General features: G+C 65.4%; 48 protein-coding genes, 5 tRNA genes and 1 pseudogene (1 of these 54 cut by a window edge). 37 read left to right on the forward strand and 17 right to left on the reverse strand.

Annotated elements, in window-relative coordinates; genetic code table 11:
* Window positions 1-164: 164 nt before the first annotated feature.
* Entirely contained in the window at window positions 165-3761 is a 3597-nt protein-coding gene (locus EFAMC2_RS09600) for a LamG-like jellyroll fold domain-containing protein (RefSeq protein ID WP_187325276.1), read from the reverse strand.
* A 423-nt stretch (window positions 3762-4184) separates the two neighbouring features.
* On the opposite strand from EFAMC2_RS09600, the gene EFAMC2_RS09605 reads away from it, so the two are divergent.
* The 4 genes from EFAMC2_RS09605 to EFAMC2_RS09615 all read left to right on the forward strand — a co-directional run bounded on the left by EFAMC2_RS09605 (window position 4185) and on the right by EFAMC2_RS09615 (window position 8594).
* Window positions 4185-6599, forward strand: coding sequence for a hypothetical protein (locus tag EFAMC2_RS09605; RefSeq protein ID WP_154028967.1), 2415 nt, complete (start codon window positions 4185-4187; stop codon window positions 6597-6599).
* Window positions 6600-6643: 44 nt separating this feature from the next.
* Window positions 6644-6778 carry a hypothetical protein gene (locus EFAMC2_RS10420; RefSeq protein ID WP_261980249.1) on the forward strand — a complete coding sequence of 45 codons (135 nt, stop codon included), beginning with the start codon at window positions 6644-6646 and terminating at the stop codon, window positions 6776-6778.
* A 389-nt stretch (window positions 6779-7167) separates the two neighbouring features.
* Complete coding sequence (locus EFAMC2_RS09610; protein ID WP_154028968.1) at window positions 7168-7515, forward strand: hypothetical protein; 348 nt, start codon at window positions 7168-7170, stop codon at window positions 7513-7515.
* Between the two features lie 530 nt (window positions 7516-8045).
* Window positions 8046-8594: a hypothetical protein gene (locus EFAMC2_RS09615; RefSeq protein ID WP_154028969.1), complete on the forward strand. Its 549-nt coding sequence runs from the start codon at window positions 8046-8048 to the stop codon at window positions 8592-8594.
* A gap of 158 nt (window positions 8595-8752) precedes the next feature.
* Here EFAMC2_RS09615 and EFAMC2_RS09620 read toward each other — a convergent pair whose 3' ends face one another.
* The gene (locus EFAMC2_RS09620) at window positions 8753-9481 is read right to left on the reverse strand and encodes a DUF554 domain-containing protein (RefSeq protein WP_154028970.1); all 729 of its coding nucleotides are present in this window, start codon (window positions 9479-9481) and stop codon (window positions 8753-8755) included.
* A gap of 105 nt (window positions 9482-9586) precedes the next feature.
* Window positions 9587-9874, reverse strand: coding sequence for a branched-chain amino acid transporter permease (locus tag EFAMC2_RS09625; RefSeq protein WP_293819677.1), 288 nt, complete (start codon window positions 9872-9874; stop codon window positions 9587-9589).
* A 418-nt stretch (window positions 9875-10292) separates the two neighbouring features.
* Between EFAMC2_RS09625 and EFAMC2_RS09630 the strand changes: the two genes are divergently transcribed.
* On the forward strand, window positions 10293-10553 hold the full coding sequence (locus tag EFAMC2_RS09630) for a zinc-ribbon domain-containing protein (RefSeq protein WP_154028972.1): 261 nt from the start codon (window positions 10293-10295) through the stop codon (window positions 10551-10553).
* Window positions 10554-10734: 181 nt separating this feature from the next.
* On the opposite strand, the gene EFAMC2_RS09635 is transcribed toward EFAMC2_RS09630, so the two are convergent.
* The 5 genes from EFAMC2_RS09635 to EFAMC2_RS09655 form a co-directional block, all read right to left on the reverse strand.
* The gene (locus tag EFAMC2_RS09635) at window positions 10735-11838 is read right to left on the reverse strand and encodes a hypothetical protein (RefSeq protein ID WP_154028973.1); all 1104 of its coding nucleotides are present in this window, start codon (window positions 11836-11838) and stop codon (window positions 10735-10737) included.
* The gene (locus tag EFAMC2_RS09640; protein WP_261980250.1) at window positions 11799-12308 is read right to left on the reverse strand and encodes an RNA polymerase sigma factor; all 510 of its coding nucleotides are present in this window, start codon (window positions 12306-12308) and stop codon (window positions 11799-11801) included. The genes EFAMC2_RS09635 and EFAMC2_RS09640 overlap by 40 nt, the downstream gene beginning before the upstream one ends.
* 207 nt (window positions 12309-12515) lie before the next feature.
* Window positions 12516-16313 (reverse strand): phosphoribosylformylglycinamidine synthase, encoded by a 3798-nt coding sequence (locus EFAMC2_RS09645; protein WP_154028974.1) that lies wholly within the window; start codon window positions 16311-16313, stop codon window positions 12516-12518.
* 931 nt (window positions 16314-17244) lie between these two features.
* The gene (locus EFAMC2_RS09650) at window positions 17245-17421 is read right to left on the reverse strand and encodes a hypothetical protein (RefSeq protein ID WP_222838593.1); all 177 of its coding nucleotides are present in this window, start codon (window positions 17419-17421) and stop codon (window positions 17245-17247) included.
* The gene (locus EFAMC2_RS09655; protein WP_222838594.1) at window positions 17418-18041 is read right to left on the reverse strand and encodes an SDR family NAD(P)-dependent oxidoreductase; all 624 of its coding nucleotides are present in this window, start codon (window positions 18039-18041) and stop codon (window positions 17418-17420) included. The genes EFAMC2_RS09650 and EFAMC2_RS09655 overlap by 4 nt, the downstream gene beginning before the upstream one ends.
* Before the next feature lie 161 nt (window positions 18042-18202).
* Here EFAMC2_RS09655 and EFAMC2_RS09660 point away from each other — a divergent pair, with 161 nt between their 5' ends.
* Complete coding sequence (locus tag EFAMC2_RS09660) at window positions 18203-20602, forward strand: U32 family peptidase (RefSeq protein WP_154028975.1); 2400 nt, start codon at window positions 18203-18205, stop codon at window positions 20600-20602.
* Between the two features lie 171 nt (window positions 20603-20773).
* Complete coding sequence (locus tag EFAMC2_RS09665) at window positions 20774-21163, forward strand: hypothetical protein (RefSeq protein ID WP_154028976.1); 390 nt, start codon at window positions 20774-20776, stop codon at window positions 21161-21163.
* 431 nt (window positions 21164-21594) lie between these two features.
* Here the strand turns inward: EFAMC2_RS09665 and EFAMC2_RS09670 are convergent, their stop codons facing one another.
* The 6 genes from EFAMC2_RS09670 to EFAMC2_RS09695 form a co-directional block, all read right to left on the reverse strand.
* Window positions 21595-22917: a homoserine dehydrogenase gene (locus tag EFAMC2_RS09670; protein WP_154028977.1), complete on the reverse strand. Its 1323-nt coding sequence runs from the start codon at window positions 22915-22917 to the stop codon at window positions 21595-21597.
* 106 nt (window positions 22918-23023) lie between these two features.
* Window positions 23024-23296 carry a hypothetical protein gene (locus EFAMC2_RS09675; protein WP_154028978.1) on the reverse strand — a complete coding sequence of 91 codons (273 nt, stop codon included), beginning with the start codon at window positions 23294-23296 and terminating at the stop codon, window positions 23024-23026.
* Between the two features lie 215 nt (window positions 23297-23511).
* Complete coding sequence (gene recQ, locus EFAMC2_RS09680) at window positions 23512-25458, reverse strand: DNA helicase RecQ (RefSeq protein WP_261980251.1); 1947 nt, start codon at window positions 25456-25458, stop codon at window positions 23512-23514.
* Between the two features lie 156 nt (window positions 25459-25614).
* Window positions 25615-26178, reverse strand: a complete 564-nt coding sequence (locus tag EFAMC2_RS09685) for an NUDIX hydrolase (protein ID WP_154028979.1) — start codon at window positions 26176-26178, stop codon at window positions 25615-25617.
* 225 nt (window positions 26179-26403) lie between these two features.
* Window positions 26404-26784: a YolD-like family protein gene (locus EFAMC2_RS09690; RefSeq protein WP_154028980.1), complete on the reverse strand. Its 381-nt coding sequence runs from the start codon at window positions 26782-26784 to the stop codon at window positions 26404-26406.
* Window positions 26777-28144, reverse strand: a complete 1368-nt coding sequence (locus tag EFAMC2_RS09695; protein WP_154028981.1) for a DNA repair protein — start codon at window positions 28142-28144, stop codon at window positions 26777-26779. The genes EFAMC2_RS09690 and EFAMC2_RS09695 overlap by 8 nt, the downstream gene beginning before the upstream one ends.
* Before the next feature lie 259 nt (window positions 28145-28403).
* Here EFAMC2_RS09695 and EFAMC2_RS09700 point away from each other — a divergent pair, with 259 nt between their 5' ends.
* Complete coding sequence (locus EFAMC2_RS09700; RefSeq protein ID WP_154028982.1) at window positions 28404-28874, forward strand: YhcH/YjgK/YiaL family protein; 471 nt, start codon at window positions 28404-28406, stop codon at window positions 28872-28874.
* Here EFAMC2_RS09700 and EFAMC2_RS09705 read toward each other — a convergent pair.
* Together EFAMC2_RS09705 and EFAMC2_RS09710 are read right to left on the reverse strand one after the other, a co-directional pair.
* Entirely contained in the window at window positions 28871-29446 is a 576-nt protein-coding gene (locus EFAMC2_RS09705) for a 6-pyruvoyl trahydropterin synthase family protein (protein WP_154028983.1), read from the reverse strand. The two genes, EFAMC2_RS09700 and EFAMC2_RS09705, sit on opposite strands and share 4 nt — an antisense overlap.
* A gap of 104 nt (window positions 29447-29550) precedes the next feature.
* Window positions 29551-29904, reverse strand: coding sequence for a helix-turn-helix domain-containing protein (locus EFAMC2_RS09710; protein ID WP_154028984.1), 354 nt, complete (start codon window positions 29902-29904; stop codon window positions 29551-29553).
* Between the two features lie 348 nt (window positions 29905-30252).
* Here EFAMC2_RS09710 and EFAMC2_RS09715 point away from each other — a divergent pair, with 348 nt between their 5' ends.
* The 7 genes and pseudogenes from EFAMC2_RS09715 (at window position 30253) to EFAMC2_RS09745 (ending at window position 39527) form a co-directional block, all read left to right on the forward strand.
* A complete protein-coding gene (locus tag EFAMC2_RS09715) occupies window positions 30253-31512 on the forward strand; it encodes an MFS transporter (RefSeq protein WP_261980253.1) in 1260 nt (419 codons plus the stop codon).
* Window positions 31513-31785: 273 nt separating this feature from the next.
* Window positions 31786-32946: an exonuclease SbcCD subunit D gene (locus EFAMC2_RS09720; RefSeq protein WP_154028985.1), complete on the forward strand. Its 1161-nt coding sequence runs from the start codon at window positions 31786-31788 to the stop codon at window positions 32944-32946.
* Complete coding sequence (locus EFAMC2_RS09725) at window positions 32947-36195, forward strand: AAA family ATPase (RefSeq protein WP_154028986.1); 3249 nt, start codon at window positions 32947-32949, stop codon at window positions 36193-36195. It begins immediately after the preceding gene.
* Between the two features lie 2 nt (window positions 36196-36197).
* Window positions 36198-36740 carry a low molecular weight protein-tyrosine-phosphatase gene (locus EFAMC2_RS09730; RefSeq protein WP_154028987.1) on the forward strand — a complete coding sequence of 181 codons (543 nt, stop codon included), beginning with the start codon at window positions 36198-36200 and terminating at the stop codon, window positions 36738-36740.
* Between the two features lie 133 nt (window positions 36741-36873).
* Window positions 36874-37179 (forward strand): annotated as a pseudogene (locus EFAMC2_RS09735) (peptide chain release factor-like protein); the annotation flags it as partial.
* A 136-nt stretch (window positions 37180-37315) separates the two neighbouring features.
* Entirely contained in the window at window positions 37316-38233 is a 918-nt protein-coding gene (locus EFAMC2_RS09740; protein WP_261980262.1) for a glycerol dehydrogenase, read from the forward strand.
* Between the two features lie 136 nt (window positions 38234-38369).
* Window positions 38370-39527, forward strand: a complete 1158-nt coding sequence (locus tag EFAMC2_RS09745) for a pyridoxal phosphate-dependent aminotransferase (RefSeq protein ID WP_154028989.1) — start codon at window positions 38370-38372, stop codon at window positions 39525-39527.
* A 36-nt stretch (window positions 39528-39563) separates the two neighbouring features.
* Here the strand turns inward: EFAMC2_RS09745 and EFAMC2_RS09750 are convergent, their stop codons facing one another.
* Entirely contained in the window at window positions 39564-40025 is a 462-nt protein-coding gene (locus tag EFAMC2_RS09750) for a D-alanyl-D-alanine carboxypeptidase family protein (RefSeq protein WP_187325278.1), read from the reverse strand.
* Window positions 40026-40724: 699 nt separating this feature from the next.
* Here EFAMC2_RS09750 and disA point away from each other — a divergent pair.
* The 22 genes from disA to EFAMC2_RS09860 form a co-directional block, all read left to right on the forward strand.
* Entirely contained in the window at window positions 40725-41963 is a 1239-nt protein-coding gene (gene disA, locus EFAMC2_RS09755; protein ID WP_261980254.1) for a DNA integrity scanning diadenylate cyclase DisA, read from the forward strand.
* Between the two features lie 3 nt (window positions 41964-41966).
* On the forward strand, window positions 41967-42752 hold the full coding sequence (gene ispD / locus EFAMC2_RS09760) for a 2-C-methyl-D-erythritol 4-phosphate cytidylyltransferase (RefSeq protein ID WP_154028991.1): 786 nt from the start codon (window positions 41967-41969) through the stop codon (window positions 42750-42752).
* On the forward strand, window positions 42752-43231 hold the full coding sequence (gene ispF, locus EFAMC2_RS09765) for a 2-C-methyl-D-erythritol 2,4-cyclodiphosphate synthase (protein ID WP_154028992.1): 480 nt from the start codon (window positions 42752-42754) through the stop codon (window positions 43229-43231). Before ispD ends, ispF begins: the two co-directional genes overlap by 1 nt.
* Before the next feature lie 93 nt (window positions 43232-43324).
* Window positions 43325-44056, forward strand: a complete 732-nt coding sequence (cysE, locus tag EFAMC2_RS09770) for a serine O-acetyltransferase (RefSeq protein ID WP_154028993.1) — start codon at window positions 43325-43327, stop codon at window positions 44054-44056.
* 2 nt (window positions 44057-44058) lie between these two features.
* Window positions 44059-45543, forward strand: a complete 1485-nt coding sequence (gene cysS, locus EFAMC2_RS09775; protein ID WP_154028994.1) for a cysteine--tRNA ligase — start codon at window positions 44059-44061, stop codon at window positions 45541-45543.
* A gap of 1 nt (window position 45544) precedes the next feature.
* On the forward strand, window positions 45545-46669 hold the full coding sequence (gene rlmB, locus EFAMC2_RS09780) for a 23S rRNA (guanosine(2251)-2'-O)-methyltransferase RlmB (protein ID WP_154028995.1): 1125 nt from the start codon (window positions 45545-45547) through the stop codon (window positions 46667-46669).
* The gene (locus EFAMC2_RS09785) at window positions 46662-47210 is read left to right on the forward strand and encodes an NYN domain-containing protein (RefSeq protein WP_261980255.1); all 549 of its coding nucleotides are present in this window, start codon (window positions 46662-46664) and stop codon (window positions 47208-47210) included. The genes rlmB and EFAMC2_RS09785 overlap by 8 nt, the downstream gene beginning before the upstream one ends.
* Window positions 47211-47269: 59 nt before the next feature.
* Window positions 47270-47344, forward strand: a tRNA-Thr gene (locus EFAMC2_RS09790).
* A 435-nt stretch (window positions 47345-47779) separates the two neighbouring features.
* Window positions 47780-47863: transfer RNA gene (locus EFAMC2_RS09795), tRNA-Tyr, on the forward strand.
* Window position 47864: 1 nt separating this feature from the next.
* Window positions 47865-47940 (forward strand) — tRNA-Thr (locus EFAMC2_RS09800).
* A gap of 9 nt (window positions 47941-47949) precedes the next feature.
* Window positions 47950-48026: transfer RNA gene (locus EFAMC2_RS09805), tRNA-Met, on the forward strand.
* Window positions 48027-48122: 96 nt separating this feature from the next.
* On the forward strand, window positions 48123-49313 hold the full coding sequence (gene tuf, locus EFAMC2_RS09810; RefSeq protein WP_154028996.1) for an elongation factor Tu: 1191 nt from the start codon (window positions 48123-48125) through the stop codon (window positions 49311-49313).
* A 280-nt stretch (window positions 49314-49593) separates the two neighbouring features.
* The gene (gene rpmG / locus EFAMC2_RS09815) at window positions 49594-49743 is read left to right on the forward strand and encodes a 50S ribosomal protein L33 (protein ID WP_154028997.1); all 150 of its coding nucleotides are present in this window, start codon (window positions 49594-49596) and stop codon (window positions 49741-49743) included.
* Between the two features lie 14 nt (window positions 49744-49757).
* Window positions 49758-49833, forward strand: a tRNA-Trp gene (locus EFAMC2_RS09820).
* A gap of 70 nt (window positions 49834-49903) precedes the next feature.
* Window positions 49904-50260 carry a preprotein translocase subunit SecE gene (gene secE / locus EFAMC2_RS09825; protein WP_154028998.1) on the forward strand — a complete coding sequence of 119 codons (357 nt, stop codon included), beginning with the start codon at window positions 49904-49906 and terminating at the stop codon, window positions 50258-50260.
* A gap of 3 nt (window positions 50261-50263) precedes the next feature.
* Window positions 50264-50809, forward strand: coding sequence for a transcription termination/antitermination protein NusG (gene nusG / locus EFAMC2_RS09830; protein ID WP_154028999.1), 546 nt, complete (start codon window positions 50264-50266; stop codon window positions 50807-50809).
* Between the two features lie 101 nt (window positions 50810-50910).
* Window positions 50911-51339: a 50S ribosomal protein L11 gene (gene rplK, locus EFAMC2_RS09835; RefSeq protein WP_154029000.1), complete on the forward strand. Its 429-nt coding sequence runs from the start codon at window positions 50911-50913 to the stop codon at window positions 51337-51339.
* A gap of 149 nt (window positions 51340-51488) precedes the next feature.
* Entirely contained in the window at window positions 51489-52193 is a 705-nt protein-coding gene (rplA, locus tag EFAMC2_RS09840) for a 50S ribosomal protein L1 (RefSeq protein ID WP_154029001.1), read from the forward strand.
* Window positions 52194-52467: 274 nt separating this feature from the next.
* Window positions 52468-52986: a 50S ribosomal protein L10 gene (gene rplJ, locus EFAMC2_RS09845; protein WP_154029002.1), complete on the forward strand. Its 519-nt coding sequence runs from the start codon at window positions 52468-52470 to the stop codon at window positions 52984-52986.
* Window positions 52987-53085: 99 nt separating this feature from the next.
* Entirely contained in the window at window positions 53086-53463 is a 378-nt protein-coding gene (rplL, locus tag EFAMC2_RS09850) for a 50S ribosomal protein L7/L12 (protein ID WP_154029003.1), read from the forward strand.
* Window positions 53464-53770: 307 nt separating this feature from the next.
* Complete coding sequence (locus EFAMC2_RS09855; RefSeq protein ID WP_154029004.1) at window positions 53771-57295, forward strand: DNA-directed RNA polymerase subunit beta; 3525 nt, start codon at window positions 53771-53773, stop codon at window positions 57293-57295.
* A 6-nt stretch (window positions 57296-57301) separates the two neighbouring features.
* Window positions 57302-57307 carry the start of a DNA-directed RNA polymerase subunit beta' gene (locus tag EFAMC2_RS09860; protein WP_154029005.1) on the forward strand. The gene runs 4440 nt beyond the window's last position, so 6 of the gene's 4446 nt are visible here — the first part of the coding sequence; its start codon is at window positions 57302-57304; the stop codon falls past the right edge of the window.

Here is a 57307-nt window from a genome sequence, read left to right on the forward strand (position 1 = left end):
GCCCGGAAGCCGTGAGGCTTCCGGGCCCGTCGCGCTCGGCTGCGGGGACCGGGCGCCATGCCGAAGTGGCAGTGATAATCGGAGCCACTCGTCCGGGGCGCCGCGCGCACGGCGCCCCGGACACCTTACGGCTGCCGTTTGGCGGGCCCCGCCAGGCGAGCTCGCTACTTGGCGAGGCCGCTCTTTGCGTAGAGCTGCGCGGCATCGTCGGCCGAGAGTGCCTTGCCGTAGATGCGTGCGAAGGCGATGGCCGTGTTGCGGGCGGCCGGGTACTCCGGGCCGCCGTTGTTCCTGGACTCCCCGGCGCCGATGTAGATGGTGTTGGACTTCTCCTGGCTGCCGACGGCCTGGGCGTCGGGGCTGTTGATGCTCTGCGTGCCGTTCACGTACAGCGTCATCCGAGCCTCGCCAGAGACGGTCCCCGCGTTGTCGTTCACGGCGACGACGTGGTACCAGGTGTTGGCCTGGACACCGCTCACGCTCACGGTCTTAGATGAGCTCGCGCCCTGCTTCACCTCGAAGGTGAGCTTCGCGCCGTTGTCCTTGTCAAGGTAAAGGCCCATGCCATCGTTCTGCACGTTGTCAAACAGGCCGCGCTGGTTCTTGCCGTCGGCCTTGGCGCTCGGCACCTTGAAGAGCAGCTCCATTGTGAAGCCATTCTGCATCGCCGAGTAGTCGTCCTCGGTGAGCTTGTAGCCCAGGCCGCCCTTGCCGTCCATCATCGCGACGGGCTGGCGCAGCGTCTTGTCCATGCGCGTGCCACCGCGGTAGCGCGAGCGGTCTGGGGCGTGCTTGCCCGTCCAGTCCTGCGCGGAGCGGCGGCGGAAGTCGACGTTGAGGATGTCGGCGCCGGCGACCTCGGCTGCGACGACGGTGACGGCGACGCTCGCCGTGGTGCCGTTGACCATCGCGCTGATGTTGGCGGTGCCGAGCGTGACGGCGGTCACGAGGCCGCTCTGTGCGTCAACAGTCGCGACGGACTCGTTGTCGGAGCTCCACTTGCCGTCGTAGGCGGCGTAGGTCTGCGGGGCGTTGCTCTGGTAGGTGGCGGTGAGCTGGAGCGTCTTGCCGAGCTGCAGCTTGGCGGCGTTCTCGCTCACGCTGTCGCCAGAGATCACGACCTCGCCGGTCAGCGCACCCGTGCCCACGGTGAAGCCGAAGTGGTGGTCGCCCTGGTTCTCGAGGCCGGCCGAGGGGTCGACCTTCGAGGCGTCGGGCTCGGTGCCGCTCTCGGCGTCATCGCCCGGCTTGGCGGTGTTGTCGTCCTCGGTGAGGGTGTAGAGGATTGGCATCACAAACGTGCGCAGCGCCGGGATGTCGGGGATGGCCATGCCGGGGGTGCTGTCCGAGCCGGCGAGGGCGGAGACGAGCTTGTCGGCGGTGCCGTAGTTGCTCGAGAGCAGTTTCTTGATGATGCTGGTGAAGACCGCGCCGGCATCGATGCTCGCGAGCTTGGTCGCGTCGGTGTGGATCGCGGCGAGGATGAGCATGAGGTCGGCGGCCTTGGCCTGTCCGGCGTCGTCGGCATTGCCGTCCACGGCCTTGCGGATGAACGAGATGAGCGAGCCGTCGTTCTCGACCTTGTTGCCGTCGGCGTCCACGCCCGTGTTCGTGTTCATCGCGTCGAGGGCGGTCTGCACCCAGGCGTCGCGCTTCTCGTCGCCCTTGAGGTGGTCGGCGTAGGCGTAGTTGATGATGCCAAGCAGGTTCTCGCTGGGGTTCGCCGGAATCGGGGCGTCGCAGGCGTCGACGAGGATGCGCTGGACCGTGTCGAGCAGCTTGGCGCCCTCGACGCCGTTGTTCGTGATGATCGCGTCGAGGTCGGCGAACACCGCGTTGAGGAAAGTGTCGAGCGAGACGTCGCCCGTGGCGGAGATGGTGGCGTTGAGGTTCACCACGGCGGCGGGCATGACGCCGCCGTTCTCGGCCACGGTGTCGTACACGATCTGCGCAGCGCGCGCGTCCTGCTCGGGCGTGGTCGCAAGGGTGATGGCCGCGGTGCTTGCGTTGTCGGTGTTGTTGATGGTGATGAGGCTGTTCGCGGTGTTGTACCAGATGCTGATGGCCTTGCCGAGCACCGTCTGGTACGTCATGCCGAGTGCAAGGTCCTTGTTCGGTACGGCAATCTTCAGCCCCGCGTCCACACTCGTGTATCCGGCGTCCGTCAGGTACTTCGCCAGGAACTTGAAGACGGCGCCGTTGAGCTGGTCGGCCGTGAGCTCCTCGGTCGCGTCCGGCGCGAGCGTTGAGCTCAGCATGCTTGCGAGCAGTGCCTTGATGCCGCCACCGGGGATCTTCAGGCTCTCGATGAAGTGCGGGCCGTCCGTGGCCTCGATGTACTTGAGCGCCATGGCGCCGTACACGCCCACGACGTTGGTGAGCAGCGCCTTGGAGATGAGGCGCTCGTGGCCGAACTCCGTGATGTCGGCAATCTCGGCCTGAGCGGGCGTGCCGGCGTCGTCCCAGTTGGCGAGCGAGCCGTCCTCGTTCTTCAGCGTATAGGTCACCGCGCCCAGCTTGTGCGAGGCGAAGGCGAGGGTCGCGCCCGTGGCGCCGTCCGCGTCCTTTCCGAAGTTCAGCGTGAGGTAGCGGATGTCGGACGGGTAAGTGATGGTGGCGCAGGTCTCGATGTCGTAGATGGCGGGTACGGCGGTGGGGTGGTTCGACGTGTCCCGGAACTCGGGGAACTGGTGCACCGCCACGTCGTTGGCGTGCATGTGGCCGGTGAGCACGCAGCTGATACCCGCCCACGCGTAGTACCGGGCCACCACGTCGTAGTCCTCGACGAGGTAGTCGGCGAAGATAGTCGGCTCCTGGCCGAAGTGCGCCACGATGCCGTGGTGCTGCATGGCGAAGACGACGTCGCCGTTGTTCTTGGCGTCCTGCGCCTTCTTGAGGATCCAGGGCAGCAGGCCCGTCGTGCCGAGTTGGCTCGGGTCGAACACGGCGTTGCCGTCGGCGTCCTTGGGCACGCCGGTGATGCGGCCGTGGGTCTCGTGCTCGTCGGTGCCGGTGTCGGTGGTGTCGTAGGAGTAGCGGCAGGAGTCGACGCAGATCATCGTGACCTTGGTGCCGTCCGTGCCGTCGAAGTGCGTGACGTAGGAGGCGGCACCGGCCGTGGCGTCGTGGCCGGGCTCGGGCTGCGGGTAGTACGAGCTGTTGACGTAGAGCTCGTCCGCGTCGTTGTAGCCGCATTTGCCGTAGTAGGTGTCGCTGCGGAACTCGGAGGGCTTGACGGTGCCGGCCGGGGCGGCCTCGCCGTTGGCGGCGATCTCCTTGAAGTTGCGGCCGTCGACGTTGTTGTTGATGTCGTGGTTGCCGTTGATGATGCGGACGACGCAGCCCTCGGCGCTGTCGCCGGCGGCCTGGAGCAGCTTGGTGCGCACCTCGTTGTGGCAGACTTGCTCGCCGTCCTTGGTGAGGTCGCCGGAGACGAAGATGGCGTTCGGCTTGTAGGCGCGTACGTCCTGGAGCGCCTTGTCGAGGATGTCGGCGCTCTGGCGGAAGAGCTTGCGGTCGGAGTTCTCCGCGGAGTGGAACGCGTCGTTCTCGGCGAAGAGCGTGTGCGACATGTAGTGGATGTCGGAGAGAATCGCGACCTTCACGGTGTTGGCGTAGGGCGCGGCGGCAGAGGCCTCCTCCGCCGCGTAGGCGGCCTCGGGGTCCTGGGCGAAGGCCCAGGCGAATGCGGCGGCGCCGGCTCCGGCGAGCGCCAGGCGCATGAAGCCGCGACGCGAGATATTCGGGTTGAGTTGGGCCATGAACGTCCTTCTTTCTCGTTTTGGGGTGGGCGCGCCCCAGCCAATCGGCATAGGCCTGCAGAAAGGCCAGACGGGCCTAGCATGGACGCTCGCGTGCATAAAAGTGAAACAGGCTTGTATGAAATCTGTAATGCTGACGTAAAGGTGGAAAATCTGTTTCGCGTTTCCCGAAATACGAACCTGACAATCAATCAAAAAAATGGGAAATAGGTAAACAAGCTGGTAAATAAACATTTCTCAATTAAAGATGGAAGAAGTTGACCAGAAGGCGGTAGCCCTTACGCAAGCGTTACAGAAACGGGGGAGGGCCACCTTTTGGAATTGCCTACACTGTGGTCTGTCTTTTTCCTGAATGCATATTCGGTGGTTTCAGATGCGCCATCACAGGGGCGGCGCACCGTTGACGAGGGGAGCAAGAGGGACATGAAGAAGAGTGCTTGGGGTGGGGTGACTCCTCGTATCACGCGCGCCGCAAGTGCCGTGATCCTCGGTCTCGCCCTCACGGCAACGCCCGTGTTCGCGGTTGCCGCCGAGCAGCCCGCGACCACTGCCGCGGCCACCACGCAGGACGCCGCGACCACCAAGGCTGCCCAGTCCGAGACCACGGCTGCAACTACGGCCACGGCCACCACGCAGGCGGCCACGACCGCCTCGGACACCCAGCAGGCCACGGCTACCGCTGACAACGGCGCGGCCGATACCGTCCAGCCCGCGGCTGGTGCGGTCGATACCGTCCAGGTAACCCGCGGTGGCCAGCAGTTCATCGATGCTGTCAAAAGCGGGGCTTCCACCATTGAGCTCACCGGTAACGGCGAGGATGGCAATGGCCTGTTCAACTTTTTCCATACCAGCATTTTTGGTAAGCCCTCTTATAGCGCAACGTTTGGCACCACCCCCGAGTCCGTCAACATCGACCACGACGTGACCATCGTCAACAAGACCGGCAACCCGGATGCGTACCTCTACGGCATCGAGTTCAACGTTGCCGATCGTGCCAAGCTCACGTTCCAGGACGTCAATATCAACGACGCCCGCAACGAGGGTTCGCCCCTTGGTGCGGTCAAGCCCATTACGGTTCAGCCCGGCGGCTCTTTCGAGACCAAGGGCACCGGCGACATCGTGTCCGATAACGGTAGGGGTGAAGCCTACACCATCAAGCTTGTCTCGAGCAGCGATGCCAGCAAGCCTGCGACGGCAGTGCTCGGTGCTGCCCCGTCGGGCTTTATGGGCCAGGTCGAGGGTGGGACCGGCTGGACGGAAGACAACAAGGGCAACTACGGCGGAACCTATTGCGTAACCGCCGGGAACAACAGCAAGCTGACCATCACCGACGGTCGCTTCACGGCCGAGAATGCCAAGTATCAGGCAATCCAGTCGTACGGCACCGTCGTGATCAACCCGACCGACGATGCAAGCTTTAACGCGAATGGCAACGGTGACGACCTCGGCACCGTCCGTATCGACGGTACGAATAACGGCCAGCCGACGGGTGCGAAGCTCGTTGCGCATGACACCCAGTTCGGCTACATCGCGCCGGGCGGGCGTGCCAAGATCGGAGATGTGAATATCAAAGCGACGCTTCAGCTCGAGGGTGCCGCAAAGGCGTATCTGACGGACAGCGTCGTGTCCGACATCCCCGCCGATAGCCAGGTCGGCGAGCTTCCGGCTGTCTATCTGGATACGGCCGCTAATTTGTACGAGCAGGAGACAACCGAATCTAACGGCCCGGTTACCTTCAGCACGAGCTCCGACACCCCGAGCTTCGGCGGCTTCAAGTCCGAGTACGTCGGCGATCACCTCACGTCCGGCCAGTACAAGGCGTCCGCGCGCTTCGACAGCCAGAACGCGGTATCCGAGAGTGTGACGGATGCGAGCAAGAGCCGTGGTCTGTGGAAGCTCGCTGGCCAGGCGAGCGTTGATGACCTGGAGAAGCTGGTCGCTGCGAAGGCGGACAAGCTGACCGACGGGGCCACGGAGTCTGCGACCGATCCCAGCGATGCCGCTCAGGGCGCCACGGTGACGGCGAACCTCCCGCTTGGCAAGCCCCAGGTGTACGGCAAGTACGAGATTGCCAAGAATGCTGACACGAGCATCGAGGGCGATGGCCACGCGTATGCCTACAGCCCGGTCCATGACCTCCAGGCCGGCTGGGACGTGAGCGCCTACCGTGCCAATGGCACCTACACCGCGCCTAAGGCCGGCGCCACCTCCGGCATCGAGGGAGACACCGCCCCCGACGGCTACGTCTTCGCCGGTTGGTACACCCGTGGCGGCGACCTTCGTACGGGTACGGCCAATAACGGCTACGTCTCCGACGTTCTCCCGAAGGAGCTGCAGTTGAAGGAGGGCGCTGCCGACCAGGCTGCGCTCGTAAAGGATGCTACCGCCGGCTACGCATACGCAAAGTTCGTCCCGGCCTCTCTGCTTGATGTCAAGAGCGAGGGTCCCACGACCAAGCCGACCGGCGGCTCCACGTGGATTGCACGCTTCATGATTGCGAAGGAAAGCTACAACTACAACGGTGCCACCTTCAAGATTGAGGAGCTTGACAACACGGGCGCGGCGACCGGTCGTAAGGCGGTCATCAATACCCTTAACAACTGGGATTACGTTACGGCCAATGGTGCCAAGACTTATGCGAGCGATGTGTATGCCAAGCAGCTGCCTGAGGGCTTTAGCTCTCCGCTTCTGTGGTGCAGGGCCTACCTCAAAGGCATAGCGGCAGACTTCGATGGCTCCTTCAAGGTGACCCCCTCGTGGACCACGATGGACGGCACGGTTGTCACTGGTCCGTCTGAGACCATTGGCGCCGTGAAACTACTTGAGGGTGCCAAGTAAAGCAAATGGTGCGCTAGCGCGCGAAGACAAGAGAGGATTTGATAATGAAGCTGTATGACGATCCCGAGATGAAGGTCATTATTATCGGCGCCGATGATATTCGTACTGACAACGGTGGTACGAGCGGCGAGGATGGCGGCAGCCTCTCGAGCGCTGACGATGGTCTTGGCCTGGAGTAGCAGTAGCGTAACAGCAGAGCTGCAAAATGATGTGGGTCGGTCGGGATCTTCTGCCCGTCCAGCCTATCTTGGTGCTAGGGGGCGGCATGGGTCGCGAGCGTTTCAAAGGGCCGGGGAATCTCGTGTCGGGAGGCTCAAGGCATGTTCGGTATGCGAAGCCGGCCGTGACGGGTAGACCTTCCCCCCGGCGCAGAGACGTTGTCGTTGGCATCGGTATCGCGGTTGCGGTTTGCGTAGTATTGGGCGTGCTGGTTGCCAGGGGGTCACGGTCGGGTTCCGGAATCGGCTCGGCGAGTTCTACGAGCGCCGGTTTGTCTGCGATTGTGAATGACTCGACGTCGTCTACGGGAGACTCGAACTCGTCTTCCGCAGCGTCGGATACCGCGTTCGTGCAAGAAGCGGTGAGCGGCGATGCTGGCGCTTCAGCCGAGGCCGTGCTGCCCTCCGAGGGGGTTGGCTCCTTCGACGATGGTGTCGACACGCAAGCTGACGGGGAACCGGATGGCGGGGCGGTGAATTCTGGCGTCTCCTCGGTTAAACAGGGTGGCTCCGAATCAGATTGCCAGAAGGACTCCACGGGTGGCTCTGTCACGCAGGGCGCCAACGGCTCGTCTGCCGATAAATCCGATTCGGCTCAAGACACCGCAGGCGGTGGGTCCGGTGATGGCTCGTCCTCGAATCAGGGCGGGCAATCAAAGGGCGACGACACACCCGGCTTTGGCGCAATCATCGATTAGGGAACACGGCATGGTGACAAATAGCGCGCATGAGGAGTTTAGGGGCGTGTGTGGGAAGTCGTTTGACGCTTGCGTAGTTCCTGCCGCTGCTTACGAGGAGCCTCGTCTGATTCTCGTGCGCACGCCGGGCGATATAATCAGAACGAGCGGCGGTAAGGGTGACGACCAAGACATGGGCCCAATTATCCACGGGCTGGGTCCTGACTCCGAGCTGTAGTAATAGATTCCCGACGTAAGCCATGCCCCATGGCCGCCTCCAGGTTGTGTAGTATGGCGTGCGCCGAGATGCTCTCAAAAGATGGTTGGATGCGGTGGGTACACGGGCTGAACTGCCAGTTTCGGTGGGTGGGTTTTCTCAGGTCGCAATAGCGCGGTATGTTGAGGCCTTCGAGGCCTTCGAGTCATTTGCGATTCAGTCATCCAATTGCCCCGGGTTGCGTGACGCGAGCCATGCTCTCGAGATTGATTCCATCCCGGCTGCGTTGGACTGGGAGCGCAGCAATCCGTCTGGCAATCGAGTGCTTGCCGATATGGACGGCCTTTACAAGGCGTTTGGCGACATGTTGCCCCTGCGTCATCGCATCATCTTCCACGGCGTCGCGATGAAGTATCGCAGTGCTGGCTATGTCTTCACGGCTTCGAGTGGAACGGGCAAGAGCACGCATGCGTTCCTCTGGCAACGCTATCTCGGCCGCGCCGCGCATATCCTGAGCGGCGACAAGCCGGTTGTCTCCGGGGGCGGAGAGTGCGCTTCCGACGTTACCGTGTGGGGATCGCCGTGGGGCGGCAAGGAGCGAATCTTTGAGAACGACTCGGCGCCGCTGCGGGGTGTCTGCCTCATCAGGCGTGGGCGCACGTGTTCCATTCGTCGCGTGGAGCCGTTCGAGTTCCTGGACACTATGCTCCGCCAGACCTTTATGCCCTTCGACGAGCCTGCCGCCTCGCGAGCGCTCGAGGTCATCGATGCCGTCTTGACCAACGTGCCCCTTTGGGAGCTCACCTGCAATATATCGGAGGATGCCGTCCGCACAAGCTTCGAGGCGCTGACCGGGCTGAGTTACGAGGCACATCGTATCTAAGGGCTTTCGCGCGGAAATGAAGCCCACAAGAATCCTGGCAGGTGAAGCGCGCCTCGCCAACGGCATGGGGCGGGCCATGCGTTAGGCAGAGAAGCTGCTGGCAAGCGGCATTTCGCTCCAAAGTGATTCTCCCATGTCGAGGAGCGTATGAGGCGTGCCTAAAGATACGCCGCCACGGCAGCGATGACCACGGCCGGCAGCATGTTCGCCGGCTTGAAGGTGTGCGGCCAGATGAGGTTCACGCCAACGCAGAAAATCAGCACCGAACCTACGAGTGAGAGGTTCGCGAGGGCGGCGTTTGTGATGATGGGCTGCAGCAGCGTGGCGAGGGCGGTCATGAGGCCCTGGAAGACGCCCACGGGCAGGGCGGCGAAGACGCATCCCCTGCCCATGCTCGCTGTCATGGCGCAGACGATGATCGCATCCATCACGCCCTTGAGCGCGAGCATCGACCAATCGCCGGTGAGCCCGTCTTGAATCGAGCCAACGATGGCCATGGCGCCGATGCACACGGTGAGCGAGGCCGTGACAAACCCGTCCACAAAGCTGGAGTCGCCTTGGCTACCGGTTCGGTCGCGCAGCCAGGTGCCAAGGCCCTCGAAGCGACCATCGATGTCGAGCGCCTCGCCGATGGCCGCGCCCACGGCCATGCTTCCCACGAGCACCATGCTGCCGGTGCTTCCGAGCGTAATGCTGCCGTCTGCCGTCGCGCTCGCAGTTAGCATCTTCTCGAGCGCTCCGGCCATGCCCACGAACATCACGCAGGCACCGCAGGATTTCATGAGGGCGTCTTGCAGGCGCTTCGTCACGAAGGAGCTTGCGACGAGGCCCACGAGGCCGCCGCCGATGATGCAGGCTACGTTGATGAGCGTTCCGAGTCCTGGCATGGAGGGCTCCAAGGTCGGTTGTGGCCGCCAAGGCGGCTTGAGGCTATTGCGGGGCTGTCCGGCGAGCGTGCCGCGGACAGGGTTGATGGTGTCTGCGAATGTCGCCTATACGAGCGCGAGGTTCACGAGCACCATGTAGAGCGCCGTGCCGGCAAAAATGCTGAGGAGCATGTTGCGGCGCCACAGGTAGGCGGCAACCACCAGCGCGATGCTGATGGCCTCGGGCGTCTCATGGGTGCCCGCGAGCGGGTTCACATCCTTGAGGCAGTAGACCACGAGCAGTGCAAAGACCGCTCCGGGAAGGGCCTTGCCGAGGTGGGTGATGTAGGCCGACGTGGGCTTGCCGGGCGGAAAGGCCCAGAACGGCACGAAGCGCGTGAGGAAAATGAGCACGAGGGCCGGCACCGCACGTGGGCGTCCACCAGGGGAGGCCCATGGAGGTTGCGTAGATGCCGCAGGTGGCTCCCGTGAGCAGGAAGCCCGCAAGGATGGGAACCGTAAGCGGGAAGGCGGCGCGCAGGGCCGAACCCTGGTGCCCCGCCTGGTGCTGCTCCACGTTTCCTCCTCTGGTCGCTCGCGACGTGGTCAGAAATCCTATATATCCGCTGGGAAAGAGTCAAATTAGCGCCCCGCTCCCCTTGTCACATTCCCCTCCGCATGATTCGTCACATTTTCACGGTGCGGGCACGGTGGGGCCCGCCCGCAGCGGCGGGGAGGCCGTGATTTGTTGTGCAACAAATTGTCCGGCCGTGAGGTTGCGCTTGGCAGGACGACACGCGAATCGTGACATGCCTCGGAAGGGGAGGTCTCCATGTGCTGCGCGCGATGCGGCGCGCAGCTCGAGGATGGCGTCAAGTTCTGCACCCACTGCGGCGCCAGGGTCAAGCCGCTCGCGGCGATGGCCCCCGCATCCGGCGACGGCACCACGATGGGCGCCGAGCTTGGCAGCCTGCGCATCTCGGGCAGCTACGACCCCTTAGGCGAGGCGGGCAAGGCGGCCGTCGCGGCCAAGAGGGGCGAGGCGTCCGGCGGAGACTTCACGCGGAGCATACCGACCAGGGCTGCAAGGTGACCTGGCCACCAAGAACGCCTGGCTCGGCTACGCGAACGCCTACCTGCGCGCGGTGGGCAGGTAGGCGTCCTGGTTCGTGATATGACGAATCATACGGATGAAAGCGCGACAGGATGGGCGAGTGGCCGGCGAGCCCAAAATGCGACATATCATCCGGAAGGAAATGTGACAGCGGGGGGGGTTAGGACGTGGGCGTGAGGGCGCAGGAGGCGTCCTTCCTCCCGTCGTTGGCGTACCGGTGCACGCCCATCAAGACGCTGTCAACGGTGGCGGGGTCGGTGATCTGCGAGAGCGAGAGGATTATGCACTCGTCGTCACCCTCGTCCCATCTGTAGGAGGTGTAGTAGTTGGTCTCGCTCGTTGCTCCGGAGTCGTAGTCGTGGTCGAGGACTGTCTGGGTCGTGCCGTCGGCATGGCTGAGCTGGAGCAGGTCCATGCTGTGCTCACCCTGCGCATTGGAAAAACTGGCCTTGAGGCTGAGCGGGGAGAGGCTGACGACGGTCCCCGATTCGTCGGAGAACTCCCGCGTGCCCACGACCCTGCTGGGCGTGAAAGTGCCGGTGACGGCATCTCCACCTGGCGTGCCGCCAAGGACCCAGGCAACCCCGCTCGCAAAGGCGTCCGTCCCCTTCGAGGTGAAGTACATGGTGCCGTGGAGCTCGGTGTCGGTCGAGGCCGAGGCGTCGTAGTAGCAGCGGGTATCCGGGAAGTCCCCGCCGGGGAACTCCATAGAGACGAGCCCCAGGTCAGAATCGCCGTCAAACACCAGCTCGCCGGGCACGGCGTCGGGAAGCAGCCTGAAGCCGTGGTCGCTCGCGAGCGTGAACGTGGCGACGCCCGCGCCGTTGGCGTCGAGGACCATCGACTCGACCGTGAGCGTGTAGCCGTTCGCGGTCGTCGTGAGGTTGACCGGCTCGGTGGCGTCCGCGATGGTCTGGGCCACGTCCTCGCCGGCGGCGGGGGTGAGGCTCTGGGAGAAGTTGTAGACGCTCTTCCCGTCGTCTCCCCTGATGCTCCAGGCTGCGGTGTCGCCGAGCCCGTGTCCGCTATAGGCGCGGGCAAGAAGGTCGCTGTTCACGATGGCGTAGGCGGTGCCGCCCAGGGTCAGGGTCAGGGCGATTGCGAGGGCAAGGACGGTGGCGACCCGTGGTGCATGGCCGCGGCGCCTCGCGGAGCCGCGGGCCGCCGCGAGGGCGCGGTCGGCCAGGTCGTCTGCGGCATGCAGGCTGTCGAGGGCCTCGCCCATCAGTGATTCGGGCGTGTTGCCATGGAGTGGGGCTCCCATGATTCCTCCTCGTTCAGATAGGTGCGAAGCTGGGTGCGGGCACGTGTCAGGCGGGTTCGTACGGTCGCGGGCGGCACGCGTAGCAGCCGGGCGATCTCGTCTGTGGGGTAGTTGCCCCAGTAGTAGAGCACGAGCGGCACGCGGTACTTCTCGGAAAGCCTCATGACCTGCGTGAACAGGTCCACGTGCTCCTCGCTGGGCATTGCGAGCGTCTCGGCGTAGGACTCGATGGACTCGATGCGGCGCCAGGGCCGTCGAAACAGGGACTTGCACGTGTTGATGGTGACGCGCACGAGCCAGTTCCTGAGATGCCCGTCGGACATGAATGCGTCATCGTGGCGAAGCAGCTTCACGAACACGTCCTGCGCCACGTCGTCGGCGTCAGCCGCGTCGCGCATGTAGGTGTAGGCGAGGCGGAACACCATGTCGCGATGGCGCTCGACCGCCTGTCTGAACTCGTCGTTCTGCACGTACCCACCTCCTACTCCTCTGGTTGCGCACGCGGGGGTGCTCCGCCGCGTGTGGTGGCTTGTGGGTCTGAAGGCCTTCACGAGAAGTACGCGGGAGGGGAGGGATTTGTTTCAAGGGGAATGGCGATGCGTGGAAAAACGGGACCCAGGCGTGCGCCTGGGTCCCGAAATGTGTCAGATCGAACGGAAGGAAATATGACAGGGTGGTTAGGCGAAGTAGGCCACGCCACTCTCAAAGATTGGCATGAACTTCTCGCCCGGTACGTTGGCGTAGAGGCCCTCGCCGCGACGCTCCACGTGACCCATCTTGCCAAACACGCGGCCGTCGGGGCTCGTGATGCCCTCGATGCAGCCGAGCGAGCCGTTGGGGTTCACGGCAAGGTCCATGCTCGGCTTGCCGTCCTCGCCCACGTACTGCGTGGCGATCTGCCCGCCGGCGCGCAGCTGGTCGAGCACGGCGTCGCTCGCCACGAAGCGACCCTCGCCGTGGCTGATGGCCACGGTGTAGACGTCGCCCGGCTTGCAGGCACTCATCCACGGGGAGAGGTCGCTGGCCACGCGCGTGCGCACCAGGCGGCTCTGGTGGCGGCCGATGGTGTTGAACGTGAGCGTGGGTGCGACGGCCGTGGCGTCGACGATGTCGCCGTAGGGCACGAGGCCGAGCTTGATGAGGGCCTGGAAGCCGTTGCAGATGCCCAGCATGAGGCCGTCTCGGGCCTTGAGCAGGTCACGCACTGCCTCGGTGACCTCGGGCGCGCGGAAGAAGGCCGTGATGAACTTCGCGGAGCCGTCGGGCTCGTCGCCGCCGGAGAAGCCACCCGGAATCATCACGATCTGGCTCTCGCGGATGCGGCGCGCAAGCTCGGCCGTGCTCCCGGCAACGGCCTCGGGCGTGAGGTTGTTGATGACGAAGACGTCGGCCTCGGCGCCGGCGGCCTCGAAGGCGCGCGCGGAGTCGTACTCGCAGTTGTTGCCTGGGAACACGGGGATGATGACGCGCGGGCGCGCGATCTTGACGCCGGTGAAGACGGCGGGCGCGGTGCCATGGTCGGCCGCGAGCCAGGTCTCGGCGGGCACCTCGGGCAGCTTGGCGCCGGCGGCGGTACGGTAGGGGAAGACGCCCTCGATGCTGTGCTCCCAGGCCTCCTGCAGGCTGGCGAGATCAACATGCTCGCCCTCGGCCACGAGCTCGTAGGACTCGGTGGTCTCGCCGATGACGGAGATTGCCACCGCGTCCGTGTGCTCGGGAAGCTTGGCGCCGTCGGCCAGCTCAACGATGAAGCTGCCGTAGGCGGGGGCAAAGAGGCTGTCTGCCGGGACGTTCGGGTCCAGCGTCACGCCAATGCCGTTGCCCACGCACATCTTGAAGAGGGCCTCGGCGTCTCCGCCGTAGCCCGGGGTGGAGATGGCCAGGGCCTCGCCGCGCTCCACGAGCCCCTCCACCAGCTCGAAGGCCTCGAGCAGGCCCGTGACCTCCGGGCGCCAGTCGTCGCCGTACTCGGCCGGGTCGATGCAGATGACGCGGTGGCCGGCTCCCTTGAACTCGGGGGAGGTGACGCGGGCGGCCTTGCCCACGGCCACGGCGAAGCTGATGAGGGTGGGCGGCACGTTGAGCTCGGCCCCCTGCTCCTCAAAGCTGCCGCTCATGGAGTCCTTGCCACCGATGGCGCCGGCGCCCAGGTCAATCTGCGCCATGAGGGCGCCCAGCACGGCCGCGGCCGGCTTGCCCCAGCGCTCGGGCACGTCACGCAGGCGCTCGAAGTACTCCTGGAAGGAGAGGTAGGCGTCCTCGTGGCGGAATCCGGCAGCCACCAGGCGCGCGATGCTCTCGACTACGGAGAGGTAGGCGCCGGCGAACTGGTTCTGCTCCATGAGGTAGGGGTTGAAGCCCCAGGCCATGGCGGAGGCCGTGGTGGTCTCGCCCGTCACCGGGAACTTGGCGACCATGGCCATGCTCGGCGTGAGCTGGTGCTTGCCGCCAAACGGCATGAGCACGGTGGCTGCGCCGATGGTGGAGTCGAAGCGCTCGGAGAGGCCCTTGTTGGAGGCAACGTTGAGGTCGGTGACCAGCGAGTTCATGCGCTCGCCAAAGCTTGCGCCCTCCCAGCTGGGCTCCCACTTGCCCTGCTCCTCCACGTGCACGTCCATGTGCTTGGGGGCGCCGTTGCTGGCAAGGAACTCGCGAGAGAGGTCGACGATCGTGTCGCCGTTCCACTCGATGCGGACGCGCGGCTCCTCGGTGACGGTGGCGATGACCGTGGCCTCGAGGTTCTCCTCGCGGGCGTAGCCGAGGAACTCGTCAACGTCGCTGGCTGCCAGGGCCACGGCCATGCGCTCCTGACTCTCGGAGATGGCGAGCTCGGTGCCATCGAGGCCCTCGTACTTCTTGGTGACCTTGTTGAGGTCGATGTGCAGTCCGTCGGCCAGCTCGCCCACGGCCACGCTCACGCCGCCGGCGCCAAAGTCGTTGCAGCGCTTGATGAGACGGCAGGCGTCGCCGCGGCGGAAGAGGCGCTGGAGCTTGCGCTCGATGGGGGCATTGCCCTTCTGCACCTCGGCGCCGCACTCCTCGAGGCTCTCGACGTTCTGCGTCTTGGACGAGCCGGTGGCGCCGCCGATGCCGTCGCGGCCGGTGCGGCCGCCCAACAGCACGATCTTGTCGCCGGGGGCGGGGCACTCGCGGCGCACGTGGTTGGCCGGCGTGGCTCCCACGACGGCGCCCACCTCCATGCGCTTGGCCATGTAGCCGGGGTGGTAGAGCTCGGAAACCTGGCCGGTGGCGAGGCCAATCTGGTTGCCGTAGCTGGAGTAGCCGGCAGCAGCGGTGGTCACGAGCTTGCGCTGCGGGAGCTTGCCGGGAAGCGTCTCGGAGACGGGGCGCGTGGGGTCGGCCGCGCCGGTGACGCGCATGGCCTGGTAGACGTAACTGCGGCCGGAGAGCGGGTCGCGGATGGCGCCGCCGATGCAGGTGGCCGCGCCGCCGAACGGCTCAATCTCGGTGGGGTGGTTGTGCGTTTCGTTCTTGAAGAGGAAGAGCCAGTCCTGGTCCTCGCCGTCAACGTCCACGGTGACCTTCACGGTGCAGGCGTTGATCTCCTCGGACTCGTCCAGGTTCTTGAGCTGGCCGGTGTGCTTGAGCCACTTGGCGCCGATGGTGCCCATGTCCATGAGGCAGACCGGCTTAGCGTCGCGGCCAAGCTCGTGACGCACCTCGAGGTACTTCTCGAAGGCGGCCTTCACCGCGGCGTCATCGATTTGGACGTTCTCGAGCTGCGTGCCAAAGGTGGTGTGGCGGCAGTGGTCAGACCAGTAGGTGTCGATGACGCGAATCTCGGTGATGGAGGGGTCGCGTTGCTCGGCCGCGAAGTACTCCTGGCAGAACTTGGTGTCCGCGAGGTCCATGGCCAGGCCGCGGTTGGCGATGAGCTGCTTGAGGCCGGCCTCGTCCAGCTTACGGAAGCCGTCGAGCACCTCGACCTTCTCGGGAACGGTAACGTCCATCTTGAGCGTGGCCTTGGGGGCAAGCGATGCCTCGCGGGCCTCGACCGGGTTGATGACGTAGTGCTTGATGGCGGCGACGTCCTCGTCGGAGAGGTCACCGGTGAGCACGTAGACCTTGGCGGAGCGAACATCCGGGCGCTCGCCGGCGCTGATGAGCTGCACGCACTCGCTGGCGGAGTCTGCGCGCTGGTCGAACTGGCCGGGCAGGTACTCCACGGCGAAGACGGCCGTGCCCTCTGGCGCCTCGGTGACGAAGCCGTCCTCGCCGAGCTTGAGGGAGGGGACGGGGAGCTCTGCGGTGGCCGTGTCTACCTGCGGCTCGCTGAACACGACGGGGATGAAGCGCTGGAACAGCTCCTCATCGATGCCCTCGACGTCGTAGCGGTTGACGAGGCGTAGGCCCTCGAGGCCCTTGACGCCCAGGATGGTGCGCAGCTCGGAGCGGAGCTGCTGCGCCTCCACGTCGAAGCCCGGCTTCTTCTCTACGTAGATGCGTGAGACCATTGGTCCTGCCCTTCTTGGGTTGTCCGCGTGTGTTGTGCAGCTGCCAGCCAAGGCACAGCTGGGCGGCCTGGCTTGCAACGTTCCATTATGAGCGATGTGGGGGTTGCTGGTCGATGCGGAGAAGGGGATTCCGCCGCGCGAATCCGATGCCGGGTGGCCTGCCTGCAATCCGCATGCTGTGGACGGAATCCACAGGTTAGTGTTTGGTGACCCAGCAGGCAGCCCGCACATCGCGAACGATGCCTCGAAGCAAGAACCTGGAGCCGGGCACCTCCGTAGATGGTCTGAATGCTGCGAGTGGAATCTCGACATCCGAATTCGCCGCGAGACGTCTCGCCTGCGATTTGCGTGCCGCGGAGGAATACTGAAGCCCGACTCTGGCACCAGGCGACTTGGCAATAAGCTGCACATTGAGGTGGAGTTTCGGCGTGCGGGCTCGACTGGATGTGGGTCTCTTGTTTAATTTTTTCGAGTGTGAAGTGGTTTTTTGCGGTGCTCTGAGTAGCGCCTCCTTTTACTCCGCGAAAAGATGCAGGTCAATGGCTTGCCGCATGGAGCCGATACTCCAGGGGTCGGGAATAGTAGCTTCACAAACGAAAAAAATAAACACGGGACAGTCGCGCGAGGCTATGAAGTCCCGGAAGAGGGATGGGCCACGGGGCGAAGGGGCAGAGGCGCCGGCCGCCAATGCGGTCCGGCACCTCTTTGTCTGGCTGCCTCGCGAGGCGGCTTATCTTTCGTCTGGCCTTGCCCGTGTGGGGCGAACCGAATGGGCGGCCCGCCTTTCTCGCTTCTACAGGCTGGTCTTTGCCCACGTGGGGCGAACTCGCCGTTGGCGAGCAGCAGCACGTCAGAATGGGGCTGGTCCTTGCCCGCGTGGGGCGAATGCTAAATGCGCGCAATGCGCGCCATCTTCGCTCCCGTCAAGCGGCTAGTCCTTGTCGGCGTAGAACGAGCCCATGTAGCGGATGTACTCGTCCTCGGTGTGGTTGGCCTTCCAGTCGTGGACACTCTTCTTGTTGCGCTCGCCTGCAATGACCGAGAGCTCCTTGCCGAGCTTCTCGAAGGCCTCGTCCACGCACTCCTCCGGCGTGAGGGCAATCTTCATGACCGCCTCGCCCTGGGACCCCCCGGAAGGTTGCGCAGCAGGCTCGGGGTGAGCGTGGTGCCCAGCGTGATGACCTCAACGTCCACGCCGGTCTTCTCGCACTCGCAGGCTACGGCCTCGGTCATCTTGAGAATGAATGCCTTGCCAGCGCCGTACTGACCGTTCCACGGCGAGCTCGAGATGCCCGTCATGCTGGAGACATTGATGACGGCACCGCGGTCCTGCGCGGCGAAGATCTGCATGTAGTGGTGGAAGCACTTGAGGAACGTCGCCACGTTCACGTTGATCATGGCCTCGTGCTTCTCCCAGGGGGTGTCCTGGATCTTGCCAAACGAGTGCAGGCAGGCAACATAGCTCATGAAGCCCATGTCGAGCCCCTCGGTGGCGGCGAAGACCGTCTCGGCGGCATCGGGCTGGGAGAAGTCGGCGCGCACGACCTTGGTCTGGACGCCGTACGTGGCCTCGATCTCCTTGGCGAGCTCGTGGAGCTTCTCCTCGCGGCGGCCCACCATCACGACGCTCATACCACCCTTGGCGATCTTCTCGCAGAAGGCCTTGCCAACGCCCTCGGTGGCGCCCAGGATAACGCCCCACTCGCCGTACTTCTCGCGCAGATTCATAATGCTCTCCCTTGCTGGTTGCGGCCGGGTTGTGCCCGTGCGGCACGTCGGTTCCGGGACGCAATGATGGGAGCCTTGCGGGGCGGTTCAAGCGCCTTTCGGTGAGTGGCCGCCGTATTGACTTTCGCTAGACTGGTGTTCTTGTGAATCGAGGGAGAGGCATGATGGCAAAGAAGCCCGAGCTATTGGCGCCCGCACGTGACCGTGAAGCATTCCTGGCGGCCATTGCGGCGGGTGCCGACGCCATCTATTGCGGCATTGCGGGCGGACTCAATGCCCGACGCAAGGCGGCTGGCATCGCCGAGGATGAGCTCCCAGACCTCTGCGCCTTTGCCCATGCGCGCAGAGCCCGTGTGTATGTGACGGCCAACATCGTCGTGAAGCAGGGCGAGCTTGCCGGTGCCATCGAGGCGCTCGGGCGCTACGCGGCCGCTAGCGTCGACGCCTTCATCATTCAGGACTGGGGCCTGCTGGCCGAGGTTCGCCGCGCGCTCCCCGGGGCAGAGGTTCACGTTTCCACGCAGGCCAATGTGCACGATGCGCGGGGCGTCGCGCTCTGCGCGAGGCTGGGTGCCGCGCGCGTGACGCTTTCGCGCGAGCTGTCCCTTGCCGAGATCGGGGCGATCGCACGGGCCGAGCGTGAGCGTGCGGCGCGCGAGGGTGGCACCCCCTGCGAGCTTGAGGTCTTTGCGCATGGGGCCATCTGCCCCAGCTACTCGGGCGTCTGCATGCTCTCGAGCTTTCTGCGTGAGGGGCGCTCCCCCAACCGTGGTCTCTGCGCGCAGCCGTGCCGACTCCCGTTTGACCTTGTGGGCGAGGAAGGTACGCGCCTGCAGCCTCTGGAGCGGGAGCGGCCGCTCTGCACGCATGACAACTGCGCAATCGTTGACATCCCGGGGCTTGCGGCCGCGGGTGTGGCATCGCTCAAGCTCGAGGGCCGCATGAAGCCGGCGACCTATGTGCACGCGGTTGTCGCCGCCTGGCGCTCGGGGCTTGATGGCGCGGGCTTGCGCCGTCGAGACCTCAAACGTAGCTTCAATCGTGGCCTCACGGACGCCTACCTGCGCGGGACTTCGGGCAATGAGCTTATGAGCTATGAGCGGTCTGGCAACCGTGGCGAGCTTGTGGGCGAGGTTGTTGGCTTTGAGCCGGAACCGGGCTTCGTGCCCCGCGACGGTCAGCAGGTGCGCGGCGAGGCGCTTGTGAGCCTGACGGCGTCCGTTTCCCGGGGTGATTCCCTCGAGCTGCGCCATCCCGTCGAACCGACGCGCTTTCTTGTGGTGGAGGTGCCGGGCGAAGCCGGGCCGGGCAAGGAGCTGAGGGTTCGCGTTCCGCGGCCCATGCCGCCGGGCTGCGAGGCACGCGTTACCAAGAGCGTGGCGCTCGAGCGTGCGGCGGCTGAGGTCGTTGCGGCTATGGAGGCCGAGCTCTGCCGGGGCGACTGGCGCGACTGTGGCGAGGGAGGCGGCAGCGAGGGTGCTTTAGCGGAGCGGGCTCGGTGTGCGGGGACGGTGGGTTCCGAGATGCTGCCGGGCGCGACCTCTTGGGCTGCCGGGGCAGACGACTCCGGGGCGCTCTCCGTTGCCACCACCCAGGGTGCCGTGTCGCATAATTCCGGGGCGCTCATCGGCGCCTCCTTGCAGGGTGCCGATGCGGGAGATGCGAGGCGAAGGGCTGCCGAGGCCAAGCCGGGGGTTTCGTCCCTTCCTCTCGCGCGCGCCTCCGACGGCGTGGAGATCTGCGCCCTTGTTAGCAACGCGGATGAAGCCCGGGTGCTTCGGAGTGCGGGTGCCACGCGGGTGTACCTCGACGTCTCTGGCATCGAGGCCTCGGCGGGGCAGGTTGAGATGGCGCACGAGCTGAATCTTGTGCCCGTGCTGGACGAGGTATGCCGGGAGCCGGACCACACGCGGCTCGATCCCTGGGTCGCGGCCGGGGTGGAGGGGGTGGTGGGGAATGTGTCCGAGCTTGCCCTTGCGCGCGAGCTTGGCGTGGCGGCGGAGACAAGGAGCTGCATTCCCGTGCACAACGTGGAGGCCCTGGCGCAGCTGGGCCGCCTTGGCGCCCGTGGCGTGTGGCTGTCTCCCGAGCTTTCCCTTGCCGAAATTGGCGAGCTGGCGAGCGCTGCCGACGCCATGGGCCTGGACGTGGCGCTTGGCATCTCCGTGTTCGGACGCCCGCGTCTCATGACCTGCGAGCACTGCGTGCTGCAGGTTGCCTACGGCTGCAATCGCAACCATGCCAGCTGTCGTCGCCGTCTCCAGAAGCATTGGCTGGTCAACGTCGATGACCGGCGCCTCCCCACGGTGACTGACGGGCGGGGGCGCTCCCGCGTCTACCTCGATGAGCCGGTCGACCTTGTCTCGCGTGCGGGAGGGCTTGTTGCCGCTGGTGTGACGCGGTTGCTGGTCGATGCCGTCTCCACGGATGTCGATGTTGCCGAGGGGGTCGTGAGCCGTCTTGCGCGTGGAAAGGCGGACGGCTTCTCTGTGACGGAGAGTTCTTGCCCGGGTGCCTGCGAGGCGGGATTCTCTGGCCTTATTGATGGCGGGGTCGCTTAGTTATGCATTGCTGATACGCAGAAATTGAAGAGGTTTTTGTAACCTTCATCTGCAAATATACAATGTTGAGCGACTTTTTTACGAATACTGACGGAGCTTAGTGTTACTTTGTTAGCATCAAAGTAGGTGCGAACACACGGTTCGCGCATATGAGAAAGCAGGTATACCGCCATGTCTTCCAGCCTATCTGAACTTGCCGATGCCTACGGCATCACAAAGATCACCGCAAAGAACCGCCTCGTGAGTCTTGGCCTTTTCGACGGGCACGTTGTAAAGGAAGGGCGTGCCTTTGTCATTGACGACTATGCGGTCGAAGAGTTTGGCAATCACTTCGAGAAGGGCGGCGCCAAGCGAGGTCGCCCCGCAGGCTCTAAGAACATTGCCAGGCCTGAGGCCATTCCCGCGGCAACCGAGGAGCTTGTCGCCGAGCTTCGCGAGACGGTGGAGTTCCTGAAGGAGCAGCTTGCCCAGAAGGACGACCTGTGCTCCAAGCAGCTTGCCGAGAAGGACGAGCAGATCGCACGCAGGGACGATCAGATCTCCCAGCTCATCGCAAAGTAGCGCTGATGTAATCCCCGGGCTGCTGCTGGGTGCTCTGCCGGACTTGGCTTGGGCTCAGCTGGAGCGAAGGGCGCTCCAGAAATCGCCCAACGCCAAGTTCCACCGGGCGCTCGGCGGCCGCCTCCGGTGACTCCGCGGTGCCGCTCTGCGGCTTCGGCGCTGGGGCTTGTTTGAGTAAAGGAGCGGGCGGCCACGGTGGTGGTCGCCCGCTTTGCGTTAGCACGCCTGGCAGCTATGTGATGCGAGGGCTGTTGACGTGCGCCTCGGTGCTTTTTGTTGCCCACTGGAAGCTGGCCGCTTCGGCCCTTGGTGATGACCGGCGGGTGTCGCGCGCCTCGGCCTGCTTCGGCGCTTGGCCTCCGTATGGCGCCCAGAGCCCGGCGTACGTCTCGGCTCCGCGTGCCGCCTGGTCTAATCGCGCCGTTAGGCCCTTAGTTGTCGAAGACGCCCTCGGTCCAGCGGGCGATGTTCTCGATGCGGATGACGTTGGCCACCTTGCACACGCCTGGCAGGGCCTCCAGGGCGGTGGTGGCGTTCTCCATGGCGGCCTCACTGGCCTCGTGGGTGATGAAGACCACGGAGCAGGCGCCGTCGGTCTCGGTCTCCAGCTGGTTGATCTGCGAGATGGAGATGCCCGCCTCGGCAAAGGCGGCAACCACGGGGGCAAGCACGCCCACCTCGTCGGCGATGCGCAGGCGCACGTAGAAGCTGTTGGAAAGCTTCTCGATGGGCAGCACCGGCAGCACGTGCTCGTAGGGCTTGACCTCGGCGAGCGGCTTCTCGCCGCGGCTGATGGGCTCGGCCAGGGCAAAGATGTCGCCCACGACGGCGCTCGCGGTGGGGAAGGAGCCGGCGCCAGCACCGTAGAACATTGTCTCGCCCACGGCGTCGCCTACCACGTACACGGCGTTCATGGCGCCGGAGACGGCGGCGAGCTGGTGGGTGGACGGGATCATCGTGGGGTGCACGCGAGCCTCGACGCCCTCGGGGGTGTTGCGCGCGATGCCCAGAAGCTTGATGGTGTAGCCCAGGTCCTTGGCCACCGCGATGTCCTCGGCAGAGATCTTGCGGATGCCCTGCTGGTAGACGTCGTCGGTGGTGACGCGGGTGTGGAAGCTGATGCTCGCGAGGATGGCCGTCTTGCTGGCGGCGTCAAAGCCGTCGACATCGGCTGTGGGATCGGCCTCGGCATAGCCCAGGCGCTGGGCGTCGGCGAGGACGTCGGCAAAGTTGGAGCCCTCGGTCGTCATGCGCGAGAGGATGTAGTTGGTGGTGCCGTTCATGATGCCGGCGATGGTGAGGATGTGGTTGCCCATGAAGCTGTGCTCGAGGGCCTCCACCACCGGGATGCCGCCGGCGGCCGCAGCCTCGCAGCGAAGCTGCACTCCCGCCTCGCGTGCCAGGCCAGCAAGACGCTCGACGTGGCGTCCGAGCAAGGCCTTGTTGGCGGTGACGACGTGCTTGCCGGCGGCAAAGGCAGCCTCGTAGATCTCGGTGGCGGGGTGCTCTCCGCCGATGAGCTCCACCACGATGTCGATATCCGGGTCGTTCACGACGTCGTGCCAGTCGCTGGTGAAGGCGTCGCCGGTGATGCCGCAGGCGGCAGCGGCGGCCTCGTTGAGCGCGCAGCCGCGCTTGACGTTGAGGTCGATGCCGTAGCTGGCAACGTAGTCGTCGTGGTGGGAGAGGATGAGTCGGGCGACGCCGCCGCCCACGGTGCCAAGGCCGATGATGCCGACGTTCACGGTGCGCATGAAGTCTCCTGTCTGCGGCGACGCTGTCGCCGCGGCCCTCTTGTGCTGGTGTGTTCGATTGATTGTAGCCGAGGTGCCTGCGAGTGGTGCGTGCCCGCGCCCGGCCTTACCCGCGCTCCATGCGATGCTCGCGCTCGGCGGCGATCTCGGCGTTTATCTCGCTGATTTCCTTGAGGCCGTCCACGTAGGGCCGGTAGATGGCATAGGGGTCGCCCGAGCCCAGGCGGCACGAGCCACAGTTCTCGCAACTTCCCTCGCCGCACCACGAGAGCGATTTGTGGATGATCTCGATGCGCTCCTCGCGCGTGGTGTCCTTGATGAGACGGCTCTTCCCAAGCCCAAGCGCCGCAAGCGCCTCGGCAACTGCCTGGCTGGACATACTGTGCTCCTCTCCTCGGGCTTCCCCAAGCCCGTCCGATCGCAGTATGCCCGAGTGAGGGTGCCGGCAATCTTGCGTATTGGCGGTTGGTGTGGACGGCGAGGCGCTATCGCGCCACCCGCACGTGGCGGCTTGCCCTGCATGAAGCGAGCCTGCGATGGCGGCAGGTGCCTCGCCATTCGCGCGTGTTGCCTCGGCACGTCGCGAAGCGCCCGCTAGGCGTGCGCAGCGATCTTTGCCAGGAACGTCTCGCCGTAGCGCTCGGCCTTTTTGGCGCCGACGCCGGGGACGTCGAGGAGCTCCTCCGCCGTGGCGGGACGGATGCGGCACAGGGCCTGCAGCGTTGCGTTGGAGAAGATGAAGTAGGGTGGCACCTGCTGCTCGCGGGCGAGTTCGCTTCTGAGTTCGCGAAGCTCGGCGAAGAGCGCCTCGTCGTCGGGCGAGGGTTCGAAGGTCTCGGCCGCCTGCGCCGTGTCACGGGCAGATGCGCCGCCCTCGGCCCACTCGCTGCGCTTCTTGCGCGGCTTGCCCTTGGCCACCTTCACCATAAACGGGGCGTCCTCGCGCAAGAACGGCATGCTTGCTGCCGTGAGCGAGATGGTTGGGTACTTGCCGGCGGAGCGCGCGAGCACGCCGCGAAAGACGAGCTCGTCGATGAGGGTGCGGATGTGCGTCACGGGCACGTCGGACATGATGCCGTAGGTGGAGAGGGTGTCCCAGCCGCGGTCGAGCATCTTTTGCGCGCGCGAACCCCGCAGGATGTCAACGATGGTGCCCGCCCCCACCGTGTCTGAGTAAGCGCCCGTCTCCCGGCAGCGGATGGCCACGCGGGCCACGCAGCTTACGATTTTGAGCGCGTTGGTGCGCTCGTCTCGCTCCTCGAAGTCTGCGAGGCAGTTTGAGCAATTGCCGCAGTAGGCTGGCGCCTCCTCGCCAAAGTAGCGCAGGATGAAGGCGCGCAGACAGTCTGTGGTGGTGGCGTAGAAGACCATCTGGCGCAGGCGCTCGGCGTCGTGGGCCCGCAGCTGCTCGAGCTGCTCGGGCGTGAGGTCGTCGCGCTCGGTGCGTTCGAGGAGAAACTCGGCGGTGTGGACGTCTCCGGGGGAGTAGAGCAGCAGGCACTCTGCCTTGGTGCCGTCGCGCCCGGCACGCCCCGCCTCCTGGTAGTAGTTCTCCAGCGAGAGCGGCAGGTTGTAGTGCACAACGTAGTTGACGTTGCTCTTGTCGATGCCCATGCCAAAGGCGTTCGTTGCCACCATGATGGTCTTGCGGTCGTAGAGGAAGTCTTCCTGGTTGCGGTCGCGCTCGGCGGGAGAGAGTCCGGCGTGGTAGCGCGTGGCCGCAAGCCCCTGCTCCGAAAGCAGGTCGCAGACGGTCTCCACGGCGCGGCGGCTCATGCAGTAGACGATGCCGCTTTTGTCCGGCCGGCTGCGCGCGAACTCCACGAGGGAACGGTCCTTTGCCTTGGCGCCGCCTGGCCGCTCCACGGCAAAGGAGAGGTTGGGGCGATCGAAGCTTGCCACCACGCGCAATGGATCGACGAGCCCTAGCGCCGCCTCGATGTCCTCGCGTGCCTGGCGTGTGGCCGTGGCGGTGAGCGCGCAGACGGGCGGACGCTTGGGCAGCGCCGCTATGAAGTCGATGATGCGCTGGTAGCTGGGGCGGAAGTCGTTGCCCCATTGGGAGATGCAGTGAGCCTCGTCCACGGCGAGCAGGGCGATGCCGCGCTCGCGCGCCAACTCGAGAAAGCTTGGGTCATCGAGGCGCTCTGGGGCCACGTAGAGCAGGCGCAAGTAGCCCGAGGCTGCGTCGTGCAGCACGCCCTCCCGCTCGGCCGGCGAAAGTGAGCTGTTGAGGCAGGCGGCCGCCACGCCCAGCTGCCGCAGGGCTCCCACCTGGTCTGCCATGAGCGAGATGAGCGGCGACACCACGACGGTGAGCCCGCCCAGCACGAGGGCCGGCACCTGGTAGCAGATGGATTTGCCGGCCGAGGTGGGCATGACGGCGAGCACATCGCGGCCGGCGAGGACGGCGTCGATGATCTCTGCCTGGTGCGGGCGAAACGAGGGATAGCCGAAGGTCTCGCGCAGCACGTTCAACGGGGTGGGTGTGCCGATGTCGGGCCCGTTGCTGTTCTCTGGGTTTGGCTGGGACGTGTCCAAGGGGCCTCCTCGTGCTGACGCCGAGCATGTTGCTCATATGGCTCGAATGGCTAGGATACTCGGCCTTTGGGCGAGGCGCCTGCCTATTCCGGCGGGTGACGTGCCCCGGTCTCTGGCGCGGCGCCGGCTGCGGCAATGCAGGAAGAAGGTGCTCACCTACTCCAGCATCCCGCGCGCCTTGGCCCGAGCCCAGGCGGCGATGCCGGCGCCATGGGAGAACTCACCCGACGCGATGAGGTCTCCAAGCTCTGCCACGGGCACGCGGCGGTGGCGGATGTCCTCGGCGGGGTCGAGGTGGGCTTGCCCCTCGCGCGCCTCGCAATGGGCGAGGAAGAGATGGATGGTCTCGTCCGTGGAGCCGGGCGAGGGGTGGAAGGACCCGAGGCTTACGAGCTCGCTTGCCGCATAGCCGGTCTCCTCCGTAAGCTCGCGGGCCGCGGCCTGCGCCGGCTGCTCGCCGTCATCGATGGCGCCGGCGGGAAGCTCCGTCTGCCAGGCGCCTACGGGGAAGCGGTACTGGCGGATGAGGATGGTCTGGGCGCCCGTGCCGGTGCCAACCAGCGGCAGCACGCAGACGCCGGGCCGAATGCGCATGAACGAGTAGGGGTGCTCCCCGCCGTTGACGAGCGCGCGGCCCACCGAAAGCGAGAAGCGGTCGACCTTCTGACCGATGTCCTCCACGTAGCGCGGCTCCTGCGCGCTGCCTTCTGCGATGTCCATGCGTCCTCCTCAAACGACCAAGCGAGACGAGTGCATTCTCTCACGCACGCCCCTGTTCGGCGGTGGGCTAATCGCTCGCGTTGACCTGCGGCTGCCTTGCTCGCGCGCTCGCCTGCCTTGCGTCTGGCTTTTCCGCCCTGTCCTGTTTCCGCGGCTTTCTGCGCGGCGGCCTTGCCTCTGCGTATGCCTGTCCCCTGCGCTCGTCTGTCCCCCGCGCTCGCCTGCCTATGCCCAGTGGACATCCCAGATGTCCTCGAACAGGATGCGTTTGCCCGAGGTGAGGTCGAGCGAGCGCATCGCCTCGTCTACCTGGCGCACCGTGCCAGACGTGACCGTGTAGGCGTTTCGCTCGTAGTGGACCACGAACACCTCGTCTCCCTTCCGGAGGCGCATGAGCATGCGCGAGACCTCCTCCATGTGCTCCTCCGTGGGCACGCGGCGAGGCTCGCTGTGCCGCTCCTGCTCGCGTACGAGGTCGTAATAGCCGCTCAACGCCGCAAACGGCATGAACTGAGCCGCGTCCGTGGCGCGAGGCGTCCCGATGGCCCCAGCCACTCCATTCTCCGCGCCCATCGTGGCATACCTGCCTGTCCCTGTCTCACGCATGGTGTCCCCCTACCTGTTCGTTTCTCTCCCGCGCTGTGGCGCCCTTCCGAAAGCTCAGGCCCCGCACCAGCGAGTTCTTGCCAAATCTGCCCTTCACGGCCAGCGTTGCCTCCGCGAGACGCCGCTCGGAGGCCTCCGCCTCAACGTTTGTGAACAGCGTGAGCTCCGCCTGCTCCTCGGGTGCGAGGGCACCAAAGCCCAGCCCTATGCGCTTGACCTGGCGCCGTGGGTCCACCACGGCGCGAAAGAGGCATACGATCTGCCGCTCCAGCGCCGCGTGCGAGTTCGTGTGCTCGGAGAGCTTGCGTGACACGCTCGCGCCCGGCCCCTGCCGCCGTACGGCGAGCTCCCAGTCGAGGTCCTTCATGGCGTAGCCCACCCACAGCGACACGTGCCCGCAGGCAGCGCGGCGCTCCACCAGTTGCAGCACCCCCTCGTCCACCATCTCGCGCGTGACCACGAGGGCCTCCTCGTAGGAGTAGGGCCTCGTGAGCACCTGCCCCACGCTGATGGAGTTGCTCCGAGGCTCGTAGGCCTGTATCTGTGCGATGGTGCAGGGCTCCATGCCGCGCGCATGCTCGATGAGGTGCCGTGCGTTGACGCCAAACTCCCGGTAGAGCGTGGCGCCGTCTATGGCAACCACGCCGGCCAGGTCATAGGCGCCAAGCCGTGCCAGGCGCATCGCGATGCCGGGGCCAATCTGCCAGATGTCCGTGATGGGGCGGTGGTGCCAGATGCGTTGCCGGAAGCTCTCCCCGTCGAGGTGGCCAATGTGGCTGTCCTCGTGCTTTGCGATGATGTCGAGCGCCACCTTGGCCAGAAACAGGTTGGCCCCGATGCCCGCCGTGGCGCAGATGTGGGTCTCGTCCTGCACGGCCGCCATGAGCATGACGGCAATCTTTCGAGCGACGTCAACCCGGCTCTGGCGCGGGCTCGTGCGGTAGTAGGAGAGGTAGGGTGTCACGTCGATGAAGCACTCGTCAATGGAGTAGACGTGAATGTCCTCCTTGGCAATGAAGCGCAGGTAAATGCTATAGATCTTGGCCGACACCTCCATGTAGTGGCGCATGTGCGGCTGCACGGCCCGGTAGGGAATCTGCTTGGGGATCTGGAAGATGCGCGGCCTGCCCGTGACGCCCTGGGCCTTGATGGCGGGCGAGAGTGCGAGGCAGATGGTGCCGGGCCCGCGGCTCGTGTCCGCCACGACGAGGTTGGTGGTGAACGGGTCCAGGCCGAGGTCTGCGCACTCGACGGAGGCATAGAAGCTCTTGAGGTCGATGCAGAGGTATATCCGACCCGTGTCCGTGAGGTCTCGGTGAGTGTCTTCGATGTGTTCTAGCTGGGAATATGATGCGTTCATGCATCCTCCCCTCATTACAAACAGATGTTCGCATTCCATGCGTCACTATCTTGCAACGGATCCCGGACACTAAGTGCTCTCGAGCGGCTTGGTCACAAACCCGTCATGGCTTGTTCGATGCGAAGGCCCCTGCCTGCGGGCACGCTCTGATGGGTGGCAGGCAACCGCCGATGGGCCCCTCGCAGGGCCTCTACCTGCGAGGGGCTATGATGGGTGGCACGCGCCCGCCCGGGCGCACCCATACACGGAAGGAAATCCCATGATTTACGACCAGCTCAGCAACGTCGAGCGCTACCGCGGCCTCTATAAGGGCCTGGACGTCCTCATCGATTGGCTGGGCGAGCACGACCCGGCACAGCTGCCCGTGGGCCGCAACGACATCTGCGGCGACAAGGTCTACGCCAATGTCATGGAGCCCACGACGCGCCCGCTCTCGGAGGCCCATTACGAGACCCACCACCGCTATATGGACTTGCAGATCGACGTGGAGGGCCGCGAGGCCTTCAAGGTGAGCCAGGGCGCCACCATCGAGGTGCAGGCCTACGACGAGGGCGACGACTACGAGCTGTGCGATGCGGGGGGCTCCGTCGACGGCAACCTGGACGAGGGCCGCTTTGCCATCTTCGTGATCGGCGAGCCGCACATGCCCACGCTCCAGTTCCCCGGCGACGGGGCCAAGCAGGTCAGGAAGATCTGCTTCAAGATCCTGGGCGACCAGTTCTGGGACTAGCGCCCCACGTGCCCCTCGGCCGCGTAGAAGGCTCGGTTGTTGGGCGTCTCGTCCACCTCTACCTGGGAGATGGGCAGGCCGCGTTCGGCGAGGCGGTCATAGAACCAGCGCGCGAGGTTCTCGGCGGTGGTGCGAAACGGCAGGATGGAGAGGGTGAAGCCCTCGCCCTCGAGCGCTGCGATGGTGGCCGGCCTGAGCGACCCCTCCTCAACGAGGAACGTGTGGTCGAGCTCGTCGGCCACCTGTTTTACCGTGCGCTTGAACACGCCAAAGTCCACGACCATGCCGCGCATCGTGCCGGCTCCCGTGCGCGACCCGTCCTTGCGTAGCTGGCCGGCGGCGTGGAGGCCCGAGGCGTCGAGGTGGCAACCCGTCGCCTCTCCACGGCCGAACTTGGCGTAGGGACTGGCCTCTGCGCCGTCGGGCATGGCCGACTGGGCGCTCTCGAGCCTCTCCACCTCGATGGTCGCCACGACGCGCCAGCGATGGCCGTGGAGGTTCTCGCACTTGCCGTAGTAGTTGGTGAGGAAGTGGGCGCCGTCGAAGTGCGCCTCTGCCTGAAGTCCGTACATGGTGGCTCCCGCATCTTGCCGTGGCCTGCTCTTAGGACGGCATTGTACGCGGCGGCTCCAGTGCCGGGTGTCTCCGCGGACAAGGGCATGGCCGGGCGGCGGCCCTAGCGCCCCCCGAGCCAGAGGGGAGCATCGCTGGGGCTCTCGTCCGCATCTGGGGAATCGGGGAGCTCATGCGTGCCACGCCCGCCGAGTTCCAGGCCGTCATAGGTGACGAGCTCGGGCAGCGTTATCTCGAAGGCGTTTGCGAGGGAGACCAGGGTATAGAGTCCCGGGTTTGCGGGCGTGCCGGGCTTGGACTCGCCCTTCTCGAACTTTTGGTACGTGTAGGTGGCGATGCCTGCCCGCTGGGCAACCTCCTCTTGGGTGAGCCCCCGGCTCCTGCGGAGCTGGCGAAGCCTGAAGGCGAAGAGGCGCGCGCAGGCGGCTTTGAGTGGATATGTATTCTGAGCTGGCATTCATTCAATATGTATGCCCTCGATGCGCGGCTCCACCATATGCGTATGACATTTCATACAAGTATGGTGTCCGCGGGCCTGCCTGACGGATGCCTTCTGTGGACGGTCCGGCTCTCGCCGACCCGTGGCTCGCCCGCGAGGGGCGCTGCAGGGCGGGTCGCGGGCCGGTCTGGCGGTCCCCATCACAGCGCACGACGGCTGACGTGCGAATCGCATGACACCCTTGCCAGCCTGCGTCGCGCCGGCTAAGCTACGGGGCGCGAGCAAGTTCGTGCATCCAACGTACATAGGGTGGGACCGGTCGTGACTCCGACTGGCCCCGCCCTTTTTTGTTGTGGGAGGTTTTGAGTGGCGGAAAAGACGTACAGCAAGTGGGCGATTCTGTTCACGACGCTGGTCATGACGTTCATGGTGTGCCTCGACTCGAGCATCGTGACGGTGGTGCTTCCGGTCATGCAGAAGGAGCTGGGCGTGGGGCTCGACGAGATTCAGTGGGTCTCGTCTGTGTATCTGCTTGCCACGTGCGTGGGCGTCCTTCCGTTTGGCAGGCTGGGCGACAAGCGTGGCAAGGTCTACGTGTTCCAGGCGGGCGTGGTCGTCTTCACGCTCGGATCGCTGCTGTGCGGCCTTGCCCAGACGCTGCCGACGCTCATCGCGGCGCGTGTCGTGCAGGGCATTGGCTGCGCGGCCGCCATGGCCAACAACATGGGCATCATCACCGAGGCCTTCCCGTCGCGCGAGCGCGGGCGCGCCATGGGCCTGCTTTCCACGTTCGTGGCCCTGGGCATGATGGTCGGCCCCGTGCTGGGAGGTGCCATCGTGTCTGCCTTTGCGTGGGAGGGCATCTTTCTCATCAACGTGCCCGTGGGCATCGCGTCGTTTGCGGTGGGGCTGAGGACCCTTCCGCACGTGCGTCCTACGGCGGACAACTCGGCGGCGCCGGCATCCTTCCTGGGGGCGGCGAGGCTGTGCTTCTCAAACCTCACGTTCACGCTCAACTTCACCACGATGCTCATCGTCTTCGTGGGCATTGGCGCCTCGGAGTTCTTGCTGCCGTTCTACTTCCAGGACGCACACGGGTTCTCTGCCGCCACGTCGAGCCTGCTGTTCATGACGTTGCCTGTGGTCAACGCCGTGGTGGGGCCCGTTTCCGGCACCATCTCGGACCGAGTGGGCTGCGAGGTGCCCACGGTGGCGGGGTTCCTGGTGTACGTGTGCGGCCTCATGCTTGTGGCAACCCTGGGCGAGGCGAGCTCCGTCGCGCGCGTCGTGGCCTTCGTGGGGCTTATGTCCATGGGTGTCTCCATCTTCCAGTCTCCCAACAACTCGCTGCTCATGGGGTCTGCCCCGCGCGAGGCGCTGGGCTTTGCGGGCAGCATCTCGAGCCTGGCGCGCTATGCGGGTATGGCCATCGGCATCTCGGCCGGCTCTGCGGTGCTCTACGGGCAGATGAGCGTGGCGGCGGGCTATGAGGTCACGAGCTACGTCACCGGGCGCCCGGATGTCTTCCTCTTTGGCTTCGCCTCCGTGTTCCACCTGCTCGCGGCCGTTGCTGCGGTGGGGCTCGCCATTACCGTGGTGCGCCTGGTAAGGAGCCGCAGGGCCTAGGCGCGAGGGATGCCCGCCCAGAACGTGGCCCGTGCGCGGGGATTGGGTCCCCGGCGCTCGATGAGGGGACGGGGCGTCTCTGATGGGCGTCTTCGGCTTCGATGGGGTGAGAGCGAGTTGCCGCCCGCCGGCCTGCCGCATGTGCGCGGGCCGGCGGGTGGCTCTTTTGTGCTGGCATGGCCCATGACCTCGAGATGCTTTTCTGTCCGGAAGGTCGGGTAGTATCTGCTCGATGCGATTGCGCGCCAGGCGCGCCCGGGGAGCGGAGGGGCCATGAGGCTGCTGCACATAGCAGACCTGCACATCGGCAAGCGCGTATGCGAGTTCTCGATGTTGGGGGACCAGCGTCACGTGCTTGCTCAGGTGGTGGCGCTGCTGCGCGAGCGCGAGGTAGATGCCCTGCTCGTTGCGGGAGACCTCTACGACAAGGCCCAGCCCAGCTCGGAGGCCGTGGCGCTCGTGGACTGGTTTCTCTCGGAGGTGGAGGCCACGGGGGTGCCGGCCGTCGTCATTCCCGGCAACCATGACTCCGCCGAGCGCGTCGCCTATGCCGGGACGTTGCTGGCTCGGCAGGGCATCCATGTGGCGCCGGTCTACGACGGCTCGATCGAGCCCGTCGAGTTGGAGGACGTCTGGGGCCCGGTACGCATCTGGCCCGTGCCCTTCCTGCGTCCCGCCACGGTGCGACACTTTTTCCCAGACGAGGAAATCGCTACCTATACGGATGCCATGCGCGTGGCGCTCGAGGCATGCGGCGCGTGCGGGGAAGGCGCCGGCGCGTGTCGCAACGTGGCGGTCGTGCACCAGTTCGTGACTGCCGGCGGCGTCGAGCCGGAGCGGAGCGACTCGGAGGTCTCCGTGGGCGGTCTCGACAACGTGGACGCCGGGGTGCTCTCGACATTCGACTACGTTGCGCTCGGACACGTTCATCGGCCCCAGCGGGTGGGAAGGCCCGCCGTTCGCTATGCGGGCTCAATCCTCAAGTACTCCTTCTCCGAGGCGCGCGATACCAAGTCTGCGACCCTTGTCGAGCTGGGCGCGCCGGGGGAGGAGCCCGCCGTTGAGCTCGTGCCCCTGGAGCCGCTTCATGACCTGCGCAGCATTCGCGGGCCGCTTGCGGAGCTTGTGGCGCCGGAGGTTGTGGGTGCCGCAGACTCGGATGACTACCTGCACGTGGTGTTGACGGACGAGGGGCCGGCAATCGACGCGATGGCGCGCCTGCGCGCCTTGTACCCCAACGTCATGGGCGTGGAGTATGACAACGCGCGCACGCGCGCGGCAGGCCTGCAGGCGGGCGAGGCCGCTCCGGAGGATGGGGAGGCGTTGCCGCTCGAGCTGTTTGGCGAGTTCTTCGAGCGCCAGAACGGGCGCCCTCTCTCGGAGGCGCAGGAGGGCACCGTCATTGATGAGCTCGAGAGGGCGGGGGTGAGGTAGATGCGGCCCATAAAGCTCGTGATGAGCGCATTTGGCCCCTACGCAGGCCTGGTTGAGGTGGACTTCTCCAAGCTTGGGCGCAGCGGCCTCTATCTCGTGTGCGGAGACACCGGGGCCGGCAAGACCACGGTCTTCGACGCCATCTCGTATGCGCTCTTTGGGGTGGCGAGCGGGGCGGACAGGGCCGTGCGCAACCTCAGAAGCGACTTTGCCGCGGCGGATGCCCCCACGTATGTGGAGCTGGAATTTGAGCATCGCGCGAAGCGCTATGTAGTGCGACGGAACCCGGAGTACGAGCGTCCCAAGAAGCGCGGCGAGGGCATGACCAAGGAGCTTGCGGCCGCCGAGCTCCATCTGCCGGATGCGCCTCCCGTCACGAAGGCGTCCGAGGTGGACAAGGCCGTCGTGGAGCTGCTGGGGATAGACCGCAGCCAGTTCTCGCAGATCGTCATGATTGCCCAGGGCGACTTCAGGCGCCTGCTCTCCGCAGACACCAAGGAGCGCGCAAAGATACTGCGCCGGCTCTTTGGAACCGGCTCCTACCTGGACTTCCAGCGTGGACTCGAGAAGCGCAGAAGCGAGCTCGAAGATCGTGCGGCGGGTGCGCGCAAGCAGCTTGACGGCTTTGCGCGTCTGGCCGTGCTTGATGAGGCGCGCCGTGGGGGATTGCCGGAGGAGGGAGTTCCTCCCACCCAGCTACTCGAGTTGCTTGCGGCTGCGTGCGCCGAGGACGAGGCCCTGCTCGAGGACTGCGAGGCGGATGCCGAGGCGGCGGCGCGAGAGGTTGGCGCATGCGCCCAGAGGTACGAGCGCGCCCGCCAGCTGGACGAGGCGCGCGTGGGACTCGCGGTGGCGGAGAAGCGGATTCCCGAGGTGCGCGCGCGGTTTGAGGAGGCCGAGGCCGCCGTTGCCTCCGAGGCGGCCAGGGCGCCGGAGCGCGAGCGGCTGGCTGCCCGCGCGAGCGTGCTGCGTGAGGCGCTTCCGAGATATGCCGAGCTCACGGCAGCGCGGGGACGCGCGGGCGAGGCGCGCTCATGTGAGGAGGCGGCGCGGGAGGCGGCGCGCGCCGCGCAGGAGGCGCTCGAAGATGCGAGGGCACGGCTGATCGACGTGCGCGAACGGGCGACGGCCCTTGCGGACGCCCCGTCTGCCCAGGCAGAGGCCGAGGCGGAGGTCCGGGCAGCGGAACTTGAGGTCGGTGTGGCGCGTGACGGCATGGCGGCACTTGCGCATCTTGCCCGGCTTCAGGCGCGCGCGTCCGAACTCCAGCATCGGGACGCCGAGGCTCAGCGCGGATCCCAAGCCGCTCAAGATGCCGTTGGCCTTGTCGAGGCGCGGCTCGCGGAGGCAAGGCGAGCGGCGGAGGGGTTGGCCTCCGCACCCAAGGACCTGGCCGAGCTGGGCGCCGCTGCAGATGACGCACGGCGCCGGGTACGCGAGGCCCGTGCCTCCCTCGATGAGCTTGGGAGGCGCGAGGCCGAGCTCGAGCGGGCCAAGGCAGACCACGAGCGTCTTGCCGACATCTACGAGCACGAGCGCGAGGAGTTTGCCCGGGCCGATGACGACCTCTCGCGCCTGCAGCTTGCGTTCCTGGACGGGCAGGCGGGCGTGCTTGCGCGCGGGCTCAAAGACGGCGAGCCCTGTCCCGTGTGCGGGTCCGTCTCTCATCCGAGCCCGGCCGCCTCCCTGGACTCCGTTCCCACCCAGGGCGATGTCGAGGATGCTCGCGCGTTTAGGCGGGAGGCGGAGGCGCGCGCCCAGGCCGCGTCGACGGAGAGCGGAAGGGCGGAGGAACGCCTGAGGCTCTGTGCGGCAGAGCTCGCGGATGCGGAGCGCTCCGTGGGGACGCGGCCTGAGCTCCAGGGGCGGCTCGCCAAGCTGCGGAGCGAGGTTGCGGCGCTCGATGGGGACATCGCCCAAGTTCGCGTACGCGTGGCATCCCTGGACGAGGCCCGGGGCAAGGTGGCCGAGCTCGAGGAGCGCCTCGACCGCGCACGCGAGGAATCCCGGCAGGCGGCGGACGCCCGCGCGAGGAGCGCCCAGGAACTTGCGGCGGCGACTTCGGCGGCAGAGACGGCGCGGGCCTCCGTGGGCGAGTGTGACGAGACGACGGCCCAGGTGCGCCTTCGCGACGCGGAGTCTCGGCTCGCGAGGGGGAGAGCCAGGGAGAAGGCCCTGGCGGAGCAGACGCGAGAGCTTGACAGGCTGCGCGAGATGGGCGCGCGCCTCGAGCCTAAGGTCTCCGGCCTGGAGCGTGCCTCACTTGAGGCGGCCGATGCCGCGGCTGCCGCCCGGGCGGATGCCGCGGCGGCATCGTCGGCGGAGGAGCAGCTTGCAAAGACCCTGGCCTGCCGAGACGAGGCCCAGGCCCGGGCCGAGGTCGCTCGCGTGGAGCAGGGGATGGGCCAGCTCGACTGCGCTCGGGCTGCCGCCGAGCGAGCTCTGCGAGAGGCGGCAGCGGAGCGAGACCGTGCCGTGACGCTGCGAGATACCCTCGCCGTGCGCGTGGCGTCCCTGGAAGACGGGGACACGCCTTCGGTGGAGGACGCACGGAGGGGCCTCGAGGCCGCCCGTTCGCGGCAAGACGAGGCGAACGCCCGCGTGGCGGAGGTCTCGGGCAGGCTCGAACACAACCGCAGCGTTGCCGGGCAGGTTCGAAGGGTCTCCCAGGAGTTCGAGGGCATCGCGGACGCATATGGCGAGCTCGCGTCCCTCGCCCAGACGGCCAACGGGCGCCTTGCGGGCAAGGAGCGCATCAGCTTCGAGACATACGTCCAGGCGCGCGCCTTCGATCGCGTGCTCGCGGCGGCCAATCGCAGGCTGCTCGTCATGACGGACGGGCGCTACGAGCTCGTGCGGCACACGGGCGCCAGGGACGGGGGCGGCTCGGCGCAGACGGGCCTCGACCTCGACGTGCGCGACTCCTTCACGGGCAAGCCCCGCTCGACGTCGTCGCTCTCGGGCGGCGAGTCCTTCAAGGCGTCGCTCGCCCTGGCCCTCGGCCTCTCCGACGTGGTGCAAGCGCATGCGGGCGGAGTCGAGCTCGACGCCATGTTCGTGGACGAGGGGTTCGGCTCGCTCGACGAGGAATCCCTGGGCCTTGCCATCCACACGCTTACCGAGATGACGGGCACGGACAAGCTCGTTGGTATCATCAGCCACGTCGAGGAGCTCAAGGAGAGCATCGACCGCAAGATCGTGGTGGAGCGGGGGCGTACCGGCTCCACGCTGAGGATTGAGGAGGGGTAGCCATGGAAGGCGACCGCCGGCACCGCATCCTGTTCGTCTGCCACGGCAACATCTGCCGTTCCACCATGGCGCAGTTCGTCTTCGAGGACCTTGTGCGTCGTGCGGGCGCGGAAGACGCGTTCACGGTTGACTCCGCGGCAACCTCGCGTGAGGAGATCGGCAACCCTCCCCATCACGGTACCGTGCGCAAGCTGCGCGAGGTGGGGGTTCCGATTGGGGTGCATGCTGCGCGGCAGGTGCGACGGGACGAGTATGGGGATTGGGACCTCCTTGTCTACATGGACGAGGAGAACGAGTGGGGACTTGCACGCATCCTCGGACACGATGCGACCGGCGGGATCGACGACCCTGCGGGAAAGTGCGTGAAGCTGCTCGAGTACGCGCGTGAGGACCCCGGCCTTAGGCCTGCGGCGGCGGATCGGCATGGCAGGGTGCGTGATGTGGCGGACCCGTGGTATACGGGCAATTTCGACGACACCTATCGCGACGTGCTTGCCGGATGCGAGGGGCTGCTCGCGTCGCTTGGCGGTGACTCCCGTGGATGAGCGGAACGCGGACCGCGCAGACGAGCGCCGGGCGGATCGCCCGGGCGGCAAGGCCGCCCAGAACCCCTCGAGGGGCCTGACGTGGCGTGACTATGCCGAGTTTGCCAAGCAGTCGCCGGAGCGCGTCTACCGCGACTGCGCGGTAGACGTGTTCAGGGCAACCGGTCCCGGCGGGCAGGGAGTGAACACCACGGACTCGGCCGTGCGCATGCGCCATGTGCCCACGGGCATCGTCGTGGTGTCGCGCGAGTCGCGTAGCCAGTTCCAGAATCGCCGGAGCTGCCTGGAGAAGCTCAGGGGCATCTTCGCGCGCAAGGCCAAGCCTCCCAGGAAGCGGAGGAAGACCAAGCCCACGCGCGGCTCGAAGGAGCGCCGGCTCAAGGCCAAGCATGTCCGCGGCGAGATCAAGTCGCTTCGCGCGAGGCGAGACTTCGACTGACCGGCGCGCGCTTGAGAAGGAGATGGGCTTTCTCGGCAAGAGCTGGCTGTTCGTCTGCTCCCGCAGCGGCTACAAGGCCACGCGCGACAAGATCGAGCAGAGCTTCGGCGACTTGGATTCCAAGCGCCACTAAGAGATATTCGGCGGTGTCTCGTCGAACGGCGAGATCGAGAAGATGCGCAAAATCGTGGCAGACGAGGGTATTGACGTCGTGGTGGGCGTGGGCGGCGGCTCTGCCGGCGACACGGCCAAGGCCACGGCGTACTACGAGAACCTGCCGGTTGTCATCGTGCCTACCGTGGCTGCCACGGACGCCCCGTGCACGGGCCTGTCGGTCATCTACAACGATGACGGCTCGTTCGACAAGTACCTCTTCTATCCCAAGAACCCCGAGGCGGTCATCATTGACTCGGCGGTCATCGCCAACGCGCCGTCGTCGTTCCTCGTGGCCGGCATGGGCGATGCCCTCGGCACGTACTTCGAGGCACGTGCCTGCGACCGCACGCATTCGCTCTCACTGGAGTTCGGCGGCATCACCCGCTCGGCCATGGCGCTGTGCGAGCTGTGCTACAAGACGCTGCGCGAATACGGCACCCAGGCGCTCGCCGCATGCAAGAAGCATGTCGTGACGCCCGAGCTCGATGCCGTCATCGAGGCCAACGTCTACCTCTCCGGCGTGGGCGCCGACAACGGCGGCCTTGCCGTGGCGCACTCCTTCTACAACGGCCTTACCTCGCTGGGCGGTCACTCCGCGCCCCACGGCAACTGCGTCGCGTTTGGCACGCTCGTGCAGCTGCTGCTCGAGCAGGCGCCGTCCGAGGAGTTCAGGGAGGTCCAGGACTTCTGCTTGTCCGTTGGCCTGCCGGTGACGCTCGCCGAGATTGGCATCACCACCGACGAGCAGGTGCGCACCATTGCCAAGAACTCCTGCGCCGAGGGTGAAACCATCCACAACATGGCCGGCGATGTCACGCCCGACGAGCTCTACGACGCCATCGTGCTCGCCGACACGTTAGGCGAGGAGGTCCTAAGCACCACGACCGAGGGCTGCTAGCCGTCCCATCGCCGCACACCGTTCGCCTCTGGCTGGTGGGCTTGCGGCCCGGCCGGCGTACAATACAGCCACATTGCGGCATTCGGACGCCCCGTCAGCTGCTGGTGGGGCGTCTTCTTATCCCCCGGAGGTCCCCATGCAGTTCTCGAAGCGGCTCGACAAGTTTGGCGACGAGGTCTTTGCCTCGCTTAACGCGCGGCGCCGCGAGCTTGAGGCCGCGGGGCGGGAGGTCATCGACCTATCCGTGGGAACCCCCGACTTCGAACCGCCGGCGCACGTCAAGCAGGCCCTGCTGGAATCTGCCGCAAAGTCGGAGGACTGGCGCTACGCCATCGCGGACCTCTCCGAGCTCAAGGCGGCGGTCTGCTCCTACTACAAGAGCCGATTCGGCGTGGACGTCACGCCTGATATGGTCATGAGCGTCGACGGCACGCAGGAGGGCATGAGTCGCATGGCGCTTGCGCTCGTCGACGAGGGCGACACGGTGCTCGTGCCCGACCCGTGCTACCCGCTGTTCCGCTCCTCCGCCGTGATGGCCGGCGCCGAGCTGGCCTTCTATCCGCTCGATGCCGAGCACGACTTCCTGCCCTACGTGGACGGCATCGACCCCGAGGTGGCCAATCGCGCCAAGTACATGGTGGTGTCGCTGCCTGCCAACCCGGTGGGATCGGTGGGCACGCCCGAGGTCTATGCGCAGATCATCGAGTTTGCGCGCGTCCATGACCTGCTCATCGTGCACGACAACGCCTACAGCGACATCATTTTCGATGGCGTGGAGGGCCACAGCTTCTTCGAGAATCCCGGTGCCGCCGAGGTGGGCGTCGAGTTCTTCAGCCTGTCGAAGTCCTTCAACGTCACGGGCGCGCGCATCAGCTTCCTCGTGGGTCGCCCAGACGTGGTGGCCGCCACCTACAAGCTTCGTAGCCAGCTGGACTATGGCATGTTCCTGCCCATCCAGCACGCGGCCATCGCGGCGCTCACGGGTCCGCGTGACTCCGTGGTGGCGCAGGAGGCCCTCTACCAGCAGCGTCGCGACGTGCTCTGCGACGGCCTCGAGGCAATCGGCTGGGAGCGCCCCAACGCCCATGGCTCCATGTTCGTCTGGGCTCGTCTCCCGCATGGCCGCACGGACTCGATGGCCTTCGTGCCCGAGCTTATGGAGAAGGCGGGCGTTATCGTGACGCCGGGCGCGAGCTTCGGAGCGGCGGGCGAGGGCTTCGTGCGCATGGCGCTGGTCCAGCCTCCCGAGCGCCTGCGTGCCGCCGTGGCGGCGATTGCCGCGTCGGGCATCTAGGCTCCATGGGCGCGTGCGCCTTGTTGGCACCGCGCCTTATTGTGTGCGCTCGACGTACTCCTCGAGGCACTCGCCGCTTTGGTGCATCTCTCGCGCCACGTCCAACCCAACGTAGCGAACATGCCACGGCTCGTGGTTGATGCCCGTGATGTGGGACTTGTCCGCCGGATAACGCCGGATGAACCCAAATTGCCAGGAATGGGCGGCAAGCCATGCCTGCACGCGGGCATGAGCCTTCACGTCGTCCCGCGCCGAGCAGATGTCGAGGGCGAGCCCGAGCTCGTGCTCGCTGGTTCCCGGAGGCGCCACGAAGCGCCGGGCGATATCCCAGGCGCTTCGTGGCGAAAGGCCGCGCCCGAGAAGCCGAATCACCTTCCGCGCGAGCAGGAACGTCTGCCTCGAGCGTGGGCGCCACGCGGAGGTGACGCGTGGGTCGAGCCCGGATGCCCTGCAAGCGTCGAGCATGCGGCGGGCGGCATCGGCGGCGTACGCATCCATGAGCCGGCCGTCCTCGAGGGACACAAGGTTCGGTCGGTAGCCCCGAGGAATGGGGTGCGAGCGATTGACGAGCAGCGGCCGGGCGGAGCCCGTCGGTGTTCCCTGAGGCCTTGTGGCCGCCAAGCGCCCATGACTGGTGACGGGCAAGTCTTCGGAGTCAGCTGCCGCTAGGCTCCCATGGCCAGTGGCTCCCGAAACTTTGCGGCTGGGGACGCGCAAGTTCCCGCAGTCAGCGGCCGTCGGGCTCTTGCGGCCAGCGGCTGCCGACCATCCGCCCATCCTAGAGGTCATCTCGTACGGCATGCCGCCCATCCTTTCTCATCGTCCGTCTGCTTTCGAGGAACCCCCCCGTCTCCTGCCTTGCCTTGAGCGGCGCCTCGCCTGTCATCCCAATTCTCGACGGGCGGGGCCGGTCGCTCCATATATGCCGTCTTACGCGACGGTGACGGATTGGTAAGGCAGGGGCTTTCTCGCAGGTTGCGAAGGCGGAACGGCGAGGCGCAGGGGTCGATTCGCGAGGAGCGGCGGCGACGGAATGGCGAGGCTTCGCCGTCCCGCAGGGCGCGGCGGCGTGCTGGTGGGGAGCCGTGGCGCCTCACGGGGCCGCGGCATTTCCTCCCTGTGTCGTTCGCGAGGACGTCCGCGAGGGGTGCGTATACTAAAAGGCGCTGTATATAAGAAGCTATCGGAGGGGGCGCCATGGAACAGGACACCACGAGCCAGGTCGAAGGACGTGCCCCGAGCGTTGTGACGGGCGCTGTCGTTCCGGCGCCGATGAACTCTGCCGACCCGGGTTCCACCGGCCTGTTCACCATGCCCAGCTCCCAGCCAGCCCCCTCAGCCGTGCCCGCTCCGCAGCCTGCGGCACCGGCCCAGCCCGAGCGTCGCGAGCCCACCACGGCCGAGCGCATCGAGCAGGCCATCCTCACCACGGCTCCCGGCACCGCCGTGCGTCGGGCGCTGGACATGATTATCGCTGGTCACCTTGGCGCCCTCATCTGCGTGGGCGATACGGACGCCGTGCTCGCCGCTGGCAACGACGGCTTCCCGCTCAACATCTCGTTCACGGCCAACCGCCTGTTCGAGCTCTCCAAGATGGACGGCGCCATCGTTGTCGACCGCGATCTCACGCAGATTCTGCGCGCCAACTTCCACCTCAACCCAGACCCGAGCCTGCCCACGAGCGAGACGGGCATGCGCCACCGCACGGCCGCGCGCATGAGCTTGCTCACGAACGCCCTCGTCATCTCGGTCTCCGAGCGTCGCCAGGTGGTCAACCTCTACATCAACGGCAAAAGTCACCAGCTGCGCGCCGTGCCCGAGATCATGACGAGCGCCTCGCAGCTCATTACCACGCTCCAGACCACGCGCCAGTCGCTCGACCGCGGCCTGCTGCGCCTCACTACGCTCGAGCTGGATAACTACGTCACGCTGGGAGACGTCACGGGCATCCTCAACTACTTCGAGACGCTCATGACCGCCGCCGACGAGCTCGACAAGTGCATCGACCAGCTCGGCAGCGAGGGCCGCACCGTCGAGATGCAGCGCGAGCAGCTCGTGGGCGACATGGAGGAGGAGTACCTCCTGCTCATCCGCGACTACGCGCGCGATTCCTCCGAGGAGCACGCCCAGGCCATTCGCGAGAACCTGCACGGCACGGACCCGGCCAACCTGCGCTCGCCCAAGTGCGTGGCCAAGGCCCTCGGCTACGATGACCTGCGCGAGGACAGTGTCATGGTGCCGCTGGGGCTACGCACCCTGAGCCGCGTCAGCGTGGTGCGCGAGGGCATGGCCGACAAGATCGTGGATGAGTATGGCAACCTTCGCGAGCTCATGGACGATATCGAGCAGAACCCCTCGCGCCTGGACGTCATCGGCGTGAAGAACCCCAGCATTCTGGCGGACAGCCTGTATCGCATGTGGGGCAAGAAGGAGTAGCGCATGAGCCTGACCCGCTCGCACGGCTGGGCCAAAGCACCTGCCGACACCTGCGCCATCGTGGCCGCGGGTGGCCTTGGCATGCGGTTTGGGGACCCGCGCGGCAAGCAGTACGTCGAGCTTTGCGGCCTGCCCGCGCTCGATTGGTCCATCGCGGCGTTTGACGAGGCGCCCTCGGTGGCGCACGTCGTGGTGGTGTGCCCGGAGGGTCGCGAGGCGGAGACCCGCGAGGCTGTGCGCCGGCTGGGGCCAGGCATCCCCGTGAGCTACGTGCCCGGAGGCGCCACGAGGCAGGAGTCGTGCCTGGTGGGCCTGCGTGCCGTGCCGGCGCAGCTGCCACTCGTTGCCATCCACGACGGAGCGCGCCCGCTCGTGGACGTGCCCACCATCGAGGCTGTCATCGCACGCGTGCGCAACGACGCCTCCGTGGACGGCGCCATCTGCGCTCATCCGTCCACGGATACGCTCAAGGTGGTGGAGGGCGGCATCGTGCGCTCCACGCCGGACCGCTCGCGCTACTGGGCCGTCCAGACGCCGCAGGCGTTTCGCGTCGCAACCATCCTCGCGGCGCATGAGGCCGCTGTGGCGGAGGGCTTTGTGGGAACCGATGACTCCTCGCTCGTCGAGCGGCAAGGGGGTCGCGTTGCCTGCGTGGAGGGCCCGAGCGACAACATGAAGATGACCATGCCGGAGGACCGCCGCCCCATGGAGGCGATTCTGTCCGGACGCCTTGCTGAGTGCGAGGCAGAGGGGCGCGCCGCGGGGCGGCGCGCATGGGGAGGCCGCTGATGCTGCGCATTGGCCACGGGTACGACGTCCACAAGCTCGTCGAGGGCCGCAAGCTTATTCTTTGTGGCGTCGACATACCCCACGCGCTGGGGCTTCTCGGTCATTCGGACGCCGACGTGGCAACTCATGCTGTGGCCGATGCGATCCTGGGTGCCACGCGCCTCGGGGACCTCGGGAAGCTCTTCCCAGATACCGACCTCGCCTATAAGGGCGCGGACTCCCTCAAGCTCCTCTCCGAGGTGATGCGCCTTGCGCGCGAGCGCGGCTACGAGCTGCTGGACTGCGACTGTACCATCGCCGCCCAGGCGCCCAAGCTGGCCCCGCATCGCGAGCAGATGCGCGAGAACCTCGCGCACGCCCTCGGCGTTGACGTGACGAGCGTGGGTGTGAAGGCAACGACCACCGAGCACCTCGGCTTCGTGGGGCGCGAGGAGGGCATGGCCGCCTGGGCGGTGGCGCTGCTCGACGACGGCCGCTAGGCTGGTCAATCGACACATCGGAGCGGTATCCTGTCGCAACATCCATGCGTCGCAGGCCACGTGGCCATGGCGCTCCAGCTAGTGAGGATATTCATGTTCGAACGCTTCCGCGAGGACATTGAGACGTTCCGGGCGCATGACCCGGCAGCAACGTCAAACATCTCCATCGTGCTCAACTCGCCCGGAATGAGGGCCATCTGGGCCTATCGCCGCCAGCATTGGCTGTGGGTCCACGGGCACCAGCTCCTGGCGCGCACGCTCTCCACGTGGAGCCGCCACCACTTTGGGGTCGAGATTCACCCCGGTGCCACGATTGGACGCCGCTTCACGATCGACCACGGCATGGGCATCGTCATCGGCGAGACTACCATCATTGGCGATGACTGCCAGCTCTACCAGGGCGTCACCCTTGGCGGCACCGGCAAGGAGAGGGGCAAGCGTCATCCCACGTTGGGCAACGGAGTGGTTGTTGGCGTGGGCGCCGCGGTGCTTGGCAACATCACCTTGGGTGACAACGTGAAGGTTGGCGGCGGCGCCGTGGTGGTGCGTGACGTCCCGGCAGACTGCACCGTCGTGGGTGTGCCCGGTCACGTCACCACGCGCGGGGGTATCCGCGTTCGCTCTGCCGCCGGTCAGCGCCTGAGCTGCCTGGCCATTGACGACGCGGCTACAATCGACAAGGTCATCCGCGAGCGCGAGGACTTGGAGCACCGAGAGTACCTGCCCGACCCGCTCGACCGCACGGTTGACGAGCTGACCGCGCACGTGGAGCGCCTTGAGAAGCGAATTGCCGAGCTGGAGTCCCAGCTCAAGACGAAGGAGTAGCCATGCTCGTCTATAACAGCCAGACGCACAAGAAGCAGGAGCTCACGCCCGTCGAGCCCGGCAAGATTCGCATGTATGTCTGCGGCCCCACCGTCTACGACCAGATTCACGTGGGCAACGGCCGCACCTTCCTTGCCTTCGACGTCATCCGGCGTTACCTCACCTACAAGGGCTATCAGGTGACGTTTGCCCAGAACCTCACGGACGTGGACGACAAGATCATCAACCGCGCAAATGAGCAGGGGCGTACGCCCGAGGAGGTCGCGAGCGAGTTCTCCGACGCCTTCATCGAGCAGATGCACCGGCTTGGCGTGCTCGACCCCGACATTCGCCCGCGCGCCACGCAGGAGATCCCCGCGATGATCGAGATGATCCAAGGACTCATCGAGCAGGGGCACGCCTATGCGCCCGGCAACGGCGACGTCTACTTCTCCGTGCGAAGCGACCCCAGCTATGGCACCGTCTCTGGCCGCAATGTGGACGAGCTCAAGGTGGGCGCCCGCATCGAGGCCAACGACGAGAAGCGCGACCCACTCGACTTTGCCCTCTGGAAGGCGGCCAAGCCCGGCGAGCCGATGTGGGAGAGTCCCTGGGGCAAGGGGCGCCCGGGTTGGCACACCGAGTGCTCCGCCATGGTGCATCGCTACCTAGGCACGCCAATCGACATTCACGGCGGCGGCCAGGACCTGCAGTTCCCGCACCACGAGAACGAGCACGCCCAGGCCTGCTGCTGCTGGCACGAGCCGCTTGCCAACGTGTGGATGCACGCGGGCATGCTGCTCATCAACGGCGAGAAGATGAGCAAGAGCCTCGGCAACTTTTTCACCCTCAAGGAGGTCCTGGACAAGTACCCGGCCGATGCGGTGCGCCTGCTGATGCTCCAGACGCACTACCGCTCGCCCCTGGACTTCTCCTTCGATCGCCTGGACGGAGCCGTGGGAACCCTCGAGCGCGTCCGCGGCACCATTGCCAACCTGCGCTGGGCCGCCGAGAGCGCCCCTCAGGACGGCGAGCTCAACGAGGCTGACCGGGTGCTTGGCGCCGCGGTTGACGAGGCCTCTGCCGAGTTCGCGCGCCAGATGGACGACGACTTCAACACGGCAGGCGCCCTCGCGGCCATCTTTGGCCTGGTCACGGCCGCCAACACGTACCTGAGCGACGCTGGAGAGGACACCTCGACCGCCGTGTCGCTCCGCGCGTCCGACGCACTCGTCGAGCTGCTGGGCGTGCTGGGCGTGGAGTCCGTGCGCCCGGTGGCCACAGAGCTGCCCCACGAGCTCGTTGACCTCGCTCGCGAGCAGGCCGGCTATGCGGGCGATGACGCCGACGAGGCCGCGTCTGCCCTCATCCAGGCCCGCGCCGCCGCCCGCGCCGCCAAGAACTGGGGCGTGGCGGACGCCATTCGCGACGGCATCGCGGCCCTGGGTCTCGTGGTGGAGGACACCGCCGCTGGTACGCGCATCAAGCCTGCCAAGAAGGAGGCCTAGGATGGCTCGCCGCGGCGGAGGCCGCACCGATGCCCGCAACTCCTTTGGCGGGCGAGACGGACGTCAGGGCGGACGTGGCCAGCAGGGCCGCGCGCGCGACCAGCGCACTTCCCAGGCAGGCCGTGGCTCCCAGGGTGGGCGTGGTCGGCAGGGTCGCGGCTCCTTTGCACCCCAAAGCCCTCGCGAGCGCGGCGGACGCCCCCAGACCGGCCGCGGTGGGCGCCCTGAGCGCCGCGAGACGACGCCCGGCGACTATCTCGAGGGGCGCCGAGCTACCGAGGAGGCGCTCGACCTGGGGCTGCCCATCAAGCGCGCTCTCGTGCAGAAGGACGGCGGAAACCAGGATCCGGCGCTTGTCCGTCTGGTGACGCGCCTTGAGCAGGACGGCGTCGAGGTTGAGTGCGTGGCGAAGCCCGTTCTCGATTCGCTCTCGAGTCATGGGGCCCACCAGGGCATCGTGCTGAGGGTCCAGCCCTACCGCTATGCGGAGCTCTCGGACGTCATCGCCGCGGCGGGGGAGGGCGACGCGCTCGTCATCGTGCTCGACCATGTCACGGACGAGGGCAACTTTGGCGCCATCGTGCGTACGGCGGAGGTCGTGGGTGCGGCGGGCGTCGTGGTGGCCAAGGCGCGCGCGGCCCGTGTGGGCGTGGGCGCGTACAAGACCAGCGCCGGCGCCGTGATGCACCTTCCCATCGCGCAGGTATCCAACCTTGCCGCCGCGCTCGACGAGCTCAAGGAGCACGGCTTTTGGGCGGGAGGTGCTACGGAGCATGCCCATGACGTCATCTGGGATGCACCCATACACGGTCGCCTGGCGCTCGTGATGGGCTCTGAGGGCAACGGCATCTCCAAGCTCGTGCGCCAGCACTGCGACTTCGAGATGAAGCTTCCGCAGCGCGGACGCGTGGAGTCGCTCAACGTGGCCCAGGCCACGACGGCCATCGCCTACGAGTGGCTGCGTCGCTCCATGACGGGCGAGGGGCAGGCTTCTGGCTCTGTTGCAGGCGCCGATGGATTCGACGCCATGGGGGCAGACTTCCCGGACACCTCCGATTTCGATTTCGGTGCAGGCTTCCCCGACACGTCGGACTTCGACCTCTCGGACGGCGACTTCCGTGGCTAAGCGCAACATGCACGAGCTGCTTGTAGTGGATGGCTACAACGTCATCTTTGGTACGCCCCGCTACGAGCGGCTCGTGGACCGTCGAGGAGGAAGCTCGCGCGATCATGACCCCTTCGACCGCGCCCGCGAGGCGCTCGTGGGGGATGTGGCCGCATTTGCCCAGGGGCGCTACGAACCGGTCATCGTCTTTGACGCCGCGGGCAACCTCAATCCCGAGCACCCGGAGCTCAGGAGTGGCGGCGTACGCATGGTCTTCTCGCCCACGGGGGTCACGGCCGACACAGTGATTGAGAAGCTCGTGACCGAGTGCCGTCAGCAGATGCGCGAGGTGACGGTGGTTACTTCGGATAACGCCATCAGGGCCACCGTGGGCGGCATCCCCGTGACGCGCATCTCGAGCAGCCTGCTCGCGCATGAGATTGACGTCTTGGACGCGGAGTGCGAGGTTGAGGCGGCAGACCGCTCCCACGGGCGTCTTACGGTGGAAGATCGCCTTGACCCCGAGACGCTTGCCAAGCTCAACAAGCTCCTCGGCAGGTAGCCAGGCGTGACGCGGGCTCAATCTTCGGGTACCATGACTACGCGCAGAAGCGCTCATACGCCGGTGTAGCTCAATGGTAGAGCCCTTGTCTTGTAAACAAGTGGTTGTGGGTTCGATTCCCACCCCCGGCTCCATGCACGAGACGGCCCCGGCGACGGGGCCTTTTTCATGCGGAGGGGCCCCGCGGGGAATCGAACCTGCGAGGGCGCAAGGCGCCGGTGGCGCCTTGCGTGGCGAGGGCGGAGCCCGAGCCGCCGAGGGTTGCCGCGCAACCCTCGCGATTCCCACCCCCGGCTCCATGCACGAGACGGCCCCGGCGACGGGGCCTTTTTCATTTGGGCGGTCTGTGGGCAGCCATACGCCGGAAATCTTTGGCCAGATCCAAAATCTTTTTTCCCGCAAGACTCTGCAAAGTTCGATTTCAATTGCGTTAATACGGCACTTTACCTCGAGCGATAGTATAGATACGCCCGGGTGGGTGGAATAGTTTTGACAACCTTCCTATTTCCCCGTATTATCCTTTCCGCTGCTTGGGACTGCGGTCCAACGCAGACGCTTGAAAACGGTATGGGGATGTGGCACAGCGGCAACTGCGGCGGACTGTAAATCCGCTCCCTCTGGGTTCCTTGGTTCGAGTCCAAGCATCCCCACCATGCCCGTGTAGCTCAGTAGGTAGAGCACTTCGTTGGTAACGAAGAGGTCACCGGTTCAAATCCGGTCGCGGGCTCCATTCAAGCACGGCGGTGTAGCTCAGTTGGTCAGAGCACGCGGTTCATACCCGCGGCGTCACTGGTTCGAATCCAGTCACCGCTACCAGAGCCCTCGCGGCGTCGCCTCGGCGGCGCCGCTGGACGTATAAATAGGCAAACGGGCCGTCAAGGCCTAAAGCTAGCATCCATGAGGAGGATGGCAATGGCCAAGGAGAAGTTTGAGCGCACCAAGCCGCATGTGAACATCGGCACCATCGGTCACGTCGACCACGGCAAGACCACGCTGACGGCTGCTATCACCAAGGTTCTCTCTGAGACCCCGAACTGCAAGGCCGACTACACTGCCTTCGAGAACATCGACAAGGCTCCCGAGGAGCGCGAGCGTGGTATTACCATTTCCGTCGCTCACGTTGAGTACGAGACGGAGACCCGTCACTACGCCCACGTTGACTGCCCGGGCCACGCTGACTACGTCAAGAACATGATTTCCGGTGCTGCTCAGATGGACGGCGCCATCCTCGTTATCGCCGCCACCGACGGCCCGATGGCCCAGACCCGCGAGCACATCCTCCTCGCCCGTCAGGTCGGCGTCCCCTACATCGTCGTCTTCCTGAACAAGTGCGACATGGTCGACGATGACGAGCTCATCGACCTCGTCGAGATGGAGACCCGTGACCTCCTCTCCGAGTACGACTTCCCCGGCGACGACATCCCCGTCATCCGTGGTTCCGCTCTCGGCGCCCTCAACGGCGAGGAGAAGTGGGTCGAGTCTGTCCGCGAGCTCATGGCTGCCGTCGACAGCTACATCCCGACGCCTGCTCGTGACAACGAGAAGCCGTTCCTGATGGCCATCGAGGACGTCATGACGATTTCCGGCCGCGGCACCGTTGCCACCGGTCGTGTCGAGCGCGGCGAGCTCAAGCTCAACGAGCCGGTCGAGATCGTCGGCATCAAGCCGACCCAGTCCTCCGTCGTCACGGGCATCGAGATGTTCCGTAAGACCATGGACTTCTGCGAGTCCGGCGACAACGTCGGCCTCCTGCTCCGCGGCATCAAGCGCGAGGACATCGAGCGTGGCCAGGTCATCTGCAAGCCGGGCACCGTTACCCCGCACTCCAAGTTCACCGCTGAGGTCTACGTCCTCACCAAGGAGGAGGGTGGCCGTCACACGCCGTTCTTCTCTAACTACCGCCCGCAGTTCTACTTCCGTACCACCGACATCACGGGCTCCATCGTGCTGCCCGAGGGCGTCGAGATGGCTATGCCGGGCGATCACGTGACCATCGAGGCTGACCTCATCCACGGCATCGCCATGGAGGAGGGCGACCGCTTCGCTATCCGCGAGGGTGGTCACACCGTCGGCGATGGCCGTGTTGCTACGATCATCGAGTAACTTGGCTGCATAGCCTTTGAGGCCCGGCTCCCAATGGGGGCCGGGCTTTTTTGTGCGTGAAGCATATAAGCGGCAGCTTTCTGCTACTATGCACAAGTCGAACTTTACGTTCCTCCCAATGACATGCACGTCAAGGCATTACTTGTGGAGGACTTATAAAGAGATGAGCGCTTTCGATTGGGCGCCGACTCTATGCTTGACAGATTCATTGATAGGGTGGTATCGTTCACCACCGCGCCATGGCTGAGACAGTCTTGGCCATGACTATCAGGAGGAACTCATGCGTACTTTGGTTACTCTCGCGTGCACTGAGTGCAAGCGTCGCAACTACACCACCAAGAAGAACAAGCAGAACAATCCTGAGCGTATGGAGCTCAAGAAGTACTGCCCGTGGTGCCACAAGCACACGCTGCACAAGGAGACCCGTTAAGGGTTAATCCACACAGGCCAGTAGCTCCAATGGTAGAGCGGCGGTCTCCAAAACCGTTTGTTGTGGGTTCGAGTCCTACCTGGCCTGCCAGACACTTCACCGGTCCCCGTGAGGGGGCCGGTTTCCATGAATAGCGACAGCCTCCCGGGAGGGAAGAAGCATGCCCAACAAGGATCGTCAGAAGAGGAGCGTTCGCAAGGCGCGCGCTGCCGAGCGTAAGGAGCTCGAGGCAAAGCGTACCGCTTCCGCGCCCGCTTCTGCATCTGCCTCCAAGAAGGCCGCTGTCGTTCAGGCCAAGGCTGAGAAGAAGGCCCCTGCCAAGAAGAAGGGCCGTATCGCCACGTGGTTTGCAGGCGTCAAGTCTGAGATGAAGCGCGTGACGTGGCCCACCAAGCTCGAGCTGAAGAACTATGCCGTGGCCGTTGTTTGCATGCTCGTCTTTTTCGGCATCGCCGTGTGGCTCATCGACACGGGCGTTGTCGCTGGTCTTGTCTCCTACTCTGGTCTCAGGGGGTAAATGATGGCTAAGCGCTGGTATGTCATTCACACCTACTCTGGCTACGAGAACAAGGTCAAGGTAGACCTTGAGCACCGTATCGAGACCTTTGGTCTCGAGAATGCCGTTGTGGACATCAAGATTCCCACGGAGGAGGTCACCGAGATCAAGGAGGGCGGCAAGCGCGAGTCCAAATCCTCCAAGGTCTTCCCGGGTTACGTTCTCGTTCGCATGGAGCTTGACGACAACTCCTGGGCTGTGGTTCGCAACACTCCTGGCGTTACTGGCTTCGTTGGCATTGATGGCAAGCCTGCGCCCCTTTCTCGCGACGACTTCAACAAGATCATGCGTCGCGTCTCGCCGCAGAAGGGCGCTCCTGTGGCACATCGCACGGCTACCGATCTCGAGGCCGGTCAGTCCGTCCGCGTTGTCTCTGGGCCGCTCGCAGACTTCGACGGCATCATCTCCGAGGTCATGCCTGATGCTGGCAAGGTCAAGGTTATGCTCATGATCTTTGGTCGTGAGACGCCCGTAGAGCTCACGCTCGACCAGGTTGCGACGATTTCCTAGTCGCTCCTCGTACTCCGCGCCCCTCGTTCGGTGAGGAATGCTTCTGTGGGGCGTGTATCGTATAGAACGCACTAACGTTGTTACCAAGAAAGGCAAGAACAATGGCTGAGAAGAAGGTTGTCCACTTCATCAAGCTCCAGATTCCCGCCGGCGCCGCTAACCCTGCGCCCCCGATTGGTCCGGCCCTCGGTGCCGCCCAGGTCAACATCATGCAGTTCTGCCAGGCCTTCAACGCCCAGACTGCTGACAAGAAGGGCGATATCATCCCGGTCGAGATCTCGGTTTACGAGGATCGCTCCTTCACCTTCATCTGCAAGACCCCTCCCGCGGCCGAGCTCATCAAGAAGGCCCTGAAGCTCAAGAGTGGCTCCGCCGTTCCTCAGCGCGACAAGGTCGGTCAGCTCTCCCAGGAGCAGCTCACCGAGATTGCCGAGCTTAAGATGCCGGACCTTAATGCCAACGACATCGAGGCTGCCAAGAAGATCATCGCCGGCACCGCTCGTTCCATGGGCGTCACTATCGCTGAGTAAGCAGCTCGCACCTCTTGCCGCCCTTTAAGGGCGGCATACTTTTGGCTTCGCGCAAGTTTGGTATTCCGCCGGCATCGCCGGCTAAAGCGCGGCTGATGCCGCACGATGTGGGAGGGTTTTCAACCCGTTGACCACAGGAGGTAGAACGTATGCCTAAGCACGGAAAGAAGTACCTCGAGGCCGCTTCCAAGGTCGAGAACAAGCTCTACACCCCGAAGGAGGCCGTGAACCTCGTCAAGGAGATTTCCTTCGCCGGTTTCGATGAGACCATTGAGGCCACGTTCCGTCTCGGTGTTGACACCCGCAAGGCCGACCAGAACATCCGTGGCTCCATCGCCCTGCCGCACGGCACGGGCAAGACGGTCCGCGTTGCTGTCTTTGCCGAGGGCGCCCAGGCCACCGCTGCCGAGGAGGCCGGTGCCGATATCGTTGGTTCCGATGACCTCGTTGCCCAGATTCAGGCCGGCAACATCGACTTCGATGCCGCCATTGCCACGCCCCCGATGATGGCCAAGGTCGGCCGTCTCGGTAAGATCCTCGGCCCCCGTGGCCTCATGCCGAACCCCAAGCTTGGTACCGTCACCATGGACGTTGCCAAGATGGTTGGCGAGCTCAAGGCCGGTCGTGTCGAGTATCGCGCCGACCGCTACGGCATCTGCCACGTGCCGGTGGGCCGTGTCTCCTTCCCGATGGAGCAGATCGTCGAGAACTACGGCGCTCTCCTCAACGAGCTTCTGCGTGTGAAGCCCGCCACCGCCAAGGGTAAGTACGTGAAGTCCGTTGCCCTGGCTTCCACCATGGGCCCTGGCGTCAAGGTTGACGGCACCATCACCCGTAACCTGCTCGAGGACTAGTACGTAGCCTGAGTTTGTAGGTACTTTGTGCGGCCGCTTGACTATCTGTCAGGCGGCCGTATTCTATTATAGGTTTGCACATAGCACGTCCGCTGCCAGAGACAGCCGGTGCCCTCAGGGCCTAAGGGGATATGTCCCGCCTGCCGAGGTGGTCTAAAGAGTTTGATACTCAAGACCCCGTCTGGCTACTGCCGGCGGGGTCTTTGCGTCTACTCGAGCGAAGTCCCGCCTACTGGCGAGACGTGCATGATTCGCTCGAGGGGAGGTGCACAGTATGCCAGCACAGTCCAACATCGAAATGCTCGAGAAGGTTTGCGCCTCTCTCGAGAGCTCCAAGGGCCTGTTCATCATCGACTACCGTGGTCTGAGCGTGAAGGAGACCCAGGAGCTTCGTCGTCAGCTTCGTAAGTGCGGCGCGGAGATGAAGGTTTACAAGAACAACATCGTCCGTATCGCCCTCGAGAAGAATGAGCTTCCCGCTGTCGACGATTACCTGAAGGGCACGGTTGCCTGCGTCTTCTATGAGAACGACCCCGCCGCCGCTGCCAAGGCCGTCAAGGAGACCTCCAAGAAGCTCAATAAGATTGAGTTCCGCGGTGGTATCGTCGACGGCTCCGTCCTGACTGCCGAGGAGGCTCTCGCCATCGCCGAGCTTCCGTCCAAGGAGCAGCTTCTGGGTCAGATCGCCGGCCTTATCAGCGGTTTCTCCCGCGATATCGCCGTGTGCGTCAACGGCGTTTCCTCTGGTCTCGCCCGTTCGATCCAGCAGGTCTCCGAGCAGAAGGCCGCCTAGCACCATCCGCGCGGCCTGGCCGCGCACATCGACGCACACTCGTGCGTCGCGCAGACAGATCTCCGTGCTACGCCGCACGGAAACCGAAAGGACTTAGAAATGGCTAAGCTTACCACCGATGAGATCATCGATGCCCTTAAGGAAATGACCCTTCTCGAGGCCTCCGAGCTCGTGAAGGCCATTGAGGACACCTTCGGCGTCTCCGCCGCCGCTCCCGCCGCTGTCGTCGCCGCCGCTCCTGCCGCCGGCGAGGCCGCTGAGGAGAAGACCAATTTTGACGTCGTCCTCGAGGGCTTCGGCGAGAACAAGATTGCCGTCATCAAGGTCGTCCGTGAGCTCACCTCCCTTGGCCTCAAGGAGGCCAAGACGCTCGTCGAGGGTGCCCCCAAGGCCGTCCTCGAGGGCGCCAAGAAGGAGGACGCCGAGGCTGCCAAGGAGAAGCTCGAGGCTGCCGGCGCCGCCGTCTCCCTGAAGTAACTTCTTGCAGGCGAATCGCCTGCAGAGGGCTTTATGGCTCAAAGGGCTCGCATCGAAAGGTGCGGGCCCTTTTTCTATGGGTTCCTTACCGGTGCCATGGGGCCGTGAGAGGCGTGCGTTCACAATCCATTCACATTCTGCACAGCCTGCTCTGTTCAAAATGCCTGGAAAGCGCGAGAAAGCTCGGTAATTTACTTGAAGGGAAAAAGAAAGTCAAGACTGTTCATTGACGCCTGGCTCTACCTTCGATAGATTACTAGTTTGCGACAACTGCCGCCCTATGCCATGTTGAAGGAGGAAATGCCTGGTGCGTACCGCTAAGTCTACTACCACCTCCGCAGTCAAGCACGATCGCGTGAGCTTCTCGAAGATCGCCCCCGCGATGGAGCTCCCCAACCTCATCAGGATCCAAAAGGAGTCCTTCGAGCACTTCATGACCGAAGGACTGGCCGAGGCCTTCGAGGAGGCTTCGCCGATCGAGAACAGCGCTGGCACCATGGAGATCACCTTTGGTGACCACCAGTTTGGCGACCCTGCGCACACCATCGCCGAGTGCCGCGCCAAGGACATCTCCTATCAGGCGCCCCTGCTGGTCGACGTCCGCTTCGTGAACAAGGAGACGGGCGAGATCAAGGAGCAGCTCGTCTTCATGGGCGACTTCCCGCTCATGACCGAGCGTGGCACATTCATCATCAACGGCACCGAGCGCGTCGTGGTCTCCCAGCTCGTCCGTTCGCCGGGCGTGTACTTCTCCGCCGAGATGGACAACGGCGTCCAGGTTCACAAGGTGCAGTTCATTCCTGCTCGTGGCGCATGGCTCGAGTTCGAGGTCGATAAGCGCGGCCAGCTCGTCGTCTCCATCGACCGCAAGCGCCGCCAGAGCGCCACGCTGCTTCTTCGTGCCCTCGGCATCGCCGAGAGCGACGATGACATCCTCAGCATTCTGGGTGATTCCGACATCGTCCGCTCCACGCTCGAGCGCGACGTTGCCCAGACTCGTGAGGACGCGCTCATCGAGATTTACAAGCGCCAGCGTCCGGGCGAGCCGCCCACGGTCGACTCTGCGCGCAGCCTGCTTGACGGCCTGTACTTCAATGCCCAGCGCTATGACCTGGCGAAGGTTGGCCGCTACAAGATGAACAAGAAGCTCGGCATCGACGTCGACGCCCACGAGTCCGTGCTCACGGCCGAGGACATCGTCACGGCGCTTCGCTACCTGCTGGCCCTCCACGCCGGCGACACCACCAAGAAGACCGATGACATCGACCACTTTGGCAACCGTCGCGTCCGCACGGTGGGCGAGCTCGTTGCCAATCAGTTCCGCATCGGCATGAGCCGCATGGAGCGCGTCGTCCGTGAGCGCATGGCCGCCCAGGACGTGGATGACATCACGCCGCAGAGCCTCATCAACATCCGTCCGATCGTCGCGTCCATCAAGGAGTTCTTTGGCTCCTCGCAGCTGTCTCAGTTCATGGACCAGTCGAACCCGCTTGCTGGCCTCACGCACAAGCGTCGCCTGTCCGCCCTTGGCCCCGGCGGCCTTGCCGGCCACAAGAGCGGCTCCAGCCGACGCACGAACGTGCCGACCGCCGTCCGCGACGTCCACAACTCCCACTACGCGCGCATGTGCCCGATCGAGACGCCCGAGGGCCCGAACATCGGCCTCATCGGCTCGCTGGCCCTCTACGCGCACGTGAATGACTACGGCTTCATCGAGTCGCCGTATCGCAAGGTCGTTGACGGCAAGGCCACCGACCAGATCGACTGGATGACGGCCGACGAGGAAGAGGATCACGTCATCGCGCCGGCGAACACGCCGATTGATCCCAAGGACGGCTCCTTCATCGCCCTCGACGAGAACGGCGAGCTCTATCACCCGAAGCGCATCGTCGCCCGTACGCGCGACTTCGACGGCTCCTTCGGCGCCCCCGCCGAGTGCCCGGTGACCGAGGTCGACTACATGGACGTGTCGCCGCGTCAGCTCCTTTCCGTGGCTGCCACGCTCATTCCGTTCCTCGAGCACGACGACGCCAAGCGTACCCTCATGGGCGCGAACATGCAGCGTCAGGCCGTGCCTCTGATTCACGCTCACGCGCCGTTCGTCGGCACGGGCATGGAGGGCCGCGCTGCCGTGGACTCCGGCGAAATCATCGTCGCTGAGCATGCCGGTCGCATTGCCGAGGTCGACGCCGCGCACATCGTGGTCGACACCGAGAAGGGCCCCGAGCGCTACGACCTCCCGAAGTACGAGCGCTCCAACCAGAGCACCTGCATCAACCACCGCCCGATCGTCCACGTCGGCCAGGAGGTCGCACAGGGTCAGCCGCTCGCCGACGGCCCCTCGATCGACCACTCCGAGCTCGCGCTGGGCGCCAACCTCACCGTGGCTTACATGCCGTGGGAGGGCTACAACTACGAGGACGGCATCATCGTTTCCGAGCGCGTCGTCCGCGATGACCTGCTCACCTCGGTGAACATCTCCCGTCACGAGACCGATGCCCGCGACACGAAGCTCGGCCCCGAGGAGATCACCCGCGAGATCCCGAATCTCGGAGAGGACATGCTCGCCAACCTCGACGATGACGGCATCATCCGCATCGGCGCCGAGGTTGGCCCTGGTGACATCCTGGTTGGCAAGGTCACGCCCAAGGGCGAGACCGCTGCCACCTCCGAGGAGCGCCTGCTCCGCGCCATCTTTGGCGCCAAGGCCCACGACGTGCGCGACACCTCGCTTAAGATGCCGCATGGCGCCTACGGCCGTGTCGTCGACGTGGTGCGCTTCAGCCGTGAGGCCGGCGACGACCTCCCGCCTGGAGTCAACGAGCTCGTCCGCGTCTTCGTGGCCCAGCGCCGCAAGATCCAGCAGGGCGACAAGATCGCCGGTCGTCACGGCAACAAGGGTGTCGTGTGCCGCGTCCTGCCGGTCGAGGACATGCCCTACATGGCCGACGGCACGCCCGTCGACGTCCTGCTCGACCCGCTGGGCGTTCCGTCCCGTATGAACGTCGGCCAGCTGCTCGAGTGTCACCTCGGCTGGGCCGCCGCCCACGGCTGGGATCGCGACAACGCCGACTCCAAGACCTACGTTCCCGGCCCGATGCCGGTTGCCACGCCGGTCTTCGACGGTGCCACCGACGTTGAGGTTGCCGAGGCCATTCGCCGCACCAACATCAACCTCGTGAACCGCGCACGCGAGCTTTACGGCGACAACATGGACGAGCAGTTCGTGCCGCAGCTCAACAACTTCGGCAAGACCACGCTCTACGACGGCCGCACCGGCGAGGCGTTCCGCGACAAGATCACGGTGGGCACGAGCTACATCCTGAAGCTCGGCCACATGGTCGACGACAAGATCCACGCCCGTTCGACCGGCCCGTACAGCCTCGTCACCCAGCAGCCGCTCGGCGGCAAGGCCCAGTTCGGCGGCCAGCGCTTCGGCGAGATGGAGGTGTGGGCGCTCTACGCCTACGGCGCCTCCAACGTGCTGCAGGAGATCCTCACGGTCAAGTCCGACGACACCAATGGCCGCGTCAAGACGTACGAGTCCATCGTCAAGGGCGAGAACGTCCCCGACGCCGGCATTCCCGAGTCCTTCAAGGTTCTCGTCAAGGAGATTCGCTCCCTCGCGCTGGACATCGAGCCGATCTCCTACAAGAAGCGTGCCGCCAAGGACGCCGAGGACACCGAGGCCAAGTCCGAGAACCCAGTCGACGTCTTCGCCGGCGAGGGCGTGGCCGAGGACCTCATTGGCGAGCCTGCCGACGATGCCGCCGCGTCTTCTGATGACGCCGGCGCCGCCCTCGTCGCCGATTCCACGAACGATAAGGAGTAGCGAACCGTGGCA

It is taken from the genome of Olsenella uli (assembly GCF_901212655.1).
GTDB classification, from domain to species: domain Bacteria; phylum Actinomycetota; class Coriobacteriia; order Coriobacteriales; family Atopobiaceae; genus Parolsenella; species Parolsenella uli_A.

Excerpts from the sequence above, each read along its gene's own strand:
- ispF (WP_154028992.1), top strand. The coding sequence starts at position 42,752 with ATGCTGCGCATTGGCCACGGGTACGACGTCCACAAGCTCGTCGAGGGC.
- rpmG (WP_154028997.1), top strand. The coding sequence starts at position 49,594 with ATGCGTACTTTGGTTACTCTCGCGTGCACTGAGTGCAAGCGTCGCAAC.
- EFAMC2_RS09605 (WP_154028967.1), top strand. The coding sequence starts at position 4,185 with ATGAAGAAGAGTGCTTGGGGTGGGGTGACTCCTCGTATCACGCGCGCC.
- rplL (WP_154029003.1), top strand. The coding sequence starts at position 53,086 with ATGGCTAAGCTTACCACCGATGAGATCATCGATGCCCTTAAGGAAATG.
- EFAMC2_RS09750 (WP_187325278.1), bottom strand. The coding sequence starts at position 40,025 with ATGGATGCGTACGCCGCCGATGCCGCCCGCCGCATGCTCGACGCTTGC.
- disA (WP_261980254.1), top strand. The coding sequence starts at position 40,725 with ATGGAACAGGACACCACGAGCCAGGTCGAAGGACGTGCCCCGAGCGTT.
- EFAMC2_RS09635 (WP_154028973.1), bottom strand. The coding sequence starts at position 11,838 with ATGGGAGCCCCACTCCATGGCAACACGCCCGAATCACTGATGGGCGAG.
- cysE (WP_154028993.1), top strand. The coding sequence starts at position 43,325 with ATGTTCGAACGCTTCCGCGAGGACATTGAGACGTTCCGGGCGCATGAC.
- EFAMC2_RS09725 (WP_154028986.1), top strand. The coding sequence starts at position 32,947 with ATGCGGCCCATAAAGCTCGTGATGAGCGCATTTGGCCCCTACGCAGGC.
- EFAMC2_RS09730 (WP_154028987.1), top strand. The coding sequence starts at position 36,198 with ATGGAAGGCGACCGCCGGCACCGCATCCTGTTCGTCTGCCACGGCAAC.
- EFAMC2_RS09645 (WP_154028974.1), bottom strand. The coding sequence starts at position 16,313 with ATGGTCTCACGCATCTACGTAGAGAAGAAGCCGGGCTTCGACGTGGAG.
- cysS (WP_154028994.1), top strand. The coding sequence starts at position 44,059 with ATGCTCGTCTATAACAGCCAGACGCACAAGAAGCAGGAGCTCACGCCC.
- EFAMC2_RS09675 (WP_154028978.1), bottom strand. The coding sequence starts at position 23,296 with ATGTCCAGCCAGGCAGTTGCCGAGGCGCTTGCGGCGCTTGGGCTTGGG.
- nusG (WP_154028999.1), top strand. The coding sequence starts at position 50,264 with ATGGCTAAGCGCTGGTATGTCATTCACACCTACTCTGGCTACGAGAAC.
- rplJ (WP_154029002.1), top strand. The coding sequence starts at position 52,468 with ATGCCAGCACAGTCCAACATCGAAATGCTCGAGAAGGTTTGCGCCTCT.
- tuf (WP_154028996.1), top strand. The coding sequence starts at position 48,123 with ATGGCCAAGGAGAAGTTTGAGCGCACCAAGCCGCATGTGAACATCGGC.
- rplA (WP_154029001.1), top strand. The coding sequence starts at position 51,489 with ATGCCTAAGCACGGAAAGAAGTACCTCGAGGCCGCTTCCAAGGTCGAG.
- EFAMC2_RS09620 (WP_154028970.1), bottom strand. The coding sequence starts at position 9,481 with ATGCCAGGACTCGGAACGCTCATCAACGTAGCCTGCATCATCGGCGGC.
- EFAMC2_RS10420 (WP_261980249.1), top strand. The coding sequence starts at position 6,644 with ATGAAGCTGTATGACGATCCCGAGATGAAGGTCATTATTATCGGCGCC.
- EFAMC2_RS09660 (WP_154028975.1), top strand. The coding sequence starts at position 18,203 with ATGATGGCAAAGAAGCCCGAGCTATTGGCGCCCGCACGTGACCGTGAA.
- EFAMC2_RS09670 (WP_154028977.1), bottom strand. The coding sequence starts at position 22,917 with ATGCGCACCGTGAACGTCGGCATCATCGGCCTTGGCACCGTGGGCGGC.
- EFAMC2_RS09710 (WP_154028984.1), bottom strand. The coding sequence starts at position 29,904 with ATGCCAGCTCAGAATACATATCCACTCAAAGCCGCCTGCGCGCGCCTC.
- EFAMC2_RS09700 (WP_154028982.1), top strand. The coding sequence starts at position 28,404 with ATGATTTACGACCAGCTCAGCAACGTCGAGCGCTACCGCGGCCTCTAT.
- EFAMC2_RS09630 (WP_154028972.1), top strand. The coding sequence starts at position 10,293 with ATGTGCTGCGCGCGATGCGGCGCGCAGCTCGAGGATGGCGTCAAGTTC.
- EFAMC2_RS09690 (WP_154028980.1), bottom strand. The coding sequence starts at position 26,784 with ATGCGTGAGACAGGGACAGGCAGGTATGCCACGATGGGCGCGGAGAAT.
- secE (WP_154028998.1), top strand. The coding sequence starts at position 49,904 with ATGCCCAACAAGGATCGTCAGAAGAGGAGCGTTCGCAAGGCGCGCGCT.
- EFAMC2_RS09705 (WP_154028983.1), bottom strand. The coding sequence starts at position 29,446 with ATGTACGGACTTCAGGCAGAGGCGCACTTCGACGGCGCCCACTTCCTC.
- EFAMC2_RS09685 (WP_154028979.1), bottom strand. The coding sequence starts at position 26,178 with ATGGACATCGCAGAAGGCAGCGCGCAGGAGCCGCGCTACGTGGAGGAC.
- EFAMC2_RS09615 (WP_154028969.1), top strand. The coding sequence starts at position 8,046 with ATGGACGGCCTTTACAAGGCGTTTGGCGACATGTTGCCCCTGCGTCAT.
- EFAMC2_RS09745 (WP_154028989.1), top strand. The coding sequence starts at position 38,370 with ATGCAGTTCTCGAAGCGGCTCGACAAGTTTGGCGACGAGGTCTTTGCC.
- EFAMC2_RS09650 (WP_222838593.1), bottom strand. The coding sequence starts at position 17,421 with ATGAAGATTGCCCTCACGCCGGAGGAGTGCGTGGACGAGGCCTTCGAG.
- ispD (WP_154028991.1), top strand. The coding sequence starts at position 41,967 with ATGAGCCTGACCCGCTCGCACGGCTGGGCCAAAGCACCTGCCGACACC.
- EFAMC2_RS09665 (WP_154028976.1), top strand. The coding sequence starts at position 20,774 with ATGTCTTCCAGCCTATCTGAACTTGCCGATGCCTACGGCATCACAAAG.
- EFAMC2_RS09695 (WP_154028981.1), bottom strand. The coding sequence starts at position 28,144 with ATGAACGCATCATATTCCCAGCTAGAACACATCGAAGACACTCACCGA.
- rlmB (WP_154028995.1), top strand. The coding sequence starts at position 45,545 with ATGGCTCGCCGCGGCGGAGGCCGCACCGATGCCCGCAACTCCTTTGGC.
- EFAMC2_RS09655 (WP_222838594.1), bottom strand. The coding sequence starts at position 18,041 with ATGAATCTGCGCGAGAAGTACGGCGAGTGGGGCGTTATCCTGGGCGCC.
- EFAMC2_RS09600 (WP_187325276.1), bottom strand. The coding sequence starts at position 3,761 with ATGGCCCAACTCAACCCGAATATCTCGCGTCGCGGCTTCATGCGCCTG.
- EFAMC2_RS09720 (WP_154028985.1), top strand. The coding sequence starts at position 31,786 with ATGAGGCTGCTGCACATAGCAGACCTGCACATCGGCAAGCGCGTATGC.
- rplK (WP_154029000.1), top strand. The coding sequence starts at position 50,911 with ATGGCTGAGAAGAAGGTTGTCCACTTCATCAAGCTCCAGATTCCCGCC.